The 57671-nt window shown below is 37.5% G+C and carries 49 protein-coding genes and 2 tRNA genes (2 of these 51 only partly in view); 29 read left to right on the top strand and 22 right to left on the bottom strand.

Annotated features, from left to right (window positions below; genetic code table 11):
- Positions 1 to 1207 carry the 3' portion of a T9SS type A sorting domain-containing protein gene (locus SJY44_RS06480; RefSeq protein ID WP_396591757.1) on the top strand. Its footprint begins 527 nt before the window's first position, so 1207 of the gene's 1734 nt are visible here — the last part of the coding sequence; its start codon lies off the left edge, out of view; the stop codon is at positions 1205 to 1207.
- A 71-nt stretch (positions 1208 to 1278) separates the two neighbouring features.
- Here the strand turns inward: SJY44_RS06480 and SJY44_RS06485 are convergent, their stop codons facing one another.
- The 3 genes from SJY44_RS06485 to SJY44_RS06495 all read right to left on the bottom strand — a co-directional run bounded on the left by SJY44_RS06485 (position 1279) and on the right by SJY44_RS06495 (position 8717).
- The gene (locus SJY44_RS06485) at positions 1279 to 2745 is read right to left on the bottom strand and encodes a glutamate synthase subunit beta (RefSeq protein WP_396591758.1); all 1467 of its coding nucleotides are present in this window, start codon (positions 2743 to 2745) and stop codon (positions 1279 to 1281) included.
- A gap of 8 nt (positions 2746 to 2753) precedes the next feature.
- Positions 2754 to 7259 carry a glutamate synthase large subunit gene (gltB, locus tag SJY44_RS06490; RefSeq protein WP_298929176.1) on the bottom strand — a complete coding sequence of 1502 codons (4506 nt, stop codon included), beginning with the start codon at positions 7257 to 7259 and terminating at the stop codon, positions 2754 to 2756.
- A 315-nt stretch (positions 7260 to 7574) separates the two neighbouring features.
- Positions 7575 to 8717: an acyl-CoA dehydrogenase family protein gene (locus SJY44_RS06495; protein ID WP_396591759.1), complete on the bottom strand. Its 1143-nt coding sequence runs from the start codon at positions 8715 to 8717 to the stop codon at positions 7575 to 7577.
- Positions 8718 to 8955: 238 nt separating this feature from the next.
- Here SJY44_RS06495 and nhaD point away from each other — a divergent pair, with 238 nt between their 5' ends.
- The 12 genes from nhaD to SJY44_RS06555 all read left to right on the top strand — a co-directional run bounded on the left by nhaD (position 8956) and on the right by SJY44_RS06555 (position 21460).
- Entirely contained in the window at positions 8956 to 10341 is a 1386-nt protein-coding gene (gene nhaD / locus SJY44_RS06500) for a sodium:proton antiporter NhaD (RefSeq protein WP_396591760.1), read from the top strand.
- A gap of 57 nt (positions 10342 to 10398) precedes the next feature.
- Entirely contained in the window at positions 10399 to 11091 is a 693-nt protein-coding gene (locus tag SJY44_RS06505; protein ID WP_298929167.1) for a MotA/TolQ/ExbB proton channel family protein, read from the top strand.
- Between the two features lie 9 nt (positions 11092 to 11100).
- Entirely contained in the window at positions 11101 to 11487 is a 387-nt protein-coding gene (locus SJY44_RS06510) for an ExbD/TolR family protein (protein ID WP_396591761.1), read from the top strand.
- Positions 11487 to 12365, top strand: a complete 879-nt coding sequence (locus SJY44_RS06515; protein WP_396591762.1) for an energy transducer TonB — start codon at positions 11487 to 11489, stop codon at positions 12363 to 12365. Before SJY44_RS06510 ends, SJY44_RS06515 begins: the two co-directional genes overlap by 1 nt.
- Positions 12366 to 13577, top strand: coding sequence for a bifunctional folylpolyglutamate synthase/dihydrofolate synthase (locus tag SJY44_RS06520; RefSeq protein WP_396591763.1), 1212 nt, complete (start codon positions 12366 to 12368; stop codon positions 13575 to 13577).
- Positions 13578 to 13643: 66 nt separating this feature from the next.
- Positions 13644 to 13718, top strand: a tRNA-Val gene (locus SJY44_RS06525).
- Between the two features lie 270 nt (positions 13719 to 13988).
- A complete protein-coding gene (locus SJY44_RS06530) occupies positions 13989 to 14438 on the top strand; it encodes a helix-turn-helix domain-containing protein (protein WP_298929151.1) in 450 nt (149 codons plus the stop codon).
- 484 nt (positions 14439 to 14922) lie between these two features.
- The gene (locus SJY44_RS06535) at positions 14923 to 18174 is read left to right on the top strand and encodes a SusC/RagA family TonB-linked outer membrane protein (protein ID WP_396591764.1); all 3252 of its coding nucleotides are present in this window, start codon (positions 14923 to 14925) and stop codon (positions 18172 to 18174) included.
- Positions 18175 to 18196: 22 nt separating this feature from the next.
- Complete coding sequence (locus SJY44_RS06540; protein ID WP_396591765.1) at positions 18197 to 19930, top strand: SusD/RagB family nutrient-binding outer membrane lipoprotein; 1734 nt, start codon at positions 18197 to 18199, stop codon at positions 19928 to 19930.
- Between the two features lie 29 nt (positions 19931 to 19959).
- Positions 19960 to 20841, top strand: coding sequence for a hypothetical protein (locus tag SJY44_RS06545; RefSeq protein WP_396591766.1), 882 nt, complete (start codon positions 19960 to 19962; stop codon positions 20839 to 20841).
- A gap of 101 nt (positions 20842 to 20942) precedes the next feature.
- The gene (locus SJY44_RS06550) at positions 20943 to 21353 is read left to right on the top strand and encodes a 6-carboxytetrahydropterin synthase (protein WP_298929140.1); all 411 of its coding nucleotides are present in this window, start codon (positions 20943 to 20945) and stop codon (positions 21351 to 21353) included.
- A 32-nt stretch (positions 21354 to 21385) separates the two neighbouring features.
- Positions 21386 to 21460: transfer RNA gene (locus SJY44_RS06555), tRNA-Val, on the top strand.
- 5 nt (positions 21461 to 21465) lie between these two features.
- On the opposite strand, the gene SJY44_RS06560 is transcribed toward SJY44_RS06555, so the two are convergent.
- The 3 genes from SJY44_RS06560 to gldJ all read right to left on the bottom strand — a co-directional run bounded on the left by SJY44_RS06560 (position 21466) and on the right by gldJ (position 24945).
- On the bottom strand, positions 21466 to 21837 hold the full coding sequence (locus SJY44_RS06560; protein WP_298929138.1) for a DUF393 domain-containing protein: 372 nt from the start codon (positions 21835 to 21837) through the stop codon (positions 21466 to 21468).
- A gap of 109 nt (positions 21838 to 21946) precedes the next feature.
- Entirely contained in the window at positions 21947 to 23221 is a 1275-nt protein-coding gene (murF, locus tag SJY44_RS06565; protein ID WP_396591767.1) for a UDP-N-acetylmuramoyl-tripeptide--D-alanyl-D-alanine ligase, read from the bottom strand.
- 62 nt (positions 23222 to 23283) lie between these two features.
- A complete protein-coding gene (gene gldJ / locus SJY44_RS06570; protein WP_298929132.1) occupies positions 23284 to 24945 on the bottom strand; it encodes a gliding motility lipoprotein GldJ in 1662 nt (553 codons plus the stop codon).
- 393 nt (positions 24946 to 25338) lie between these two features.
- Between gldJ and porV the strand changes: the two genes are divergently transcribed.
- The 6 genes from porV (at position 25339) to SJY44_RS06600 (ending at position 31638) form a co-directional block, all read left to right on the top strand.
- Complete coding sequence (gene porV, locus SJY44_RS06575) at positions 25339 to 26484, top strand: type IX secretion system outer membrane channel protein PorV (protein WP_396591768.1); 1146 nt, start codon at positions 25339 to 25341, stop codon at positions 26482 to 26484.
- 75 nt (positions 26485 to 26559) lie between these two features.
- Positions 26560 to 27051 carry a cytidine deaminase gene (cdd, locus tag SJY44_RS06580; RefSeq protein WP_396591769.1) on the top strand — a complete coding sequence of 164 codons (492 nt, stop codon included), beginning with the start codon at positions 26560 to 26562 and terminating at the stop codon, positions 27049 to 27051.
- Between the two features lie 81 nt (positions 27052 to 27132).
- Positions 27133 to 28131 carry a pyruvate dehydrogenase (acetyl-transferring) E1 component subunit alpha gene (pdhA, locus tag SJY44_RS06585; RefSeq protein ID WP_396591770.1) on the top strand — a complete coding sequence of 333 codons (999 nt, stop codon included), beginning with the start codon at positions 27133 to 27135 and terminating at the stop codon, positions 28129 to 28131.
- A 4-nt stretch (positions 28132 to 28135) separates the two neighbouring features.
- Positions 28136 to 29767, top strand: a complete 1632-nt coding sequence (locus tag SJY44_RS06590) for a 2-oxo acid dehydrogenase subunit E2 (RefSeq protein ID WP_396591771.1) — start codon at positions 28136 to 28138, stop codon at positions 29765 to 29767.
- Positions 29768 to 29861: 94 nt separating this feature from the next.
- Positions 29862 to 30902 (top strand): M28 family metallopeptidase, encoded by a 1041-nt coding sequence (locus SJY44_RS06595; protein WP_396591772.1) that lies wholly within the window; start codon positions 29862 to 29864, stop codon positions 30900 to 30902.
- Positions 30903 to 30960: 58 nt separating this feature from the next.
- Complete coding sequence (locus SJY44_RS06600) at positions 30961 to 31638, top strand: SDR family NAD(P)-dependent oxidoreductase (protein WP_396591773.1); 678 nt, start codon at positions 30961 to 30963, stop codon at positions 31636 to 31638.
- 24 nt (positions 31639 to 31662) lie between these two features.
- On the opposite strand, the gene SJY44_RS06605 is transcribed toward SJY44_RS06600, so the two are convergent.
- Positions 31663 to 32325, bottom strand: a complete 663-nt coding sequence (locus tag SJY44_RS06605; RefSeq protein WP_396591774.1) for a class I SAM-dependent methyltransferase — start codon at positions 32323 to 32325, stop codon at positions 31663 to 31665.
- Positions 32326 to 32461: 136 nt separating this feature from the next.
- On the opposite strand from SJY44_RS06605, the gene SJY44_RS06610 reads away from it, so the two are divergent.
- Genes SJY44_RS06610 through SJY44_RS06620 form a run of 3 tightly spaced genes read left to right on the top strand, consistent with a single transcriptional unit; the run spans position 32462 to position 35643 of the window.
- Positions 32462 to 33085 carry a SprT-like domain-containing protein gene (locus SJY44_RS06610; RefSeq protein WP_396591775.1) on the top strand — a complete coding sequence of 208 codons (624 nt, stop codon included), beginning with the start codon at positions 32462 to 32464 and terminating at the stop codon, positions 33083 to 33085.
- A gap of 21 nt (positions 33086 to 33106) precedes the next feature.
- Positions 33107 to 34186 carry a mannose-1-phosphate guanylyltransferase gene (locus SJY44_RS06615; protein WP_396591776.1) on the top strand — a complete coding sequence of 360 codons (1080 nt, stop codon included), beginning with the start codon at positions 33107 to 33109 and terminating at the stop codon, positions 34184 to 34186.
- A gap of 2 nt (positions 34187 to 34188) precedes the next feature.
- Positions 34189 to 35643, top strand: coding sequence for a DUF389 domain-containing protein (locus tag SJY44_RS06620; protein WP_396591777.1), 1455 nt, complete (start codon positions 34189 to 34191; stop codon positions 35641 to 35643).
- A 20-nt stretch (positions 35644 to 35663) separates the two neighbouring features.
- Here SJY44_RS06620 and SJY44_RS06625 read toward each other — a convergent pair whose 3' ends face one another.
- On the bottom strand, positions 35664 to 36431 hold the full coding sequence (locus tag SJY44_RS06625; protein ID WP_298929099.1) for an ATP-binding cassette domain-containing protein: 768 nt from the start codon (positions 36429 to 36431) through the stop codon (positions 35664 to 35666).
- Complete coding sequence (locus SJY44_RS06630) at positions 36431 to 37168, bottom strand: ABC transporter permease (RefSeq protein WP_298929096.1); 738 nt, start codon at positions 37166 to 37168, stop codon at positions 36431 to 36433. Before SJY44_RS06630 ends, SJY44_RS06625 begins: the two co-directional genes overlap by 1 nt.
- 117 nt (positions 37169 to 37285) lie before the next feature.
- On the opposite strand from SJY44_RS06630, the gene pafA reads away from it, so the two are divergent.
- Positions 37286 to 38956, top strand: coding sequence for an alkaline phosphatase PafA (pafA, locus tag SJY44_RS06635; RefSeq protein WP_396591778.1), 1671 nt, complete (start codon positions 37286 to 37288; stop codon positions 38954 to 38956).
- 28 nt (positions 38957 to 38984) lie between these two features.
- Here pafA and SJY44_RS06640 read toward each other — a convergent pair whose 3' ends face one another.
- The 5 genes from SJY44_RS06640 to gcvP all read right to left on the bottom strand — a co-directional run bounded on the left by SJY44_RS06640 (position 38985) and on the right by gcvP (position 45601).
- Positions 38985 to 40082, bottom strand: coding sequence for a serine hydrolase domain-containing protein (locus SJY44_RS06640; protein WP_396591779.1), 1098 nt, complete (start codon positions 40080 to 40082; stop codon positions 38985 to 38987).
- A gap of 20 nt (positions 40083 to 40102) precedes the next feature.
- Positions 40103 to 40948: a glycosyltransferase family 2 protein gene (locus SJY44_RS06645; protein WP_396591780.1), complete on the bottom strand. Its 846-nt coding sequence runs from the start codon at positions 40946 to 40948 to the stop codon at positions 40103 to 40105.
- Positions 40949 to 41015: 67 nt separating this feature from the next.
- Complete coding sequence (locus SJY44_RS06650) at positions 41016 to 41537, bottom strand: methyltransferase (protein ID WP_396591781.1); 522 nt, start codon at positions 41535 to 41537, stop codon at positions 41016 to 41018.
- Positions 41538 to 42596: a ketoacyl-ACP synthase III gene (locus tag SJY44_RS06655; protein WP_298929081.1), complete on the bottom strand. Its 1059-nt coding sequence runs from the start codon at positions 42594 to 42596 to the stop codon at positions 41538 to 41540.
- Positions 42597 to 42760: 164 nt separating this feature from the next.
- Complete coding sequence (gcvP, locus tag SJY44_RS06660; protein WP_396591782.1) at positions 42761 to 45601, bottom strand: aminomethyl-transferring glycine dehydrogenase; 2841 nt, start codon at positions 45599 to 45601, stop codon at positions 42761 to 42763.
- Positions 45602 to 45726: 125 nt separating this feature from the next.
- Between gcvP and SJY44_RS06665 the strand changes: the two genes are divergently transcribed.
- Positions 45727 to 46551: a hypothetical protein gene (locus SJY44_RS06665; RefSeq protein WP_396591783.1), complete on the top strand. Its 825-nt coding sequence runs from the start codon at positions 45727 to 45729 to the stop codon at positions 46549 to 46551.
- Here SJY44_RS06665 and SJY44_RS06670 read toward each other — a convergent pair.
- From SJY44_RS06670 to SJY44_RS06705, 8 genes are all read right to left on the bottom strand, one after another.
- On the bottom strand, positions 46545 to 46778 hold the full coding sequence (locus SJY44_RS06670; RefSeq protein ID WP_298929076.1) for a hypothetical protein: 234 nt from the start codon (positions 46776 to 46778) through the stop codon (positions 46545 to 46547). The genes SJY44_RS06665 and SJY44_RS06670 overlap by 7 nt on opposite strands.
- A gap of 2 nt (positions 46779 to 46780) precedes the next feature.
- Positions 46781 to 47335, bottom strand: coding sequence for a sigma-70 family RNA polymerase sigma factor (locus SJY44_RS06675; RefSeq protein WP_298929074.1), 555 nt, complete (start codon positions 47333 to 47335; stop codon positions 46781 to 46783).
- Between the two features lie 220 nt (positions 47336 to 47555).
- A complete protein-coding gene (locus tag SJY44_RS06680) occupies positions 47556 to 48443 on the bottom strand; it encodes a methyltransferase domain-containing protein (protein WP_298929071.1) in 888 nt (295 codons plus the stop codon).
- A 10-nt stretch (positions 48444 to 48453) separates the two neighbouring features.
- Positions 48454 to 48894 carry a hypothetical protein gene (locus SJY44_RS06685; protein ID WP_298929068.1) on the bottom strand — a complete coding sequence of 147 codons (441 nt, stop codon included), beginning with the start codon at positions 48892 to 48894 and terminating at the stop codon, positions 48454 to 48456.
- A 50-nt stretch (positions 48895 to 48944) separates the two neighbouring features.
- Positions 48945 to 49448, bottom strand: a complete 504-nt coding sequence (locus SJY44_RS06690) for a MarR family transcriptional regulator (protein WP_298929065.1) — start codon at positions 49446 to 49448, stop codon at positions 48945 to 48947.
- A 56-nt stretch (positions 49449 to 49504) separates the two neighbouring features.
- Positions 49505 to 51541, bottom strand: a complete 2037-nt coding sequence (locus SJY44_RS06695; RefSeq protein WP_396591784.1) for a M3 family metallopeptidase — start codon at positions 51539 to 51541, stop codon at positions 49505 to 49507.
- 83 nt (positions 51542 to 51624) lie between these two features.
- Positions 51625 to 52116 (bottom strand): 5-(carboxyamino)imidazole ribonucleotide mutase, encoded by a 492-nt coding sequence (gene purE / locus SJY44_RS06700; RefSeq protein ID WP_298929060.1) that lies wholly within the window; start codon positions 52114 to 52116, stop codon positions 51625 to 51627.
- A 4-nt stretch (positions 52117 to 52120) separates the two neighbouring features.
- Complete coding sequence (locus SJY44_RS06705; RefSeq protein ID WP_396591785.1) at positions 52121 to 53275, bottom strand: 5-(carboxyamino)imidazole ribonucleotide synthase; 1155 nt, start codon at positions 53273 to 53275, stop codon at positions 52121 to 52123.
- A gap of 118 nt (positions 53276 to 53393) precedes the next feature.
- On the opposite strand from SJY44_RS06705, the gene SJY44_RS06710 reads away from it, so the two are divergent.
- The 5 genes from SJY44_RS06710 to SJY44_RS06730 form a co-directional block, all read left to right on the top strand.
- Positions 53394 to 54503 (top strand): adenylate kinase, encoded by a 1110-nt coding sequence (locus tag SJY44_RS06710; protein ID WP_396591786.1) that lies wholly within the window; start codon positions 53394 to 53396, stop codon positions 54501 to 54503.
- 26 nt (positions 54504 to 54529) lie between these two features.
- Positions 54530 to 55048: a GNAT family N-acetyltransferase gene (locus tag SJY44_RS06715; RefSeq protein ID WP_396591787.1), complete on the top strand. Its 519-nt coding sequence runs from the start codon at positions 54530 to 54532 to the stop codon at positions 55046 to 55048.
- A 23-nt stretch (positions 55049 to 55071) separates the two neighbouring features.
- Positions 55072 to 56073, top strand: a complete 1002-nt coding sequence (gene obgE / locus SJY44_RS06720; RefSeq protein ID WP_396591788.1) for a GTPase ObgE — start codon at positions 55072 to 55074, stop codon at positions 56071 to 56073.
- Between the two features lie 61 nt (positions 56074 to 56134).
- Entirely contained in the window at positions 56135 to 56659 is a 525-nt protein-coding gene (locus tag SJY44_RS06725; RefSeq protein ID WP_396591789.1) for a DUF4136 domain-containing protein, read from the top strand.
- A 165-nt stretch (positions 56660 to 56824) separates the two neighbouring features.
- Positions 56825 to 57671, top strand: the beginning of a protein-coding gene (locus SJY44_RS06730; protein ID WP_396591790.1) for a S9 family peptidase. 1184 nt of this gene lie beyond the right edge of the window; the window shows 847 of its 2031 coding nt (coding positions 1-847); it begins with the start codon at positions 56825 to 56827; its stop codon lies off the right edge, out of view.

The following is a 57671-nucleotide window of genomic DNA, read 5'->3' on the forward strand; positions in this document are numbered from 1 at the left end:
AAATATTCACCACAATTATATTCACAATACCCATGGAGAGGGCATTTATATCGGTTTTACTTTAGGTTATAAATTAGATTCAGGACGTAACTGCAGTGGTACAGAGGTCTATGGTCATTGGTTAGAAAATGTGGACATACACCACAATATAGTTGAAGATACAGGCTGGGATGCTATTCAATTGAATCTGGCTCATATTAACAGCAAAGTGAGAGACAATACTATTTATGATTATGGAACTCGGGGGAATTGGGGGCAAGCTTTTGCCATGAGCCTAGGAGGTGGCGCTTATGAAGTCTACAATAATCATATCGTTAACGGCCCTTTGGAAAAAGGCTGGGGAATGCAAATAATTAATGGCGAGAGCGGCACAAAGGTTTATAATAATGTGTTTGTAAAACCTAAAATGCATGGAATATTTCTTCATAACAGGCACGAATTTGAAGATTTAAATGAGGGCTATTATGTAGCGAACAATACTATAGTAGAGCCGGAAAGAGCTGGCGTGCATTATAATACCACAGTTTTGCATCCGGTCGATCCAGCTGATTTATATAGAAATCAGAGTGAAGTTCCATCGTATTTTGTAAATAATCTGGTGGTTGATCCAGGATATGATTTTGAGGGAGGAAATACTTGGAAGCAAAACCAAGAAAGCTATTTTGACTTTAATGAAAGGGACACAAGGGATAGTTTATTAACTAATATATATTCAAACATTATGACTCGCCAAATAGATACATTGGGACTCACGGATATTTTAAACAATGATTATAGCCCTTCTTCTGCTAGTTCAGATGTGGTTGATGCGGGTTCAAGTGTTACTTCATGGGGAATAACCTTCGATATGGATAATGCATCACGACCTTCTGGAAGCGCTTTTGATGTGGGAGCCTATGAATTTCAATCTAGTGGAACTCCTTTAAAAGCACAATTACCTGAAGATGTAGAATTGTTTGATGTACTTGTTGAGAAACATGCACAAACATTGTTTTATCCAAACCCAACAAGTTCTTCTTTTAGATTGGAAAATAGTAGTTATGAAGAAGCAATTATTCAATTAATAACTACGGAGGGAAGAATTATTCATACAGGTAAGTATAAGATGGGAACTTCCTTTAATGTTGAGGAATACACGGCTGGACTATATTTTTTGAAATTAATTACCTCAGATGAAACCGAGGTACATCGCTTAATAATTAGATGATTAAAAACAAAAACTCCCCAAAATAATTCTTTGGGGAGTTTTCTATAAAGGGTTTGGTTGGGTATTCAATTTTACACTCTTGGTAAATCGCCATCACCTTTTAAAGGTAAATTCGATTTTCCCATTAAAAAGCTATCCACATGATGGGCGGCTTGTCTTCCTTCGGATATTGCCCAAACAATCAAGGATTGTCCTCTCCTTTGATCGCCCGCAACAAAAATACCGGGCACATTGGTTTTGTAGTCTTTTTCAGATGCGCTAATGTTGGTTCTAGTATCCATCTGCAAACCGAGTTGATCTGCTATAGTTGTTTCTGAACCAGTAAATCCAAGTGCAAGTAAGGTCAAATCACATTCCCATTCTTTTTCCGTTCCTGCTACTTCTTTAAGAACCGGTCTTTGCCCTGGAACTTTATCCCAGAAAACTTCTGCTGTGATCAGGCCTTTTAAATTACCATTTTGATCACCAATAAATTTTTTAGTTGAAATGCTAAAGACGCGCTCGGCACCTTCTTTATGAGATGAACTGGTTCTTAGACGCATAGGCCAAAATGGCCATGGCTGCCCCTCGGGTCTTTTTGTGGTTGACTTGGGCATAATCTCAAAATTGGTTACAGAAACTGCACCATGGCGAATTGATGTACCAATGCAATCAGAGCCGGTATCTCCGCCACCTATAACAATAACTCTTTTTCCTTTGGCTGAAAGTTCTTCACCTGTATATGGAATACCATCAACTTTTCTATTGTTTTGCGGAAGAAAATCCATGGCTTGCACAACTCCTTTTAAATCGGAACCTGGAATGGGAAGTTTTCGTCTAACCGAAGCGCCACCGCAAAGCACAATGCTATCAAACTCTTTTTGGAGTTCATCAGCTTTAACATCAACTCCAACATTAATAACGGTTTTGAAGGTGATTCCTTCTTGTGTCATTATCTCAAGACGCCTATCAATTACATTCTTTTCCATTTTAAAATCAGGAATTCCATAACGCAACAACCCACCAATTTTTTCATCACGTTCTAAAACAGTAACGAAATGTCCTGCTCTGTTCAATTGTTGAGCTGCAGCAAGACCGGCAGGACCAGATCCTACGACGGCTACTTTTTTACCTGTTCTTTTGATTGGCGGCTCAGGTTTTATCCAGCCATTCTCAAAGGCTGTTTCAACAATATTCTTCTCAATATTCTCAATAGAAACTGGATCTTCGTTGATGCCTAGTACACAAGCTTCCTCGCATGGTGCAGGACATAACCTCCCCGTAAATTCTGGAAAGTTATTGGTTGAATGCAGAATCTTTGTGGCCTTTTCCCACTTTCCCTGATACACGGCATCATTAAAGTCAGGAATGAGATTGCCTAAAGGACAACCACTGTGACAAAATGGAATGCCGCAGTCCATGCATCGTGCGCCTTGGTCCTTTAATTCATTTTCCTTTAAGGGAACTGTAAATTCCTTATAGTTTTTGATTCTTTCTTCAACTGGAGCATAGGCCTCTATTTTCCTGTCAAACTCCATAAATCCTGTCGTCTTTCCCATGGCTCAAATTATAAGGTTTGTAATTTTTCTTTTTCTAATCGTATCAATGCTTGACGGTATTCTTCCGGAAAAACCTTCACAAATTTTGGAAGACATTCTTCCCAGTTTTCAAGAATATCTTGTGCTAAAGGACTTAAGGTAGCATTGTAATGGTTTTCAATGAGTTCTTTTAACTGTTTGATATCATTATCTTCTTCCACAGGAAGTAAATTCAATGTCTCTCCATTGCATCTTTTCTCAAACAAATTATCCTTATCAAAAACATAAGCGATTCCGCCGCTCATTCCTGCGCCAAAGTTTCTTCCCACAGCCCCAAGAATCACAGCAACTCCTCCAGTCATATATTCGCAACCATGATCGCCTATACCTTCCACTACGGCTTTAGCTCCAGAGTTTCTAACGCAAAAACGTTCCCCTGCTTTACCATTTATATATGCTTCCCCAGAAGTGGCGCCGTATAAAGTCACATTGCCAGTAATGATGTTGTCTTCAGGTTTCAAGGTTGACTTATAAGGTACTTTTATGATTAATTTTGCTCCTGAAAGCCCTTTTCCTAGGTAATCATTGGTATTTCCGTTGACCACCATGGTAAGTCCTTTTGTTGCAAAAGCGCCAAAACTCTGCCCTGCAGAACCTGTAAAATTAAGTTTTAACGTGTTGTCAGGTAGGCCATCTGCACCATAAATCTTCGATATTTCATTACTTATAATTGCTCCAACAGCACGATCAGTATTGTAAATAGGAAAATCCAGAGAAATTTTTTCCTTTCTGAACAGTGCAGGATGTGCTTTAGCGAGAATATCAAACTCTATGGATTTTTCAATATTATGGACTTGTTTTTCAGTATTATGAAACGCAGTGCCGTCGGGCACGTCCACTTGATATAGAATTGGGCTTAAGTCAATTCCTGAAGCCTTATAATGATTTATAGCTTTTTTTCGATCTAGTTTTTGGACTTGACCCACCATTTCATCTATGGTTCTAAATCCTAGTTTGGCCATAATCTCTCTTAGTTCCTGCGCTACAAAATACATGTAGTTAACTACGTGTTCAGGTTTGCCTTTAAACTTTTTGCGAAGTTCTGGATTTTGGGTCGCGATGCCTACAGGGCATGTGTTTAAATGGCATACACGCATCATTATACATCCTGATGCTACTAAAGGGGCTGTAGCAAAACCAAATTCTTCAGCTCCTAAAAGGCAAGCTATGGCTACATCTCTCCCAGTTTTAAGTTGCCCATCACATTCCAAAACTATCCGGTTTCTTAAATCGTTTAAAACCAGTGTTTGTTGTGCTTCGGCAATTCCCAATTCCCATGGAAGTCCAGCATGTTTTAATGAGGTTAGAGGTGAGGCACCAGTGCCACCATCAAAACCGGAAATAAGAATAACATCCGCTTTTGCTTTTGAAACTCCTGCAGCAACGGTTCCAACACCTACTTCTGAAACTAATTTCACATTGATTCTTGCCTCTCTGTTTGCTGATTTTAAATCATAAATCAATTGGGACAAATCCTCAATGGAATAAATATCATGATGCGGTGGTGGGGAAATGAGACCCACGTAAGGGGTTGAATTCCTTGTCTTGGCTATGGCAGGATTCACTTTTGGCCCAGGCAGCTGACCCCCTTCGCCTGGTTTGGCTCCTTGCGCCATTTTAATCTGGATTTCTTTTGCATTGGTCAGGTAGTCCGAGGTTACTCCAAATCTACCTGAGGCTACCTGTTTAATGGCGCTATTTTTCCAGTCGCCTGTTTGATTTTTATAAAAACGAGCCGAATCTTCTCCGCCTTCACCAGAGTTGCTCTTTCCACCAATTCGGTTCATGGCAATCGCTAGATTTTCATGGGCTTCCTTACTTATGCTTCCGTAGGACATGGCGCCGGTCTTGAATCTTTTTACAATTTCGGTCCATGGTTCTACTTCCTCAATTGGAATAGGGTCATAGTTTGAAAATTCAAACAACCCGCGGATGGTCATCAAGTTTTTTGATTGCTCATTAACCAATTTGGAATACTCTTTATAAGTATCCGGCTCGTTATTGCGTACCGATTTTTGAAGTTTGGCAATACTTAATGGATTGAACATATGTTTTTCGCCATCCCTTCTCCAACGATACTCTCCGCCAATCTCAATATCAAGATTAGCTGCTAACTCCTGAGTTTTGAATGCTTTTTTGTGGCGTTTTGTGATCTCCTTTTCAATTTCATACAAACCTATTCCTTGAATACGGGTTGGCGTATTTGGAAAGTATTTGTCCACCACTTTGGTATTTATACCTATGCACTCGAATAATTGTGAACCTCTGTAAGAATTCAAAGTTGAGATTCCAATTTTATTCATCACTTTTAATATTCCTTTTCCAATAGCTTTATTATAGTTTTTTATAGCTTCATCAAAAGTGTATTCGGTAATGTCATTTTCTTCAATTTGTTCCCCAATGATTTCATTGACCAAATAGGGATTTATGGCACTTGCACCAAAACCAAAAAGGAGTGCAAAATGATGTACTTCTCTTGGTTCTGCAGATTCAATAATAATACTAAGTTTGGAACGCTTGCCTAATCTACTAAGCCCGCTATTTACATAAGAACAAGCTAATAAAGCAGGAATCGCTGCCATTTCAGTGCTAATCATCCTGTCTGAAAGAATGATAATGTTGGCACCTTCATCAATTGCTAATGAAGCCTGGTCTAAAATGGAATCCAAAGCTTCTTCCAATCCGTTATGTCCTTTTTCAATTTCATAAAGGATAGAAATGGAGACCACTTTGTAATCCGGACTGGCATCGTAATTTTTTATTTTATCCAAATCCTCTTTTGAAATTACTGGGTTTTGGATTTTTAACTTTCTACAATTGAGTTCTGATGTGTTAAAAATATTTTGATCACTCCCAAGCGTTAAACTAATATCTGTTATCAATTCTTCTCGAATTCCATCCAAGGGAGGATTGGTGACTTGGGCGAACAATTGTTTAAAGTAATTGTAAATCAGTTGTGGGCGCTCAGATAAAACGGCAATAGGGGTATCTGAGCCCATGGAGCCAATAGGTTCCTTGGCATATTTTGCCATTGGCAAAATAATAGTATTGATATCTTCTAAGGTGTAGCCAAAAGCAGCCCTTCTGGTTTCTATTGGAAATTCTCCGTAAAAAACAGGACAATCATTATAAGGAATGTCCTTTAAATGAACGAGATTGTTTTTTAGCCATTTTTTATAAGGATGTTTTTTGGCAATGGACTCTTTAATTTCCTCATCATTTATTATACGGCCCTCTTCCATGTTTACCAAAAACATTTTCCCTGGCTCAAGACGTCCGTGGAATTCAATGTCTTCTGGTTCCAATTCAACCACTCCAGTTTCCGAGGACATGATTACATAGCCTCTTTTGGTAACCGAATATCTTGATGGGCGCAATCCATTTCTATCTAAAACAGCACCTATATAATTTCCGTCGGTAAAGGGAATAGATGCGGGACCGTCCCAAGGTTCCATTAAACATGAATTGTATTCATAAAATGCCCTTTTGGATTCTGACATTTCTGTATTTTTTTCCCAAGCTTCTGGAACTAACATCATCATTACTTCTGGTAGGGAACGACCTGTCATCAAAAGCATTTCTACAACCATATCCATGCTTGCAGAATCTGACTTTCTGGGTAAAACTACCGGAAGTATTTTTTTGATGTCCTCACCAAACCAATCACTTTTTAAAAGCTCTTCTCTGGAACGCATTCTAGATACGTTCCCTCTAAGAGTGTTTATTTCACCGTTGTGGCACATGTAACGGAACGGTTGGGCTAAATCCCAAGTTGGGAATGTATTTGTGGAAAAGCGTTGGTGTACCAATGCCAAACGGGTGACCACTCTAGGGTCTAAAAGATCTTCGTAATATCTGCTTATGTCATGGGGTACCAAAAGTCCTTTAAAAATGATGATTTTGGTTGAAAGACTTGGCAAGTAAAAGAACTGACTTTGAGATAGTTTACTTTTGATGATAGCATGTTCAGTAATCTTTCTTGCAATGAAGAGTTTCAGATTAAACTGAAAATCATCTATGGAATCACCTTTGCCAACAAATACTTGTTTTACAAAAGGCTCCGTTTCAGCAGCAATTCTTCCTGGTACGGAACGATTTACTGGGGCATTTCGCCATCCCAATAATTGTAATCCCTGATTTTTAATGTTTTTTTCAAAGGTTGAAATACAGAAATTACGTTGATTTTCTTTTTGAGGTAGAAAAACGTTACTTACTGCATAGTCCCCAGCTTCAGGTAAATCGAATTTGCATACTTCTGTAAAAAAATCATGTGGAATATCAATTAGAATACCAGCTCCATCACCAGTTTTGCCATCTGAGCTTACGGCGCCTCTATGTTCTAATTTATCTAGTATCTCTAAAGCCTTATGAATAATATCATTGGACTTTTTTCCTTTTAGGCTGCAAATGAACCCTGCACCACAGTTATCATGCTCAAATTCTGGCAGATACAATCCCTGTTTCTCTAACGTCATCATTATGGTATTTCTTCAAAAATATCATTTTAAATGAATAAACAACAAGGTTTTAAGTCAATAGCAATTAAATCATCAACGTTTGGAATGAAGCGTTAAAAAATATTCAAAAATAGAATTTGAGCATTGCTAAATTATGATAATCTCAAAATGGCCTACAGAAAACAACGCCACCTATTAAAAATAGGGGGTAATTCAAGATGAGTTATTGATAAATTATAGAATACCTATTTATAAATGGGGTAAAATATTCAAAAAAGTGCTTTAAAACGAGATTAACCTATTCTTTTTTGGGGTAAACAGATTTTATACTTGTTAATCTTTTAATATGCTCCTAGAAATTACAATCTTTTGAATTTCCGAAGTGCCTTCATAAATCTGAGTAATTTTTGCATCACGCATCATTCTTTCTACATGATAATCCTTAACAAAACCGTTGCCACCATGTATTTGAACTGCTTCAACGGCAGTTTCCATAGCAACTTCAGAAGCATAGAGTTTGGCCATGGCGCCAGAAAGTGTGTAATCCTTTCCGTTATCCTTATCACAAGCAGCTTCATAGACCAAATGGCGGGCAGCTTGAATTTTGGTATGCATATCGGCTAATTTAAATGCTATGGCTTGATGATTTGCTATTTCTGTTCCGAAGGCCTTGCGTTCTTTTGAGTACTTTCTAGCAAGCTCATAGGCACCAGCCGCTATGCCAAGTGCTTGTGCGGCAATTCCTATTCTACCACCAGCAAGAGTTTTCATGGCAAATTTAAACCCGAAACCATCCTCACCAATACGATTTTCTTTAGGTACTTTAACATCATTGAACAATAGAGAGTGTGTATCACTACCTCTAATACCCAGTTTATTTTCCTTAGGTCCAATTTCAAACCCCTCCATCCCTTTTTCAACAATCAGCGCGTTAATTCCTTTATGCCCTTTTTCAACATCAGTCTGAGCAATGACTAAATATACCTCTGCAGTACCGCCGTTTGTAATCCAGTTTTTGGTTCCATTAACAACATAATGGTCACCCATATCTATGGCAGTAGTTTTTTGTGAGGTTGCATCACTGCCCGCTTCAGGTTCAGAAAGACAAAAAGCACCTATAATTTCTCCTGATGCCAAGCGGGTCAAATATTTTTGTTTTTGAGCTTCAGAGCCAAAAGTTTCCAATCCCCAACACACTAGGGAATTGTTCACAGATACCACAACTGAAGCTGAGGCATCAACTTTAGATAGCTCCTCCATGACCAAAACATATGAAAGTGTATCTAGACCACTGCCTCCATACTCTTCTTTTACCATCATTCCTAAAAAGCCCAGCTCCCCCATTTTTCTTACTTGCTCTGCAGGGAATTTTTGTGCATCATCTCTTTCTATTACTCCAGGTAACAATTCATTTTGGGCAAAATCTTTTGCCGCTTGCTGTATCATTAATTGCTCTTCAGAAAGTGTAAAGTCCATGAAATTGTGAAATAAATAAAAATTGGATACAAATATAGCCCTATACTAGGTTTTTTTTGATAAAAGGCAGTAAAAAATGCGAATGATATAATGTTGTTTATCGATTTCTTAAAATCGAATATTATTTACTGGATATTTTTATAGGATTAAGATTATGTGGGAAAACTCATTTTGAATATCTTTAGCAAAGTAGATTGTTTTAAGAAAAATAAATTTCAACTAAATAAACCAACTAAACATGGAAACCATTCTCATTGCCATATTTGTTATTGGATACCTTGCCATTACCCTTGAACATAACTTAAAGATTGACAAGCTGATTCCGGCATTGGCAATGATGGCTATTCTTTGGGCAATGATGGCTTTTGGTATAGATGGGTTTACTACTTGGTTTGATTCTGGAAAACATGCCTTGATGGAAGGATTCTCTTCGTTAGGACATGAAGATAAAATGCATGTTTTGGAGGAAACCCTATTGCATCATCTAGGAAAGACCTCTGAGATATTGGTTTTCCTTTTGGGAGCCATGACCATTGTAGAGATCATTGATTATTTTGATGGCTTTGCAACCATAAAATCTTTTGTGAAAACAAGGAGTAAGAGAAAAATACTTTGGATTTTTGCTTTTTTGGCATTCATTCTTTCAGCCATTATTGATAACCTTACCGCAACGATTGTTTTAATATCTATTCTACAGAAAATAGTTAAAGTAAGAAATGATAGATTATGGTATGCCGGTTTAATTATAATCGCGGCTAATGCAGGGGGTGCTTGGTCTCCAATTGGTGATGTTACCACAACTATGCTATGGATTGGCAACAAAGTAACAACAGGTAAGTTGATAGGCTACTTGTTATTACCTTCTTTAGTATGTATGTTGGTGCCAACCTTTATTGCTTCTTTTTTACCTGCTTTCAAAGGAAGTATCGATGTTGAGGAAGCGGAACCTGCTAAATCTAAATTTGGAGCCACTATGTTGTATCTAGGACTGGCTGCTATTGTGTTTGTTCCAATTTTCAAGACAATAACGCATTTACCGCCTTATGTTGGCATGATGCTATCTTTAGCAGTAGTGGCAACTTTTGCGGAAATCTACAGTAATTCCAAAATTAGCATTTCATCTGTTGACCCTGAAAGTGATGCGGAGTCACATCACAGCCCCGTGCATAGTGCTTTAACTAAGATTGAATTGCCAAGTATATTGTTTTTCCTTGGAATTTTAATGGCTGTTGCAGCCCTGGAATCTTTAGGACTGCTATTTAATTTTGCCGAAGGCCTTAAGCAAAGTACGCCGCTTTTGGGAACTGAGATTGTAGGAACACAAATTTCAGATTTGGTAGTAATATTACTGGGAATCGGTTCGGCTGTGATAGACAATGTGCCGCTTGTAGCTGCAAGTTTAGGGATGTTTTCTGAGCCTACGGATAACCCATTATGGCACTTTATAGCCTATTCTGCAGGAACGGGTGGAAGTATGTTGATAATTGGTTCTGCGGCAGGGGTTGTGGCCATGGGAATGGAAAAAATTGACTTCTTTTGGTATTTTAAGAAAATAGCGTGGCTTGCATTCCTTGGATTTATCGCGGGGGCTATTTGCTTTGTAGTAATGCGATATTTTTTCTAAAAAATACTTTACCTCAAAAATCTCCGTTATTATTGCAACTTAAATTGGGGATTTTATATGATTACTTTTCAAGATTTAGAAGAAGGGGCTGAGATGGGTGCATCTATTTCAGAAGAAAAAACCCTTTCTGTCATTGATTTAATTGTTAGTGGAGGAACGGGTAGTATCGTTATTATCATGGTACTTTTTGTACTTCTCTTTGTAGCTATGTATATTTATTTTGAACGTATTTTTGCAATTAAAGCTGCTTCAAAAATTGACAAAAACTTTATGAATCAGATTCGCGACCATATCACGAGCGGTAAGTTGGAAGCGGCAAAGATTCTATGTGCACAAACAGATTCTCCCGTTGCCAGATTAACTGAAAAAGGCGTATCAAGAATAGGTAAACCATTAGATGATATAAATACTGCAATAGAAAATGCTGGTACTTTAGAGGTGTACAAACTAGAAAAGAATGTAAGTGTATTGGCTACTGTAGCCGGTGCGGCACCAATGATTGGATTCTTAGGAACCGTAATTGGTATGATTTTAGCTTTCCATGAGATGGCGAGTAGCGGTGGTCAGGCAGAAATGGGCTCATTAGCTTCAGGAATTTATACTGCAATGACAACAACGGTTGCTGGACTCGTAGTTGGTATTATAGCTTATATTGGTTATAACCACCTAGTTAATAGGACAGATAAAGTGGTTCACAAAATGGAGGCTAATGCGGTTGAGTTTTTGGATTTATTGAATGAACCTATCTAGAATTTCATTATGAAATTAAAAGGAAGAAATAAAGTAAGTCCAGATTTTAGCATGTCATCAATGACAGATATAGTATTTCTGTTATTGGTATTTTTTATGTTGACTTCCAATGCTCCCAACGCTTTGGATTTACTGTTGCCAAAAGCAAAGGGGAAGTCTACAAACACACAGAATGTTTCAGTGACCATTAATAAGAGCTTGGAATATTTTGTGAATAATGAACAGATAAACGAGGAATACATTGAAATTGAATTAAAAAAGGCACTTGAAGGTCAAGAAAAGCCAACAATCATTCTAAGAGCAGAGGAAAGCGTGGCAATTAAAGAGGCCGTTAACGTAATGGACATTGCTAATAGGAATAGTTACAAGGTTATCTTGGCTGTGCGGCCAAAATAATGTCATTTTTAGATACGAGACACAAGAAAAAATCATTTACGCTTACAACTCTTCTTTTAAGCGTGTTATTGCTATTGCTTTTTTATATAGGCATGACCTATATGAATCCGCCAATTGAAAATGGTATAGCCATAAATTTTGGCACCATGGATTTTGGTAGTGGAAAGGTACAACCTAAGGAAAAAGTACGCTCTGAACCCAAAAAGGAGGTAACAAAACCTGTAGAACAGGTTCAGGAACAAGTTCAGCCAAAAGAAACTGCTCCAGAAGCACCGGTTGAAAAAGTGTTGACCAGTGAGAACGAAGAGACTATCAGAATAAATCAACAAAAAGAAGCCAAACGTAAGGCGGATGCAGTGGCTAAAAAAGCAAAGGCTGACGCGGAACGGGTTGAACAAGAGAAAAAACAAACTGAAGAACGAAAAAGACAGGAGCAAGAATCCAAGAAAAAGAGCCTTGATGCTTTAATAGGAGGGATTGGAAAATCTGACGGAAAAACAACAGGTAGTGAAGGGGATGATAATAAGGCGGGAGATAAAGGGAAACCGGACGGAGACCCATATGCAACCAGTTATTATGGTAGCCCTGGAAGTGGAAGTGGCACGGGAGGTTATGGTTTAAACGGTCGTTCTTTGGTAAACAAAGGCAAAGTGCAACAAGAATGTAATGAAGATGGTCGTGTAGTGGTAAGAATTGTGGTAGACAAAAATGGAAAGGTAATAAAAGCAACTCCAGGAGTTAAGGGAACTACGAATAATGCGCCTTGCCTATTGGATCCAGCAAGAAAAACGGCATTTCTTCATAAATGGAACCTAGACTCCAATGCACCTTCTCAACAGATTGGTTTTGTTGTTGTCAACTTTAAGTTAGGTCAGTAAATGACTTATAAAGAGACTTTGAATTGGATGTTTCATCAACTTCCAATGTATCAACAAAAAGGGCCAGATGCGCTAAAAAATAAGTTAGACAACATTATTTGTTTTTCCGAAGCTCTAGGAAATCCCCATCAGAAATTTAAAAGCATACACGTAGCAGGAACAAATGGAAAAGGTTCAAGCAGCCACATGCTTGCTTCTATTCTTCAGGAAGCGGGATATAAGGTCGGCCTGTATACATCACCGCATCTAAAGGATTTTAGAGAACGAATCAAAATCAATGGAAAAACTATTGACAAAAGCACTGTAAAGCACTTCATAAAAGCCCACAAACCATTTTTAGAAGGCAATGAGCTTTCTTTTTTTGAAATGACTGTTGGGATGGCCTTTCATTTTTTTGCGGAAGAAAAAGTAGACATTGCTGTTGTGGAAGTTGGTTTGGGCGGTAGATTGGATTCTACAAATATTATCGTTCCGGAAGTTTCCTTAATTACCAATATAGGATTAGATCATACCCAAATCTTAGGAGGTACTTTGGAAAAAATAGCCTTAGAAAAAGCGGGTATAATAAAGAGAAATATTCCCGTGGTTATTAGTGAGAGACAAACTGAAACTGAAACAATCTTTAAATTAATTGCAGCACAAAAGAATTCAGAAATTGTTTTCGCTGATGAACTTCCAGTTAAAAATTATAAAACTGATTTACTAGGGGACTATCAGCAAAAGAATATTCAAGGTGTGGTAGCTACAATTAAAAGGTTGAAAAGCTTTAAGGTTGAGAACGCTCATATAAAAGCTGGACTTAAAAAATGTGTTTATAACACGGGCCTTTTGGGAAGATGGCAAATTCTGGGTGAAAAACCAAAAATTGTATGTGATACGGCACACAATAAAGAGGGACTTAGCCTAGTACTAGAGCAAATAAGAAAATGTGAATCTCCACGAGTACATTTTGTTCTAGGTTTTGTAAATGATAAAGCTCTGGATGATGTACTTAGCTTATTTCCTAAAAATGCAGAATATTACTTTGTAAAACCTAATGTGCCTAGAGGATTGCAGGCTAAGGATTTAAAAGGTTATGCAGGAAAATTTGGACTTAAGGGAGAGATTTCTCCATCTGTAAAAAAAGGTTTGGAGAAGGCTTTACGGAATGCAAAGGATGATGATTTAATTTATGTTGGAGGCAGTACGTTTGTAGTTGCTGAAGTGGTTTAGATATTTTACGTTTTTTCTTTTTGGTAACCAAAAAATGATGCTATATTTGCACTCCGTTTTAAGAACGGGCGCGTAGCTCAGTTGGTTCAGAGCACCTGGTTTACACCCAGGGGGTCAGGGGTTCGAATCCCTTCGCGCCCACAATTAGAAACCCACCTTATACAGGTGGGTTTTCGCATTTTATGTACTCTGTTGTCATCAGTAGGTAGACAAATTCTTCAATTTTTTATAAAAGTTACTTCCTATTTTGTATCCTTTCGTTTACAACCTCTTTTCTATTTATTTTCAGGTTTTTAAAGGCTGATAAGTAAGCAATCCCGATAAATATTTACGTAAACCCTTATCGGATGAACCTACAATATGCTGTTTTTGTGGTAATTATATAAACAGTTTAACCAAACCGCCATAAACATGAGAAAACTTATTCAGCATTTTTTCTCTGCCCATAAAGCCCAGCCAGAGGAACATAAGGATGTATTGGAATCTAAATATGTAAAATCTGGACTTACCCTTCAAGAGGCTACTGAAATAAGACAAAAGATACAGGAGGCTTTTGAAAATGATAAAGTCTACAAGAACAATGCAATAGGTCTTAATGATCTTTCACAACATATTTCAAAGGATAGATACAAGGTTTCACAAGTACTAAATGAATATTTGGCAAAAAACTTTTATTCTTTATTAAATCACTATAGAGTAAAAGAGGCAAAAGATCTACTCATATCCCAACCATTTCTTAGTGTAAAGGCGGTAATGTATGAAGTGGGTTTTAATAGTAAGACCAGTTTTTATAGCGCATTCAAAAAAGATACTGGTTTAAGTCCAAATGATTTCCGCAGTATGGCAGTATATGCTTCTTAAAGCAATTTTCATTAAACTTTCCTACCACACAATTTCTTCTTTTAAACAAAGGTTTTCTGTTAGTAATAGAGATTTCCATACCCTCTAGAATCTACTTCGATATTGTCTTACGTAGACCAGTTTAATTCAATTAAATATTTATAAATCAAACAGATAACATCAGGTTTGTTAAAATTTAACAAACCTTTTAAAGTAGTGGCCAAAGATAATTAACTGTTAAAAAAGGTATTTCCCGTTGGGCGTGAATTATTTTATTGTTCGTCCCGTTTTAAAAGTACTTTAAATCTAGGGGTATACAATTGTTTTGTAGTTGCAATTGTAAAGGTAAGGCGGTGAGAGGCCTTACTACCTTAAAATAGAGACTTTCCAATAAGTTTTGTTTTCGTACTAGGGAGTATTATTTGAATTAGCTATCAAACACCTTATCCCGCCTGCCTTTCTCAGTTGCGCTAACTCATTAATTACTAACAAAACTTTTAACTCTATGAAAGTAAAGAAGCTATTTGGGACGCTCATCTTTATGTTATTATGTATAACATTAGCTCGATCTCAAGAAAAAACGATTACCGGTACAATCATTGATCAGACAGGGATACCACTACCCGGGGTCAATATTGTAGTCGACGGTACTACAAATGGAACCCAATCAGATTTTGATGGCAACTACTCCATTGTAGCAAGTATTGGTCAAACATTGGTGTACACTTACCTTGGTCAAAGACCGGCAAGGAGGCTTGTTGGTGCACAAAGTGTTATAGATATTCAAATGGAGGAGGATGCGCAGGCCTTAGAAGAGGTAGTGGTAACGGCATTGGGTATTAAAAGGGAAAAGCAAGCCTTAGGATACGCAGTTGCCTCAGTTTCTTCAGAACAATTGGAAGAAAAAGCTGAAGGAGATTTAGGAAGAGTCTTAATTGGTAAAGCATCTGGTGTTAATATTACACAGCAGAGTGGACTTTCTGGATCGGGAACAAACATTATTATTAGGGGATACAGTTCCTTTAGCCAAAGTAATCAACCTTTGTTCATTGTAGATGGTGTTCCTTTTAATGGAGATACCAATGCTTCAGGTAGACAGGGATCCAGACAAGATTTTATCAACGGTAACAACGGGTCTAGTAGGTTTTTAGATTTAGATCCCAACAGTATAGAAAGCGTCAACGTGCTAAAAGGTTTGGCTGCATCCACACTTTATGGATCTTTGGGTAGGAATGGTGTTATTTTAATAACAACAAAGGCTGGCGCTGGTGGTCAAGGTGCTAAGAAGACAGAAATCACAGTAAATAGTTCTTTGTTTTTTAACGAGATTGCCTCTACTCCAGAGTATCAAAATCAATATGGGAATGGTTTTGACCAGTCCTTTGGATGGTTCTTTAGTAATTGGGGCCCTAGTTTTGATAGGGGCGGAGTCTCTGGTTGGGGAAACAGTACAGCTTTTGATTCCAATGGAACACTTCCACACCCTTATTCAACTTCCGCTGCTGGGCAACAGGCTTTTCCAGAATTTGCTGGTGCAAGATATGAGTGGAGACCATATGATAGTTTTGGGGATTTTTTTAAAACCGGAACGGTTACTAATTTATCTATAAATGCAACTGGTAGTTCCGATGATGGTAAAATATCCTACAATGCCAATTATGGTCACTTAAAGGATATCGGGTTTACTCCGGGTAACAGTTTAAACAGAAACAATTTTGGTATTGGTGGTAGAGCGGTTCTTAGTAACAAGTTCACAGTTACTGGGGCGTTAAATTTTGCAAGAACAAAGTTTATGTCTCCTCCGGTGGCCTTGAGTCAAGGTAACGGAGCAACCGGTTCAGGTTCTTCAGTATTTGGAGATTTATTCTTTACGCCAAGGAGTATTGATGTACTTGGGCTTCCTTTTCAAAGTCCAATTGATGGTAGAAGTATTTATTACCGTGATGGTAATGACATTCAACATCCATTGTGGACTGCGAACAATGCGGGAACAGAACAAGAAACCAACCGGGTTTTTGGTAACATGGGCATACAATACCAATTTAATGATAATTTAAACCTTATTTATAGGGTTGGTATTGACGTTTACAGCGAAAACAACCTAAATTTTCAAAACAAAGGAGGAATCAATGGAAACGTTCCACAGCCCAGATTGGCTAGTGGTATTTATGAAACATGGAACAATACCAATACTATTTGGGATCATAATCTTGCAATCAACGGAGATTACGATATAACTGAAAAGGTTGGAACAACATTTAATGTTGGTGTCAATGGAAGAAGGGAAGTATTTGATCAGCAAGGAGTTGCAAGTGATGCGCAACAGGTATTTGATGTTCTAAGGCATTTCAATTTCCTAAATCAGAATGAGATTCAACAAACTTCACAACGTAACCTGGTCGGATTCTATGGGCAATTAGAATTTGATTATGATAACTATCTGTATGTAACCCTAGCAGGAAGAAACGATTGGGTTTCCAACCTATCAACGGCTAACAGGTCACTTTTTTATCCTAGTGCAAGTATTTCTTTTGTGCCAACAAAGGCTTTTGATGGTCTTAAAAGTGAAAATGTACTCAACTATTTGAAAATAAGAGCTGGGTATGGTACTTCAGCTGGATTCCCAGATGCGAATTCAGATAATTTCCCGGTTTCTAACCGACTAGTTTTGGATACTCAAGATTTCCAAGATCCAACCGGAACCAATGTTGTGACGAATACAAGTCCGTTAACGCTTGGAAATCCAAATTTAAAGCCTGAACAAGTTTCGGAAATAGAATTAGGTGTTGAAACTAGATGGTGGGATGGTAGAATTACGCTTGATGCCTCGGTTTATGAGCGTACTACCACGGATTTGATAGTTCAACAACCTTTAGATCCTTCCTCTGGTTTTTTCCAAACAAACACCAATGTTGGTGAAATTAAGGGAGAAGGGGTTGAAATTGATCTTGGATTGAATTTTTTCAGGAGTCAAGAAGAAGGAGGTTTTAACTGGAATACCAATGTCAACTTTACTGCTAATGAGTCTGAGGTTATAGACCTAGGGCAGGAAACAGATTTGATCGTATATTCTGGTTTTGGTAACCTAGGAAACGCGGCAATAGAAGGACAGCCTTTAGGGGTAATATATGGAACACGTATTCTAAGAGATGCCAATGGCCAATTTGTGGTGAACAGTATTGGAGATTTTGTTCAAGATCCACAAGATGGGGTAATTGGTGATCCAAATCCGGATTTTGTAGCGAACATCAACAACACTTTCTCTTATAAAAACTTCAGTTTTGGATTTCAGTTCAACTGGACCCAAGGCGGAGATGTGTGGTCCAGTACTATTTCTACCTTATTGGGTAGAGGTCTCATTGTTGAAACACTTGATCGTGAAAATACATTTGTATTACCTGGTGTCCAAAGTGATGGCCGCGTAAATGACGTGCAGATAAACAACTCAGATTATTTTTTCAATAACATTTTGGGAAATATTTCTGAATTACAAGTGTTCGATGCTACCGTACTTCGTTTACAGGAAGTTACATTAGGATACTCTTTACCTAAGAAATTTTTGGAAGACACGCCTTTTGGTGCACTTTCTTTCACTGTTTCTGGATTCAATCTTTGGTATGATGCAATTAACACTCCTAATGGTGCCAATTTTGACCCCAATACGTCAGGTACAGGAGTAGGTAACGGATTTGGTTTCGATTTCCTTAATGGACCAAGTTCAAGAAGATATGGATTCAGTGTAAAAGCAACATTCTAAGATGACTAAAAAAGATAGAAAAATGAAAATAAGAAGCAAACATATAGCAATGAGTCTTTTTACTGGACTCTTGATGATGACCTCTTGCGAAGTCACTGAGCTAGATATAACAAATGACCCAAATTTTCTAACACCTGATTTAGCAGCCCCAGATTTCTTTATTACTTCTATACAAGAAGATTTTGCTAGACAATTGGATGGCGATGTTTCAGGTGATCCAAATGATAATTTTGTAACTGGTGGTTTTCAATTCGGAGATGGGCTTTCACCCTTGGGAATGGAGCTTACCAGAGTAATGCAAATGTCCAGTAGGGACTATGAAAGTACTTACCAAGATAGTGATGTTGATGATGAATGGGATAATGCCTATAGAGGAATTCTTTTTGATATCAGATTAATGACGCCATTGGCGGAAGAAGCAGGTCAAACACGGCATTTAGGTATAGCTCAATTTATTGAAGCATATACGATTTCCTCTTTGGTAGACTTTTTTGGCGATATTCCATATACAGAAGCAGTTCAAGCTCCAGAGATTGTTAATGCAACTTTAGATAGTGGTGCATCCGTTTATGAGGCTGCACTTGCACTTTTGGATCAGGCGATTATCAATTTCACCAATACGGCATCTACCAATCCGCCTGTGGAGCTTTTTTATGGAAATGACTATACAAAGTGGGTTAAGGCAGCCAATACCTTAAAAATGAAACTCTACCTTCAAACTAGATTGGTAGATCCCGGAGCAATAGATGCCTTTAATGCAATTGTCAATTCTGGAGATTACATTACGGATACCGCGGATGATTTTGATTTTGTTTGGCCAGGTACAAGTGCTGCACAGCCAGATAATAGGCATCCAAGATATGGATTGAACTATGTTTCCAATGGACCTGGGGATTATGCTTCAAACTGGTTGATGAACAAAATGCAAACAACCAATGATCCTAGAATTAGGTACTACTTTTATAGACAGACCAATGAAGTTCCTGGGCAGGAGATTCCAGCGGATGAGCAAACGTTGAGATGTTCACTACAAACTCCACCATTGCATTATACCACAGGAGGTTTTACTTTTTGTAATCTTCCAAATGGCTATTGGGGCAGGGATCATGGAGATGATGAAGGTGCTCCACCAGATGGCCCAAAACGTACAACTTGGGGAGTGTATCCTGCAGGTGGGCGTTTTGATGATGATAGTTTTAGTCCTGTTTCGCAGCCAACGGATCCTCTATCTAACGGAGGTTTGGGGGCCGGGATTACTCCAATACTAAATGCTTTTATGGTAGATTTTTGGAAAGCAGAAATAGAACTGGCTCAAGGTAATGCAGGATTGGCTCAAGGTTTCCTGGAAGCGGGAATTACAAAACAGATAGCAAAAGCGAGAAGTTTTGTATCAGTAGATCCTAATGCTGATCTCTCTTTTGAACCTCTATCATCGGATGTAACGGATTTCATTAACGGCGTGGTTGCTGATTTTGGCTCCGCAACGGGAGATGATCAGTGGAATATCTTAGCAGAAAGTTATTTTGTTGCGCATTACGGAAACGGAATAGAAACGTATAACTTTTATAGAAGAACTGGATTTCCTAATAGTTTACAACCTAATAGAGAGTTAGATCCAGGAAGTTTCCCAAGATCTATGTTCTATCCTAATCAGGCGGTGACTTCAAATTCCAACATTACGCAAAAAGCAAACCTTGCGGTACAAGTATTTTGGGATAATAATCCAGCGGGACCTTCATTCCCTAATTCGAACTAATTAAAGCAATGACTGATAAAAATAATATTATGAAAAAAATAAGAACATACATATTATTCGCTATAGGGTTGATGACAGCTGTTTCCTGTTCGGAGGAAAAGATAGTGGATGACGTACAAGCAACCGTTGCGCGTGGTTTAGTATTAAGGACAGTAACCACCTTAGGGGATAATTTTAATATTTTAGACACAAGTTCAGTGTGGGGAAGGACTTTGGAAGCACAAGACGCTGAAGGTGGTGCTCTACTTTCGGAAATAAGAGTCTTTGTTACATTTGTTGACAATACCATAGAGGATGGTGACCCTGATTTAAGTACAGATGAAGCTCCTCTGCCAACTGTATCAGCTTCTAGCTTTACTGAAGGACCATTTGGATTTCCGAGGGGAGACGTGAGTGCGACTTATTCGGAAGCAATTGCTGCTACGGGTATAGATTTTGATGATATTGATGGAGGGGATGCATTTAATTTTAGATTAGAAGCAGTACTTACAGACGGTCGCGTATTTACCAACAACGCTGCAGGTACAGTAGCTAATGGTTCGTTTTTTAGCTCTCCATTTGCATATACTTCTCCTGTAGTTTGTCCGCCAACAGTTCCTACAGCAGGTGACTGGACTATAAATTTTCAAGATTCTTTTGGAGATGGTTGGAACAACGCAGCTTTTAGAGTTAGTATTGATGGTACCGAAACTGACTATACCTTAGCCAATGGTTTTGGTGGTTCAGAGACATTTGCGGTTTCTGGCAGTGCACAGGTAATCTCTATCGTTTTTATATCAGGTGATTTTGACGGCGAAGTAACGGGGCAAGTTATTTCGGCTAATGGAAATACTGTGGTAGATATTGATGGCGTTAATGGTACTATAACAGCAGAGGCAGAACTCATTGATTATTGTTTAAATAATCTATAGTTTAATTATATTAATTAATATAAAAAGGGTCGTTCCAGAACGACCCTTTTTTATTATACAAAAAACTGTGTTGAGTCCTATCTTTTTATTTGCTTTGCGGTATGATTGCCACAATTTGTAGAAAAGCACATTTTAATGCAGCACATAGACTGCATAATCCTAATTGGAGCGATGAAAAAAATGTTGAGGTTTTTGGTAAATGCAATAGCCCTAACTATCATGGGCATAATTTTGATTTGGAAGTAAGAATTAGAGGGGAGGTAAATCCAGATACAGGTTTTGTAATGGATTTAGCGGTTTTAGGCACCCTGATCAAAGAAGAAATAGAAGACAGGTTTGATCATAAGAACCTAAATGAAGATTGTCCAGAGTTTTTTGAGATACTGCCTACAACAGAATATTTTGTAAAGATTATTTATGATATTTTGAAACCGGAACTGGAAAAAAATCAATTACTGCATATTACGCTTCATGAAACTCAAAAGAATTCCGCGGAGTATGGGGATTGGTGACAATTTTACGATATTGCACTTCTTTTCTTAATGGGATATTAGCTCAGTTGGTTTAGAGCGCTGCCTTGACAGGGCAGAGGTCACTGGTTCGAATCCAGTATATCCCACTTTTTCAGAAACTTATAGTACAAGCCTGAGATTTTCCAAACCATTTTACTCTGTTTTTTGAAGCAAGATTGTAAATAGTATCTCTTACAATCCTTGGAATAAATGCTAATAAGGCAGAGACCAATCGCCATTTGGGTATTTTAGAAATAATTTTTAAAAAACCATCAGAGTGCGTATGTTTTCCATGTTCATCAAAAAGAATTACGGTTTCCAATTGATTTGTTGAAAATCCATATTGCCGTAACAGGTTTTGCCCTTGCGGAGATTGAAAAGGCACAAATTGAAAAATATCTTCAGGGGCAAATTTTAACAACCACCCTACTACACCATTACATAGGTTGCATTCCCCATCAAAAACAATAACACTTTTTTCCATGATCCATTTGGTTTGTCAACTACTATGTCGGACAAAACAAAAGGACATTTCAAGAAATCTTGCAATAAATGCCTGATTTTATAAGTATTATGATTTATTTATGACTTCATTATAAAAAATCCAGAACCCGCTCAAGAGCCATTCCACGTGATCCTTTAATAAGTAGAGTGCCTTTTTTGATAGGATTTTGAACCAGTACTTCCTTTAGGTCATCAAATGTTTTGAATTTTCTGAAAGAAGTACTTGTTTTATAGAAGTTTTCACCAACAAAGAACACATTCTTAAAGGCTATACTTTTTGCCAAATCTGCAATTGCTTGGTGTTCTTTTTCTGCATCCACGCCAAGTTCAAACATATCCCCAAGAATAAGTGCTTTGTTTTTTGCATCCATTATTTTTAGGTTTTCCAAAGCTACATTCATACTTGAAGGGTTTGCATTATAAGCATCAAGAATGATTTTGAAGCCATTTTTATCAATAATCTGAGAACGGTTGTTCTTAGGTTGATAAGACTCTAGAGCAGTTCTGATTTCCTCCAAGGGAACATTGAAGTATTTGCCCATTAAAATGGCAGCACAGCAATTGGAGAAGTTGTATTTGCCAATGAGCTGTGTTTCTATCTTTTTATCTTCAACTTCAATAACCACGAACGGGTTGGCCTCAATGAACTTTATGTTGTAATAATCTGAGCGTTCTGTACTGAATCCATACTTTTTGATATAATGCCCTAATTTATTTCGTTGTATATCATCATCAGCATTTAAAAAAGCGTATTTGTCATTGGAAATGAGATAATCGTAAAGCTCGCTTTTTCCTTGGATTACGCCTTCCACCCCTCCAAAACCCTCTAAGTGAGCTTTTCCAAAATTGGTGATATAGCCAAAGTCAGGTTGGGCAATATTGCTCAAAAAAGCAATTTCTCCTTTATGGTTGGCCCCCATTTCAACAATAGCTATTTCTGTATCATTTTTAATGGATAAAAGGGTTAGGGGCACCCCTATATGGTTGTTTAGATTTCCTTTGGTGGCAATGGTATTGTATTTTTTTGAAAGGACCTTATTGATGAGTTCTTTAGTAGTGGTTTTACCATTGCTTCCGGTAAGGGAGATGATTTTGGCCGTACTGTAGTTTCTATGGAATATAGAAAGTTTTTGAAGCGTCTCCAATACATCATCAACTAAAAGGCAATTAGCTATACTTTCATCTTGTTGCTCGTCAATAATGACATAAGATGCCCCTTTTTCAAGCGCATCTTTAGCAAATTCATTGCCATTGAAGTTTGGGCCTTTTAATGCAAAAAACAGGCAATTTTCGGTTATTTTTCTTGTGTCCGTACAAATAATTGGGTGCTCTAAAAAAAGTGCGTGGAGTTGTTCCAATTTCATAAATCGAAGATAAAAAAAAGCCCTGATTTTAGTCAGGGCTTTTTTAAAATACTCTTAAAGTATTATTTTGCTTTTTTATGTCTTACGGTTTTATTCTTGGTTTTAGACTTAGAACCTACTCTAGACATAGCACATCTGAATCCAACATCATCTGTTGCCATGTATTGGGGTAGATATCTACGTTGAGCTGGATCTAGCCAAAAAGCTCTGTCTCTCCAAGAACCTCCTTTGTATACTCTTACCTCATCATTAATTAACGATGTTCTGTAATTGGAAGTATCATATTGACGAAGGATTTTACCTGTAGAATCACGCTCCACTTGATGTTTTGGCGAGTCGTACATTTTCCTGCTATCAGACTCATCACTAAATCTTTCAAAAAATCTTGAAGAACCTGGGTCACCATCACGATAACCACGGTTATCACTAGTAGAGAAATTTGTTCTTAAATAAGTTTCTTGCTCATCTACAGGTACTTCTTTAATCTCACCTGGAAGATTCAATGCTATAATTTTACCGTTAGGCAGTGTGTCATACATAATTTCATCACCACGTAAGATTTTTACTTTACCATCATCACCAATAGCTTTCTTTAAAAAGACATTTCCTCTATAATAGTTAAAATCACTTATCTCATCATCAACAATTGGTCGATATACATCGGCAACCCATTCGGATACGTTACCAGCCATTTCATAAAGTCCAAAATCATTTGGTTTGTATGATTTTACTTGTGCTGTAATATCGGCACCATCATCTGACCATCCCGCTATTCCGCCATAATCACCTTTGGCTTGCTTAAAGTTGGCCAACTGATCACCACGGCCTACACGCTGTCCATTTCTAGTGTAATCACCTTCCCATGGATATTTCTTTCTTCCTCTGTAGTTGTTGTATTCTCTAGATCCAATAAGAGCTTGAGCTGCATATTCCCATTCAGTCTCCGTAGGAAGTCTATATTCTGGCATTATGATACCACTACTTCTTTTGGCAAATGAATTAATTGAATCTTTTTTCTGTTTCCCTTGTAAAGAATCTATTTGACCTTCATAAACTGATTCAGGGTTATTCAAATAAGCTTCTGTACTAAAGGTTCCTCCAATTTCACCATTCAATACTTTATATTTTGCGTCTTGGGCCAAGAAACCTTCTTTTTCCAACATAGCCTCGTTAACCCTGTCGGTTCTCCATTCCGCATATTGAGAGGCCTGAATCCAATTTACACCAACCACTGGATATTCTGCATATGCAGGGTGTCGCAAATAATTGTTGGTCATGGTCTCATTAAAGCCTAATCTGTTTCTCCATACCAATGTATCTGGCAAAGCACCCGTATAAATGTTTTTATAGTTAGGATTTTCTGGAGGATACACCGATTTAAGATAATCCAAGTATTCTAAATACATAACATTGGTTACCTCAGTCTCATCCATGTAGAATGACTGAACATGTTGTTGTGTAGGAGTATTGTTCCAATCGTGCATGATATCATCCTGAACTTTACCTTTGGTAAATGTTCCACCTTCAATGAACACGGTTCCAGGAGGAGTTACCTGCTCCTTAAAATCAGAATTGTATTGAAATCCACCTTCTTTAGCATTTATTTTCCATCCTGTGGCTCTAGAAACGTTCTTGGAAGAAGAGGATGAGGAATTTTTACAACTAGAAAAACTTCCCACTATAACAGCGCTAGAAAGTACAACTTTGATAAAGTGTTTTTTCATAATTTGGGCTTGAGTACTTTAAAACCTAGGGTTTCATCCCTAGCTACTTTAACTTGATTTGATTTATTAAAATCTTTGTATTGGCAATAAAACGATGTTTTAACCATAATATTTTGTGCTTGCAAAATAATTATGACAACCATCTAACAAACACTTGCTACGATTTAAACGCTGTAGGATTCAAAATAGTATGAATTGATTAGGGTTTTAACGGTTAAACCTTTCGGATCAGGATTCAAATTCTACAGAAATATAAATACCATTTTAGAGGTTGGATAAAAAAAGAGGGGTGAATTACAAGAATTTTTGGAAAAGTTCGTTTACATGTAATACGTCTAAAGGTATTCTATGCTTTTGGATGCTCTGAACCTTAACATTTACTAAACGCTTAAAATGAAAAAGTTACTGATATTGCTAGTGTTGCTTGTCATAGCCCCGCAGATAAGTGCACAACAAGAAAGAGTAATTACAACAGCTGTCCCATTCTTGACCATTGCTGCGGATGCGAGAGCCTCAGGTATGGGTGACATGGGTGTGGCAACCTCTGTTGACGCTTTCTCTCAACAATGGAATCCAGCAAAATTTGCTTTCGCAAACCAAAAAACAGGAATTGGGGTAAGTTATACACCGTATTTGGAAAGCATTGTCAATGACGTATCGCTTTTAAATGCCAATTTTTACAACAAGGTCAACGATCGTAGTGCGTTTGCAGTAAGTATCCGTTATTTCGGTTTGGGAGAAATAGAACTTCGCCAAACAATTGATGAGGAAGCTACCCTGGTAAAACCTAATGAGTTTGCGATTGATGGATCTTATTCCCTAAAACTTAGCCAAACATTCTCTATGGCTGTTGGAGGACGATTTATCAGTTCAAACCTCAGATTTCAAGATGGAGCACAAGACTCTCAAGCAGCCAATGCTTTTGCTGTGGATATTGCAGGTTTTTTCCGCTCAAGAGAAATTGCCTATAACAGTTTTGATGGTCGTTGGAGAGCAGGATTTAATATCTCCAACCTAGGTGGAAAAATCCAATATGATGCTGGTGGCCAAGAAAACTTTTTGCCCACAAATTTAAAATTTGGTGCTGGTTTTGATTTTATACTAGATCAAGACAACGTATTGGGACTTACTTCAGAATTTAATAAGTTATTGGTGCCAACACCAAGAGATTTTACAGGAGATGGCCTAATTACTGCAGAGGACAACAATGAATATCAACAAATAGGTTTCTTAAGCGGAGCTTTTGAATCGTTGGGAGATGCTCCTGATGGTTTTGGAGAAGAGTTAAAAGAAATTACGTGGGCATTAGGTGCAGAATATAGATACCAAGAGGCATTTATGTTACGTGCGGGATATTTTAATGAAAATGAGGAAAAAGGCGCAAGACAATTCTTTACTTTGGGTGCTGGTTTTAAATTTAAGGCAGCTCAGATAGACCTTTCATACTTATTCTCTACTTCACAGGTTAGGAATCCTTTAGAAAATACTTTGCGATTCTCACTTACCTTTAATTTCGGTGAGGAGTATGTAAATGACTAAGCAAATACAATAAAATCATAAGAAAACCTGTCCATCGACAGGTTTTCTTATTTTTGGTCAATACCTAACATCAGAATGAAAAAACAACATATTGGTTTTGAGCTGTCCGTGTATGATAACAAAGAAGATCTTTCACAAAACGAACAGAAATTGTTAAGTGCGGCGGAACAAGCCAGGGAAAATGCATATGCACCTTATTCCAATTTTAAGGTAGGTGCTGCAGTATTACTGGAAAATGGAGAAACAGTCATTGGGAACAACCAAGAAAATTCATCATACCCTTCTGGGCTTTGCGCGGAGCGTGTGGCGATATTTCAAGCAGGAGCAAAATACCCAGGGATTTCCATCCAATCTATAGCCATTAGCGCAACCTCAAAAGATTACGTGGTCGATTCCCCTGCAGGTCCATGCGGTAATTGCAGACAATCGATAATAGAGTATGAGCAAAAACAAAAATCACCTATTTCCATATTGCTTAGAGGCGAAACAGGTCCTATTTATAAGTGTGATTCCATAGCTGATATTTTACCTTTGGCATTTAGTAGTTCATTTTTGAGCGATTCTTAAACCAAATCTTTTTACAAAACAGATATATATGTATTTTTGCTTTTCTCCGACGCTGGAGAATTTCATATAATACAACCGTTGATGAAAAAAATCACCAAAGAAGTTTACCTAAAATGGTATGAGGACATGTTGTTCTGGAGAAAGTTCGAGGACAAGTTGGCCGCAGTATATATTCAACAAAAAGTTAGAGGTTTTCTTCACTTATATAATGGTCAAGAAGCAGTTTTGGCAGGTTCATTACATGCAATGGATTTGACCAAGGATCGAATGATCACTGCGTATAGAAACCACGTACAGCCAATTGGTATGGGTGTTGATCCAAAACGTGTAATGGCGGAACTTTTTGGGAAAGTAACGGGTACATCCAAAGGTATGGGTGGTTCCATGCATATTTTTTCCAAAGAACATCGTTTTTATGGAGGCCACGGAATAGTTGGCGGACAGATTCCTTTGGGAGCCGGATTGGCTTTTGCTGATAAGTACTTCAAAAGGGATTCAGTAACGCTTTGTTACATGGGTGATGGTGCGGTTCGTCAAGGCTCTTTACACGAAGCTTTCAATTTGGCCATGCTGTGGCAGTTGCCAGTAGTATTTATTTGTGAAAACAACGGATATGCCATGGGAACTTCTGTAGCACGTACATCCTATTCCACAGATATCTGGAAATTGGGACTTGGGTATGAAATGCCTTGTGGCCCAGTTGACGGAATGGACCCTTCCATTGTCGCCAAAGAAGTGGATAAAGCTGTGGAAAGAGCGCGTACTGGTGGCGGACCTACTTTCTTAGAGATGAAGACGTATCGTTATCGTGGACATTCAATGTCTGATGCACAACATTATCGTACCAAAGCAGAGGTAGAGGAGTATAAAAAAATAGACCCTATAAGTCAAGTCAAAGAAATTATTCTTGAAAAAGGATATGCATCTGAGGATGAAATTAAAGAAACGGACAAAAGGGTTAAAGATTTGGTGGTAGAATGTGAAAAGTTTGCCGAAGAATCAGATTTCCCTCCAGTACAACAGATGTATGATACTGTTTACGAACAAAAAGATTATCCATTTTTACAACATAAATTATAAGTAGATGGCAGAAGTAATCAACATGCCTAGATTGAGCGATACCATGGAGGAAGGCACCGTGGCAAAATGGCTCAAGAAAGTAGGGGATAAAATAGAAGAAGGAGATATTTTGGCCGAAATTGAAACGGACAAAGCCACAATGGAGTTTGAATCCTTTCATGAAGGAACACTTCTCCATATTGGTATTGAAGAAGGAGATGGAGCCCCTGTTGATTCACTTTTAGCTATAATAGGTGAAGATGGAGAGGATATTTCTGGATTATTAAACGGAACAGCAACACCGGTGGTAAAGGAAGAAGCTGCAGCTCCAGCAGAAATAGAAAGCTCTGCTGAAAGTCCAGTTGCTGCAAGTACTGAAATTCCAGAAGGCGTTGAAATTATTACGATGCCACGTTTAAGCGATACCATGGAAGAAGGTACCGTAGCTGCTTGGTTAAAAAAGGTAGGAGATACTGTAGAAGAAGGTGATATTTTGGCCGAGATTGAAACGGATAAAGCCACAATGGAGTTTGAATCTTTTTACTCAGGGGTGTTATTGCATATTGGTATTCAAGAAGGAGAATCTGCACCAGTAGATGATGTTTTGGCCGTAATAGGGCCAGAAGGTACAGATGTGAACGCCGTACTTAGTGCTTCATCAGGTTCCAGAGCTGTTGAAAGTGCTCCTAAAACAGAAGAGAAGGCTGCAGAGCCATCAAAAACGCAAGATCCAGTTGCGGAAGCGGCTCCTTCACAAAATGGACAACGTATTTTGGCTTCTCCCTTGGCAAAGAAAATTGCTAGTGATAAAGGAATCAATTTGTCAGATGTTAGTGGTTCAGGTGATCACGGTAGAATTGTGAAACGAGATGTTGAGAATTATCAACCTTCTACCTCAGTTGCACCTGTCGTTGCTGCACCTTCAGAAACTAAAGCTTCTGCTCCAATGGCACCAATTCATTTGCCAGTTGGAGAGGAAAGTGTAGAAGAAGTGAAGAATTCTTCTATGCGAAAAGCTATAACAAAGCATTTAGGTGCATCAAAATTTACCGCGCCACATTTCTACCTTACCATAGAGGTGGATATGGACAATGCAAAAGCATCAAGAGCGCAGATAAACAATCTGCCCGATACCAAAGTGTCTTTTAATGATATGGTATTGAAAGCCTGTGCCATGGCGCTTAAAAAACATCCACAGGTTAATACAACATGGACAGATGATGCTACTATTTTCAAACACCATATTCACATGGGAGTTGCAGTAGCAGTGGATGAAGGTTTGGTTGTTCCAGTAATAAAATTTGCTGATCAGCTTAGTTTAACACAGCTTGGTGCCTCAGTGAAAGATTTGGCAGGAAGGGCAAGGTCTAAAAAGATAAAACCAGACGAGATGGAAGGCAGTACATTTACTGTTTCCAACCTAGGAATGTTCGGGATCTTGGAATTCACATCAATAATCAATAAGCCAAACTCTGCAATTTTGTCCGTTGGGGCAATAGTGGAAAAGCCAGTGGTAAAAAATGGTGAAATTGTTGTTGGTAACACAATGAAAGTAACATTGGCCTGTGACCATAGAACAGTTGATGGTGCCGTCGGCGCTCAATTTTTACAAACGCTTAGAGCTTATCTAGAGAATCCGGTTACGATGTTGGCATAAAAAATGTCACTTCTAGCGCGGTCAAGAACAATAAAATTTGAAAGCATCCTTTTAAGGATGCTTTTTTTATCTTTAAAAACATAAATTAATTAAGATGAGTAAAGTTTTAAGCCTTTTTGTAATGACACTAATGTTAAGCTGCGGTTCTGCCCAGTTGGTTGAGACAACAACAGTCAGTCCGCCAACAGGACCCTCAGGTCCGGATGGCGTAAAAGGCAGCGTGGTTGAAGAGGTTTCAGAAGTAAAAGCTTCAGGTGGTTCAGAAACTGAATTTACAGATGCAAAACAGATTGAAACATTAATGAATTACTTGGCTTCAGATGATTTAAAAGGACGAGATTCAGGTAGTGAAGGCATTGAAATGGCCGCAAAGTATATTGAAAATCATTTCAAATCAAATGGTATTACACCCTATTTTGAATCATATAGGGATACACTTTCCAACTATAAGAAAACATCGTATAACGTTGTTGGAATTGTACAAGGAAACGACCCAACATTGAAGAATGAATATATTTTGATTGGGGCGCATTATGATCATATTGGAATTATTACAATAGATAAAGGAGATGCCATTGCCAATGGTGCCAATGATAATGCGTCAGGAACGGCTACCGTAATGGAGTTAGCTCGTTACTTTGGAACAAAAAAGACCAACAAACGGAGTTTGATTTTTGCTTTGTTCAGCGCAGAAGAAAAAGGATTGTTGGGTTCAGAGCATTTAGCAAAAAAACTGAAAGCGCAGAATTTGAATTTATATACCATGTTAAACTTTGAAATGACCGGAGTACCATTAAAAGGGAAAGACTATTTTATCTACATCACTGGTTATAAAAAATCTAACTTGGCAGAAATCAGTAATGGTTACTCCAAAGAAAACCTCGTTGGGTTTTTACCTACCGCTAGAGAGTATAGTTTGTTCCAACGATCAGACAACTACCCATTTCATAAAGAATTTGGAGTGCCATCCCATACGTATTGCACTTTTGATTTCACCAATTTTGACCACTATCATAAAGTGGGGGATGAATTAAGTCTTATGGATTTTGATCATATGGCAACTTTGGTCAATAAAATGTTGCCTGTTTTGGAGGGAATTTCCAATGCACCTGGACAAGAAATCAAGATAAATTAATTCATAATCCTAATTGTCATCCGGAGCTTGTCGAAGGAGTGGAAAAGAGAATTTTTGTATGGCAAACATTATTATAACCGGAACAAGTAGGGGTATAGGACTTGAGCTGGTACAACTTTTTGCTCATGAAGGGCACCAAGTTTTAGCACTGTCTAGAAATGAAAAACCAGTTGCTGACCTAAAACTTCCCAATGTGCATAACATGGCTTTTGATTTGGGAAACCCTACAGATTTTGAAAAAGTGACCAAATTCCTAAAAGAATGGGATACGATTGATGTGCTTATTAATAATGCAGGTAGTTTACTGAACAAACCTTTTTTAGAAACCGCACAAGAAGAATTTGAAGCGGTTTATAAAGTGAATGTATTTGGGGTAGCTGAAATGACCAAAACAGTATTGCCAAAGATGGGAAAGACTGGACATGTGGTCACCATTAGTTCTATGGGAGGAGTACAGGGCAGTATGAAATTTCCGGGACTATCTGCGTATAGCTCAAGTAAAGGTGCTGTTATAACGCTTACAGAACTCTGGGCGGAAGAATTTAAGGAAACAGGTCCCAGCTTTAATGTATTGGCTTTAGGCGCGGTACAAACTGAAATGTTAGAAGAAGCCTTTCCAGGGTATCAAGCACCGGTAACAGCTTTGGAGATGGCCACCTATATTAAAGATTTTGCACTTACCGGCCACAAAATATATAATGGGAAACTTTTACAAGTGTCCTCTTCAACACCTTAGTTTTTTGTTTCAATTTTCTTTTTATTACTCAACTTTCTTGTAGACATAGAAATCGGCAAACGAAGTTGTCTTTTTGTTTTTTTCGTCGAAAGGAAATTTGTTGGGGATATGTTCAATCAACTTAAAACTAGGCTTATGTTGTTCTGCCCAATCTGTAAATTTTCTGTGTTTTACATGTACCGCTGCTTTTTCATTTTCTGAGGTATTTGAAGAGTAGACAATAACATATTTTGAAGATGCATTGAACAGATTATCCATGTATTGAAAAAATGTCTCATCCTCAACCAGATGATAGATTACATCTAGACTAAGCGAAAGGTCAAATGTTTGTTGTGTGTATTCATTGACATGAAAGAAAGCAACAGAAGAATCATCTTTGAACATTTCCCTGCACTTTTCAATAATAGTATTGCTTACATCATAGGCCGTATAGGACTTGAAATTAAAAAGCTTCAATTGATTTCCATCGCCACAACCAAATTCCACAATAGTTTCTAAATTGTTCTCAGCAACAAATTGATTGATGATTTCCGCTTTAAATTCAGCTAATCTATTATAAGATCCTGCTCCTGAATTGCCGCCAACCTTGTAACGGTCTTCCCAGTATTGTTTGGATGTTTCAAATTCAATGTTGGTTGGGGCTTTTTTTTTCAGAAGAGAAGAAAGCACTCGTAATATTTTGCTCATGTTTTTTAAAGCTTTGTGACTGGGGTTACTTAGGCAAAGTAGCTATACTTCTGTTTTCTTGCAAACAGATGATAAGGTATTTTTATAATACGATTTAGATTCCTAGAAGATTTACAAATAAACTATTTTTGACTAGATGGATGATGTCCTACAAAAATACCTTCCGGACCTAGCAGTTGCACCTTGTTTTACCTTGATACAACAGCACGGGGTGCATTTGAAGATTGTTAGCCATAGAGTGACTCGTCATGGTGATTATAGGAAACTGCCAAACGGATTGCATCAAATTACGGTAAACGCTTCGTTGAACAAATATCGTTTTTTGATTACGCTGGTTCATGAAATTGCCCATTTGGTAGCTTTTGAAAAATATGGACGTTTTATTAAACCTCATGGCCTTGAATGGAAAAATACTTTTCAGCATATGATGATTCCCTTTATAAGGCCAGAGATTTTCCCTTCTAAATTATTACCTATTATAGCCAATCATTTTAAAAACCCAAAAGCTAGCAGTAGTACGGACGCACGTTTATCGATAGCGCTAAAAGCTTTTGATATAGAAGAAAGAAAAAATAACTACGTATTTGAATTACCAATCGGTAGTACTTTTCGGTTGTATAACGGGCGCCTGTTTAAAAAAGGAAAAAAAAGAGTAAAACGATATGAGTGCATCGAATTATCCACGGGTAGATTATATTTGTTCCAACCCAATGCGGAGGTCGAATTGATTCATGATGCGCACATAGAGCCACCATTTTAAAATAAAAAATATATTAAAAGCATGAACAAGAATTATTATGCGATATTAATGGCTGGAGGCGTAGGTTCCCGTTTTTGGCCCGTAAGCACATCATCCTACCCCAAACAGTTTCATGATATGTTGGGTACGGGGAAAACATTGATTCAGAAAACATTTGACCGTCTTAATCGGTTCATTCCTACTGAGAATATCTTAATTCTGACTAATGAACGTTATAACGATTTGGTATTGGAACAACTGCCCATGGTTAACCAGGAACAAGTGGTTTTGGAACCAGCAATGCGAAATACAGCTCCTTGCATTTTGTACGCTTCTTTGAAAATTCAAAAAATGAACCCTAACGCGGTGATGATTGTGGCACCTAGCGACCATTGGATTGAAGATGAACAGGCCTTTGAAGATAACGTAAAAGCCTGTTTTGATAAATGTGAAAAGGAAGAAGTGCTTTGCACATTGGGTATCCAGCCTACATTTCCCAATACCGGTTTTGGATATATTGAGTTTGAAAAGGGGAGTGACGACAAACTAAAAAAGGTATCTCAATTTAGAGAGAAGCCAGACTATGAAACTGCAAAGGAGTTTTTGGAGCAAGGTAATTTTCTTTGGAATGCCGGAATATTTATGTGGAGTGTAGCGACCATTGTAAATGCTTTCAAAAACTATCAGCCTAGTCAATTTAAATTGTTCCAAGATGGAATTTCATGTTACAATACCGTTGATGAGAAACCATTTATTCAGGAAAACTACGGTAAGGCGGAAAACATTTCGATAGATTATGCTATATTGGAGCAATCCAAATGCATTTTTACCCTACCTGCTACTTTTGATTGGAATGATTTGGGAACATGGGGAGCCCTCTACGATAAATTGGATAAGGATGAAGCTGACAATGCTATTGTAAACAGCAAGGCACTCTTGCAAGATGCCAAAGGAAACATGATTCGTTCCCCAAAAGGAAAAATTGTTGTTGTTGATGGATTAGAAGATTATATAATTGTGGATAAAGAAGAAGTTTTACTTATTTATCCAAAATCTAAACAACAGGACATTAAAAAAGTGCTTAACCAAGTAAAAGAAGAATTTGGTGAGCAGTATACATAATTATGAGTGAACATTTGTTTGGAGGGAACGAGGCTCCCAATCAAGATAGCGGGGATGAAGTAAAAAAAGACTTTAAAGGGCTGTTGGGCAGCATACGTAGATTTCTTTCAGAGCTTCTAGAGATACGGACCAATACGGATGCAGCAGCAACCAAAGAATCCATAATTGCTGATATTCCATTTAAAGGACATACTTCTTGGATTCTTATCTGTTCTATTTTTATTGCCTCCATTGGACTTAATGCTAACTCTACCGCCGTTGTTATTGGAGCAATGTTGATTTCGCCTTTAATGGGGCCTATTTTAGGAATGGGACTTTCTTTGGCTATTAACGATATAGATACATTACGTAGATCTATCAAAAATTTTGCCGTGATGGTGGTGCTGAGTGTAATCACGGCTTTTTTGTTTTTCTATTTGTTTCCACTTAGGGATGAATCTTCTGAACTTTTAGCAAGAACAAAACCAGATATTAGGGATGTGCTAATAGCATTTTTTGGCGGTTTGGCCTTGGTAATTGCCAGAGCTAAAAAAGGAACTATAGCCAGTGTTATTTTTGGGGTGGCCATTGCTACAGCACTTATGCCACCGCTTTGCACCGTTGGTTTTGGTTTAGCCATTGGTAAACCTTGGTATGCAGCTGGTGCTATGTATTTATTTACCATAAACACCATCTTTATTGGTTTGGCCACTTTTTTGGTAATCAAATTTTTAAGGTTTCCCATGGTGCGCTATGCAAATTCCCAAAGACGACGATTTATAGCACGGGTAGCTTCCATTACCGGTATTTTAGTTATGATTCCTGCAGGATTTACATTTTACCAAGTATTCCAAGAGTCTTTGTTTAAAAAACAGGCACAGGAGTTTTTGAATGAGACTATTGAAGTATACCAGTTTAACGCATCCGGTCGCTATGTGGACAACCTTACAAAAATTGAATATGTGGACGACGGAACACCGATAATAGAACTAGTCTGCATGGGTGATGAATTAATTCCTGAAAACATCATCAATACTTGGAGGGTTCAAAAGAATGAATATTCAAGGTTAAAGGATGCTGAGTTTCGGATTTTACAGGGGGGTAAAGATGATTCTCAAGAGAAGTTCAACTATGTTAGTGAACTTTATGAGAAAAATAAAGCTGAGTTGTTGAATAAAGATGAGCAGATACGATTGCTAGAAGATGAAGTGGCCAATTTAACCAAGAACGTAGGCAAACAAATCCCATTTAAAAATATAAGCGCAGAGGCAAAAGCGAATTACGAAAATGTTGCAGGATTGGGCTTCTCCTATCAAATACAAACAGATTTTAATAAGTTGGACACAGTTCCCGTTTTTGAAGTGAAATGGAAAGAAGGACTTAAAAAAAGTCAGAAAGAGGTTGAAGTAAAAAAAATGACAACTTGGTTAAAACTTAGGCTTCAAGACACTACACTTGTAGTTAAGGAAGTAGAATAAACAAATTCTATCACTCAATATCAATTCCTTTCTTCAATATACATTTGACGCACCTTCTTGAAGAGCTCTGAAGAATATACAAAGTTGGTCACTGCTTCATTGTCAGTCTTAAAGATTTCTTTATTGGTGCCTTCCCATTCTTTATGACCATCTTTTAGAAAGATAATCTTCTCACCAATTTCCATTACCGAGTTCATGTCATGCGTATTGATGATGGTGGTGATGTTGTATTCTTTGGTTATTTCTTGAATCAGGTTATCAATCAATATAGCGGTCTTGGGATCAAGACCAGAGTTGGGTTCATCACAAAACAGATATTTTGGATTCATCACAATAGCTCTAGCAATAGCAACTCTTTTCTTCATTCCTCCAGAAATTTCAGAAGGAAACTTTTTATGAGCATCAATAAGGTTTACGCGCTCTAATACAAAATCGACCCGTTCTTGCATTTCAGCTTTGGACTGTTTTGTAAACATACCCAAGGGAAACATCACATTTCCTTCAACGGTCATGGAATCAAATAGGGCGCTTCCTTGAAAGACCATCCCCATCTCCTGTCTTAAATCTCGCCTTTCACTATTGGAAAGTTCAGAATAAAACCGCCCATCATAGCAAATTTGACCTTCTTCAGGTTCAAATAGGCCTAACAGACATTTTAAAAAGACGGTTTTCCCAGAGCCACTTTGCCCAATGACCAAATTAGTTTTTCCATCTTCAAAGGCTGTACTGATACCCTTAAGTACATGAGTGTCTCCGAACGATTTATGAATATTTTCAACTTCTATCATCAGCCTAACATTAGTTGTGTAAGAGTATAATTCAAAATAATGATGACCACACTTGTCCAAACAAAAGCGGTTGTACTTGCTTTACCAACTTCTAAGGCACCGCCTTTCATATAAAAACCATGATAGGACGGCACAGTTGCAATAACAAAGGCAAAAATCAAGGTTTTGATAAAGGAATAGGTGACATGAAACGAATCGAAATCTAATTGTAATCCTTTAATAAATTCTCCACTTGGAGCATAGCCGCCAAAAACTGCAGCAACCCATCCGCCAAGAATACCTACGTACATAGCAATGGCAACTGCAAAAGGATACATCAGCATTGCTATAATTTTAGGGAAAACCAGATAATTCAAAGAATTCACTCCCATGACCTCTAGGGCATCAATCTGCTCCGTGACTCGCATGGTACCTATACTGGAAGTGATGTAAGAACCAACTTTTCCTGCCATGATTATAGAAGTAAAGGTTGGGGCAAACTCTAGAATTACTGATTGTCTTGTAGCAAAACCGATTAGACTTTTAGGTAAGAACGGACTATTTAGATTTAAGGCGGTCTGTATAGTAACCACCCCTCCAATAAAGAAAGCAATAAAAATGATAATGCCCAGAGAGCCAAATATCAATTCATCGATTTCTTTTAAAATCAGGGATCTCATGATTGGCCACTTGGTTGGTTTTTTAAATACCTCCCATATCATGATGAAGTATTTTCCAATCGCTTCAAGATAATTCATGCACTAAAAATAGACTTGCGGCCATAAAAATAAGAATATTGATGTGTATTTAACCTTCATTTAAAGTTTTAAAAAGATAAATGAATAGTTTTGCTCCTGTTTATCAATAATTCTATCATGAGAAAAACAAACCTATTAGTAATACTGCTAGTTCTATTTACAGCCAGTTCGTCTTTGGCACAGCGCAAAGGAAAAAATGTAACCCTTGAAAAGTCAAAACAAATAGCACAATCACCCAAATTAGTAGTGGGGATTGTTGTTGATCAAATGCGTTATGATTATCTGACCCGATTTTGGAACCACTACGGTGAGGGTGGATTTAAGCGTTTGATAAACGACGGGTTTAACTGTAAAGATCACCATTTTAATTATGCGCCTACAAGTACGGGTCCGGGACATGCTTCCGTTTATACGGGTACTACTCCGGCCACTCATGGAATAGTAGGAAATAATTGGTACGACAAAATACAGGACAAGAGTGTGTATTGTGCTGGGGATGATACCTACCAATCTGTCGGTACTTCTTCAGATGCAGGAGAAATGTCTCCACATCGTATGTTGACCACGACCATAACGGATCAATTACGATTACATACCCAAAAAAGGGGTAAAGTTATTGCCGTGTCCTTAAAAGATAGGGGAGCTGTATTACCTGGGGGACATGCTGCCAATGCGGCTTATTGGTTTGAGGGTGCTGATGAAGGTAAATGGATCAGTAGTACCTACTATATGAAACAACTTCCTAAATGGGTTACTGATTTTAATGAGTCTGGTAAGATAAAAGCATACAAAAAGGCATGGACTACTTTAAAAGATATTAATTTATACTTGGAAAGTGGTAGTGATAATAATAGCTATGAAGGTTTATTTGAAGATGAAACTACGCCGACTTTCCCCCATAGTACTCCAAATTTACTAAGTAAAGAGAAGGATTTTGAAATTTTAAAATACACTCCTTACGGAAATAGTATTACAGCTGATTTTGCTCTAGAAGCACTTGAAAAGGAAAATTTAGGCACCGATGCTATTACCGATTTTTTGGCCATCAGCTTTTCCAGTACTGATTACATTGGCCATAAATTTGGAGTGAATTCTAAAGAAATTCAAGATACATATTTGCGATTGGATGTTGATTTAGAGCAAATTTTGAACACCTTAGATCAAAAAGTGGGTGAAGGTCAATATACAGTATTCTTGACAGCAGATCACGGGGCCATCAATGTTCCGGCTTATCTAAACGATCAAAAAATTCCAGCAGGATATGTAGAAATGGATGCGAATAAAGAAAAGTTCGATCAATTCTTGAAATACAAATATGGCACCACGGATATTGTCAAGGGAAATAGTAATCATCAATATTTTTTGGATAGGAAAGTGATTGATAACCTTGATATGGATCTAGACCATGTACAAGAGGAAATTGCATTTGAATTATTGGGATATGAAGGCATTGCCAAAACCTATACAGGTTATCAGATGTGGCAAAATGAATACATTAAAGGAATACCAAGCATTATACAAAATGGATGGAACCAAAAACGTTCTGGGGATGTGATTTATGTGTATAAACCTGGTTTTATTTCATATCCAAAAACCGGTTCTACACATGGCTCACCTATGATTTATGATACTCATGTACCATTGTTGTTTTTCGGGAATGGAATAAAAAAAGGCAGTACAACTAACCGTACAGAGATTCCTGATATCGCTCCTACTATAGCAACTTTATTGGGGATAGCATTCCCAAATGGAACCACAGGTAAACCTATAGGTGAAGTTTTGGATTAATGCGTTGAAACGTATGGACTCCCTTTTTTTAGTTATCGTTTTTGAAGGTTGGTAGAAAGATGTTCTGCATTATTGCAAAAGGCAACTTGTCTTCCTGCGAATTGTATGCGCCTCCCTTAAAAATAGTGATTATATCTAGTTCAGGAAAAACCATGATATACTGACCGCCATTACCTGTCGCAACTTTGGAAACAATTATTTTGTCTTTAACCTTAAATGGAATGTTCCACCACAGATAACCATAGTCAATTCCCGTGATTTTTGTTTTTGGTGTGGTTGATTCCACAATCCATTTTTTGGATACAATTTGTTTTTCATTCCACATCCCGTTGTTGAGAATTAATTTCCCAATTTTGGCCATATCACGTGGGGTCATATATAATCTGTTGCCAGAAGAGATAACGTCTTTATTGGAAGTATGCTTCCAATTTATATTGGTAATGCCCAATGGATTGAATAAATATTGTTCAGCGAATGTATCTATGGTCATTCTTGAAGCTTGACTAATTATTTCTGCTATTAAAACTACCCCCATGGAGCAATAATTTGAAACTGTTCCGGGGTCATTGACCATGGGCAGGTCTAAGGTATATTGTAGCCAATCTTTCTTTTTGTAAACTTTATCTTCCTGACCTTTTGATTTTTTGTCCCAGTCGTTGCAATCCAGTCCGCTGGACATGGTTAACAAATTTCTGATGGTGATTTTCTCTTTTCTCTCATCAAGATTTTTTTTAGGTACTGGATTTTTTAGGTATTTAGATATTGGGTCGTCAATGCTCTCAATGAACTCTTTATCAATTGCAATTCCCATTAAAATTGCCCTAATGCTTTTTGTTGTGGAACGAAGGTCGTGTTGTTGGTCTGCCGAATACCCATTAAAGTATTCCTCAATAATGATTTGGTCATTTTTTACCAATAAAACACTATGTAGTTTGTTTTTGCCATGCTGTAGTTGGTCAAACAATTGATATATAGCTGCTGTATCAATCTTCTGTGATTTTAGATGATTGGTTTTCCATCCATCTTCAAGCTCTTTTGGTTGTGAATATGAATATGCATGTTGTCCAAAGCAAAAAGAATTAAGACACAAGGAGATAATTATTAAGGGTACTATGTTTTTTATCATATGACAATTGGAAAAATAGTTTACAATAGTTTAGACCAAACACCTTTCCAACGATATGTTCTAATAAAAGCACCTTCTTTATGGTCTACATACCTTGCAGGTTGGTTGATAAGGGCATTTAGGTAACCAAATATCATTTGAATATATAAGTTTGGGCTTTTAACTTGCCATGCCATTTTTAACGCTGCAATTTTGGTTAGCACAAGTCCATAACGCATTTTATATAGCGCTTCACCTTTTATTTGATAATTTTTTGTGCTGTATCCATGACCTGTAGGACGTAAATGCTGCACATGCAATGTAGAATCTGTCAAGGTTTCAAAATTGTGGTACTTTGCTAAAAGGACATCTACAGTATCCCATCCTACTCCAGGGCGTAAACCTTCTATTTTATCAAAACAAGCTTTATGGTATAGCTTTATGGGTCCACGAATATGATTCTTATCTGCAATCTTTTCATACACCCAATCTTCTCCTTTTTTTACGTAAAGTAAGCCAGAACACATGCCCAATTTCCAGTTGCTTTGAAAATGATTTAATATGGTTTCAAAATAGTTAGGGGGGAGAATAATATCTGCATCAAACTTGCCTATCAAGTCATAGTTTGAGGTATGTTTCAATCCAAAATTAAAAGTATCCACAACCTTTTTTCCCGGAATATGCTCATCTGTAGACTTTCGTTGTAAAACGGTTATCCAATTAAACCTTTTACTGTAATCCAAAGCAATTTTGAAGGTGGCATCACTAGAATTGTCATCTACTACGATTACCTCATCTGGGGCATGGGTTTGTCCAATAAAAGAATCCAGACAAGCAGAAAGATAAGATGCTTCGTTATGGGCAGGGATAATGATGCTTATTCGCATACGCTAAAATTCTAAAAAACAATGGAGATATGCTAATCATTTATCATTTTGGAATGACAGCAATGGTTTAAACGCGTTCTGCGTAAACCATATAATATCTTGGAGTAAAAAACCTTAGAATTGGCCGTATCCCTATTTTTTTGGTAGGGTTGGTCCATTTAGTGGAATCCTTGATTGTCCATCCTGCCTTTTCCAAGAGCCAATCAAACTGCCAGTCTTCAAACTCATGATAATGTCTGTCCCAGGGGTCGGTTTTGCTTCTATATGCAGATGAAAACCATAATCGCATGGGGATGCTGGCAACTAGTTTCTTCGCTTTTATTTCCTTCAATACATTAAAAGGAGCTACCAAATGCTCAAAAATTTCAAAGGCTGTGATGACTTCAGCTTCAGAATTACTGACTTTTTCAAAATCAATATCCAAATCCTCACCTCCTGTATTATTTACCCGATATCCGTTGGATTTCATGATTTCAGAAAATGGATTTTCTACCCCTAAATCTAAAATTGATTCGGAAGTATTAATGTGTTTTTGTAAAAAAGCTATGGTATACCTGTAACGTTTGTTTGGAAAGTTGTTTTCGTACATCTAATATTTATAAACGATGGCATTGATATTCATACCAGCGCCAACGCTTGCAAAGATAATAACATCTCCCTTTTTTACTTTATGATGTTCAAATTCTCCTTTGCTCACTAAATCATAAAGAGTGGGTACTGTGGCAACAGAACTGTTACCCAGTTTATGTATGCTCATGGGCATAATGTCTTCGGGTGCCGCTTTATCATACAATCGATAAAACCTTTTTACGATGGCTTCATCCATCTTTTCATTGGCTTGATGAATAAATATTTTCTTTACTTCATCAATCTGAACACCACTTTCATCTAAGCAAGAGGCCATTGCCTGAGGTACGTGTGTGCATGCAAATTCATAGATTTTACGTCCATGCATTTTTATATATCGGGTATCTGGACATCCTTCGTTATTGTAGGTTTTATCGAAAAACAGATAGTAAGCTTCCTCGTTCGCGTATGTTGCCGAAGTGTGTCCTAAAATTTCCCCTGAAGCTGCATTTGCCTCAATAATAGCTGCTCCGGCACCATCTGAATAGATCATACTGTCACGGTCATGCTCGTCCAATACCCTAGAGAGTGTTTCTCCACCGATTACCAAACATTTTTTGGCCATTCCACTTTTAATAAATGCATAAGCTTGGATAACGCCTTCTATCCAGCCAGGGCAACCAAAAAGCATGTCATAAGCCACACATTTAGGGTTTTTAATTTTAAGTAGATGTTTTACCCGTGTTGCAAGACTTGGCAAGGTGTCCCCTTGATTTTTTCCATGGGTCAGATCCCCAAAATTGTGGGCAAAGATGATGTAATCCAGATCTTCTTTATCAATCCCAGCATCTTCAATGGCTTTTTCTGATGCGAGATATCCTAGGTCAGATGTTTTCAATTCTGGATTTGCATATCGTCTTTCTGAAATTCCAGTAATTGCTTTGAATTTTTCAATGATTACGGCATTATCATTTCCAAAAGTAGTTCCATCCGTTCCAAGAAATTCATGTTCCAAAAAGTCATCATTTTTTGTAACGATTGATGGAATATAACTTCCGGTACCTGTTATGCCAATTTTCATGCTGAGGTTTTAAGAATTTAAATATAATTGTTTATCGCTCGCGGTATTATGCACGCATAATAATTGCTACGATGTCCAAGTTTGGTTTTGCATTTCTGCAAACAAAAAAAAGCCTTGGGTTATGGACTAAACCAAGGCTTTTTACTAATAAATATAATGTTTTGCTACATTTCTGCGTATGCTTCTATCGGTGCGCAAGTACAAATCAAATTACGATCCCCAAAAGCTTCATCTGTTCTTCGGATTGTGGGCCAGAATTTATTTTCTGAAACAAAGGGTAATGGGAATGCAGCTTTTTTCCTACTGTATGGGTAATCCCAGGTATCGCTAGTGATCATTTCCAAAGTATGTGGTGCATTTTTTAACACATTGTGTTGGTCTTCTGGACTTGCTTCGTCAATTTCTTCACGTATGGACAACATTGCATCACAAAACCTATCCAATTCTGCAAGACTTTCACTTTCTGTAGGTTCAATCATAATTGTTCCTGCCACTGGAAAAGATACTGTAGGAGCATGGAACCCGTAATCCATTAGTCTTTTGGCGATATCGGTTACTTCAACTCCATGTGCTTTAAAAGGTCTACAATCAATAATCATTTCATGCGCGGATCTTCCTTTTTCACCGGAGTACAATACATCAAACTTTCCCTTCAATTTGTCTTTGATATAGTTAGCGTTTAGGATGGCTATTCTAGTGGCATCTGTTAACCCTTCAGTTCCTAACATTTTAATATATCCGTAGGAGATTAGACAAGCCAAAGCACTTCCCCATGGAGCTGCTGATATGGCTGTAATTGCTTTTTCTCCGCCGGTTTCCACTACTGGGTTGGTAGGAAGAAAAGGCACTAGTTGTTCGGCTACGCAAATAGGGCCAACTCCAGGACCACCACCACCATGTGGGATGGCAAAGGTTTTATGAAGGTTAAGGTGGCATACATCTGCTCCTATAACCGCTGGATTTGTTAACCCAACCTGGGCATTCATATTGGCGCCATCCATGTAGACTTGTCCGCCATGTTCATGAATCAACTTGGTTATGTGGATAATGGAAGACTCAAACACACCATGAGTAGAGGGATAGGTAACCATTAGAGCAGCTAGATTTTCTGAATGCAGCTGTACTTTTTCCTCCAAATCGGCAACATCAATATTCCCTTTTTCATCAGTTTTGGTGACAACTACTTTCATACCTGCCATAACTGCAGAAGCTGGATTGGTGCCGTGTGCTGAAGCAGGAATAATACAGATGTTCCTGTGTTCTTCTCCTCTAGATGCGTGGTAGGCCCTTATGGTCATTAACCCAGCATATTCTCCCTGCGCTCCAGAATTTGGTTGTAATGAAGTGGCAGCAAAACCAGTAATCACATTTAATTGTTCCTCAAGTTCTTTTAGAACTGCCTGATACCCTTCCGCCTGATTTAATGGCACAAAAGGATGAATATTGCCCCAATTTGCCCAACTTAAAGGGAGCATTTCTGAAGCTGCATTCAACTTCATGGTGCAACTTCCCAAAGAAATCATAGAGTGGTTCAATGCCAAATCTTTGCGCTCCAATTTTTTAATATAACGCATCAACTCCGTCTCAGAATGATACGAATTGAAAACTTCATGCTCTAAAAATGGGGTTTGGCGTTGTAATGTGCTAGGGATAACCTCTTTTATGTCCGTTATCTGGGAAATACCTTGAGATTCTGAAAAACATGATGCCAAAGATTTAAGGTCATTATTTGAGAAAGCTTCATTCAAGGAAATAGATACTGTTTCAGTATCAATGAAATTTAAATTGATGCCTTTACTTTCAGCAACTTCTCTCAGCTGTTTTGTATTGGAAACCTTAATTTTTAAAGTATCAAAGAAGACAGTATTAATTTGCTTAAGGCCAAATGCTTCAAGAGTTTTAGAAAGCACCTTAGTTTGAGTATGAACCTTGTTTGCAATGTATTTTAATCCATTTGGGCCATGATAAACGGCATACATTCCTGCCATTACTGCTAGTAAAACTTGTGCCGTACAAATGTTGGAAGTTGCCTTGTCTCTTTTGATGTGTTGTTCTCTGGTCTGCAATGCCATACGCAATGCTGGATTACCATCAGTATCTTTTGTAACCCCAATAATTCTACCGGGAATACTTCTTTTATAGTCTTCTTTTGTGGCAAAGAAAGCTGCGTGAGGTCCGCCATACCCTAATGGAATTCCAAAGCGTTGTGTGGTACCCACTACTACATCAACTCCCCATTCTCCTGGAGGAGTAAGTAATACTAGGCTTAAAATATCTGCTGCAACGGCAACTTTGATGTCATTTGCTTTGGCTTTTTGCACAAACTCAGCATAATCATGCACTTGTCCATGTTTCCCCGGATATTGCAACAATGCTCCGTAAAAATCATTGGAGAAATCAAATTCTTCATGATTTCCAACTACCAATTCTATTCCTAAAGGAGTAGATCTTGTTTGGAGCAAACTCAATGTTTGGGGAAGCACTTCTTCAGAAACAAAAAACTTGAGTGCACCATCTTTCTTTTGTTGTCTTGAACGAACGTCAAAAAGCATGGTCATGGCTTCAGCTGCTGCAGTACTCTCATCCAATAGAGATGCATTTGCCAGCTCCATTCCCGTTAAATCACATACCATGGTCTGAAAATTCAACAAAGCCTCCAAGCGGCCTTGCGCAATTTCTGCTTGGTATGGGGTATAGGCAGTATACCACCCTGGATTTTCAAGAATATTTCTTTTGATTACAGAGGGTGTTAAGCACTCATGATATCCCAAACCAATATAGGTTTTGAAAACCTTGTTTTTTTCAGATAAGTCCTGAAGATGTGTCAAGAATTCATGCTCGCTTATGCCTTGAGGAAGCTTCAACGGTTCCTTGAGCCTTATATCATCCGGAATGGTTTCATAAATTAACTGTTCCAGGTTTTCTACCCCAACCGTTTTAAACATGGGCTGGAAGTCTTTTTCTGTAATGCCAATATGCCTTGAGGCAAACACTTCTGTATTCATATTCAATTCAATAAAGTGCACAAAATTAGGGATAAATTCAATGAAAATAAGCAATTTTGATAATTGCCAAATCAAAGTTGTTAACCATGAATTAACCTTTTTCTTTAGTAGCTGAATTCTGTTTAATGCGATTGTTGAAAACCATATTTGATTTTTACCTGGATGCTAGTGTTCATGTGGCTTTAGCTGTGATTTCCTTGGTTGTTGTTACCACACTCTTGTTAAACGTTCCTATTGATTTTTCTTTAATTGGATTTGTTTTTTGTAGTACGATGGTGTGTTACAATTTTGTAAAATATGGAGTAGAGGCAGAGAAGTATTTAATTGTATCCAATGTTTATCATAAAAACATACAGGTTTTTAGTTTTTTTGGCTTTGCCCTAGCTATTTATTTTTTGATGAATCTTAGTAGAGAGATTTGGTTTGCAGTGATTGGATTGGGTTTGATATCAACCTTATACGCTATCCCATTTTTGCCCAATGCAAAAAACTTGAGAAGCCTAGGAGGATTTAAGATTTATATAGTAGCAATTGTTTGGGTGGGGTTTACGGCGCTATTGCCTGTTTTGGAATCAGAAACTCCCATTACTTGGGATTTATGGGTTTTGTTCAGCCAAAGATTTGTTCTTATACTAATACTTATCCTTCCTTTTGAAATAAGAGATCTGCAGTGGGATGATAAACGTTTAAAAACGTTGCCGCAACTGGTTGGAATTCAAAAAACCCGCATGACGGGCTTTGTTTTAATCGCTGTTTTTTTCCTTCTTACTTTTCTCAAAGACGATTTGCTTCTAAGTGAGCTTACAGCACGCTTCTTTGTTTCTATTGCCTTGACAGTAGTTTTTCTTTTAAAGAGTAAAATGCAGGATAAATACTTCGCTTCATTTTGGGTTGAAGGAATACCTATATTTTGGGCAAGTTTATTTTTACTCGCAAATGAGTTCTATTGAAGATGTTTTTCTAAATCTTTGCGCATCTCATCTTTGTCACCTTCAGAAAGTACGTTAAGACCTGCGCGGTCACAAAGAGAAGTTAACATCGTGTTTTCCTTTGTAAATTTTGCACAAGCTTTACACATAATTATATGTAAACGAAGCTTAAGAATTTCCCAACCCCCCGCTTCTTTATATTGTGATTTGTTGCATATATTCGATGCCTCCTCGCATGAAATCTTCATATCTAATACCAATTTTGATTTAGGCAACCCATAAGGGCAGTTCGCGCTCTATGGATCATTACCCACAAGTTGGACGGATTAATTCCTAATTCATTACAAATATCTTCTGTACTCATTCCTTGAATGGTCTTCATGTTAAAAACCAAGGACTGTTTTTTAGGCAATTTTGAAATACATTCTTGAATGGCTAATCCCAATTCTTCGTTTTCCAACGTGTTGTCACCATCTTTACTAAAAGGATCAGCGACTTGTTCTTCTAACCAATCCCCTTCAGAATCTGCATTGGCATTGTAGTTAATACGAACCTCTGCTTTTCCTTTTTTAGAGTTTATCTTTCTGTAATGATCAATAACCTTTCTTTTTAGGATAGCAATCAACCAAGTGCGTTCTGCCGCATCGCCTTTGTAGTTTTTAGCAGAGTTAAGGCCTGCAAAAAAAGTTTCTTGTACCAAATCCTTTGCAATTTCTGCATCACTTACGCGTGCTACTGCATAATTGAACAAGTAATCTGCATATTGGTCAACCCAAGTTTCGGGTTTAAGTTCGTAAGCTGCCATATTTTTTTCAAGAAGTACCAAATGTAATAGATTTTAGTTAATGATTCCATGCTTTGTCTATTACAAACGACCTTAAAAAGTATCACGAAAAGTTCATGAAAGTAAAATTTAGCTTATTGTTGTGATTTTTAGAAGTCAATGAATACAGATAAAACTATCAAATTTTGCATAAACTATTGGTTATTGTGTTTTTGAATGGTATTTCAGATTTAAAGCAAACTCATTTTGTACAGGTGATCATAAAATATCCAAAACTTTGCATATGCAGACCTGACAGTAATGCATAAAAGGAACCTTTTAAGTTGTGCAAGCTTTCCTTTTTTAGCGCACTGTTCTCCCAAAGCTTTTTGAGCATAAAGCCAACTATTGCAAATGGAACATGTAGTACAGAGGGAGCAACGCGGAAAGAGATATCTTCAACCTTTATTTTTTTAAATCCTATTTCCTTCAAATCAGATGTTACCTTTTTTATTTCACCTAACCTTTCCAAACTCCAATGATTACAGAGTTTTTTGTATGCAAGTGAGCTTCCATAGCAGAGTTTTTGAGTATCTTTTTTTAGAAATGCATCCGCAATAATCAATTTTCCGCCTGGCTTTAAAATACGATATGCTTCTAAAAATGAGGAACTATCATGACCAGAATGACAAAAGCTTTCTATTGCTATTGCTCCATCACATGAATTTGTAGTAAGGGAAGTATGGTTGTAATTTTCTTTTAAAATAACAGCGTTTAAGTCTTTCAAAAGTTTATTTCCTTCGTCAACTTGAAATTCTGAAAGTGTAACTCCTATAGCAGAAAGATTTTGATTTTTCCTTAAGGCATACCTTATACTGCCGCCCATACCGCAACCTAAATCTGCCAATAGGCCTTTGCCTTTATTTAAGTTCAATCTATTTAAAACTTGCTTGTTCATCTCATTCAGCATATCATCTCTTTTAAAAAGATTTGTCCTAAAAGGATCATAATAACCAAAATGCATATTAAAGTCTTTGCTCCAAAACCCATAGTCTTCTGTGGCTTGGTCATAAAAATCAATAATATCTACCTCTATTTTTTCTTTTTCTTCAATGGGGGAATACTGTTTCTCAAATACAAAATCTTTCATAATAGTCACTTTAAGAATTAGAATACAGGATGCAGTTGTTAATGAACAACCAGGCAAATACCACAGCAAATAGAACAAATAGTGCATTCATGAGGTAGCTGCCAATTTTAAACAATGATTGTTGGGGAATGGTGTACATGGGATAATAAGCTATTTGAGTAGCTACTTTACCTATCCAATAGGCGCCTATCAATCCGGTAATGGCAATTGCCAATTTTGTTCCATTTTGTAAATCATTGGTCAATAGAATTGCAATGCAACCAAAAGAAAAGTTGAGGCCTTGAATATACCTGCCATATGTTTTTGCTATTTCCTGGTTTAATGGTTTTAGCTGTTTTACATCATTATACCAATCAAAGACTTTATGCCTGATGTATGGATAAATAAGAGCAGTAAATATTTGGCCAACACCTCCTAAAATAATCAACCAGTTTGGAACGTTGTATCTCATTATTATATTTTTAAAATTTCAGAAAGTATTGAAAGTTATAGATAAAAAAATTATTTTATTATTTTGAGAAATGCACTGCTTACCCAATTCTGTTTATGATTTATTGCCTTGTCCAAAAGTGAATTTGCTGTTTTGGCCAAATCATGTAGTGCTTTTGTTTGTTTAATGAGTTCTTTTGTGTTTTCTGTACCATCATCTTTAATGGAACTGATTTCTTGAAGCGTTTTGATGACAGGTTGTATTTCTCTTCTGCTACGTTCTTCCGCTATAATACGGGCCAATTCCTGCACATCTTTCTCAGTAGAAAAGTATTCTTTGCGTTCACCTACCTTCAATTCTTTTTTTACAATTCCCCAATCAATCAGCTGGCGAACATTCATACTGGTATTACCCCTTGAAATTTTAAGTTCTTCCATGATTTCTTCGGTGGTCAAGGGTTTTGTAGAAACAAAAAGTAAGGCTTGTATTTGTGCCATAGCTTTATTAATTCCCCATAAAGTGCCCAAACTTCCCCATGTACTAATAAACTTATCTTTAGCTTCTTGGTATTCCATGAAACAAAGATAACATTATTTCTGTACTTTCAAAAATTATTGAAAGTACAGAAATATTAACCAGTTTTCTTTATCAACCCTGCTCGTTCCAAAAGAGGTTCAATCTTAGGCGCTGCACCTCTAAAACGCTTGTAAAGTGTCATGGGGTTTTCTGTACCGCCTTTGGATAGCACATGTTCCTTAAACTTAGATGCAATTTCTTTATTGAAGATTCCATTTTCCTTGAAATAAGCAAAAGCATCTGCATCCAAGACCTCGGCCCATTTATAACTGTAATATCCAGATGAATACCCTCCTTGAAAAATATGGGAGAATGCTACACTCATGCATGTTTCAGGAGTTTCTGGAAAAAGATTGGTGCCTTCAAAGGCTTTGGATTCATAATTTTTCACATCTTCAATTTTTGATGCGTCTGTTCCATGCCAAGCCATATCCAAAAAACCAAAACTTAGTTGCCTAAGTGTTGCCATGCCTTCTTGGAAAGTTGCAGATTCTTTAATTTTCTGCACCAATTCCATAGGAATCAATTCTCCAGTTTCATAATGGAAGGCAAAAAGCTCCAAAGCTTCTTTTTCATAACACCAATTTTCCAGCACTTGACTAGGTAGCTCTACAAAATCCCAATAGACGGATGTACCAGAAATACTAGGATATGTAGTGTTTGCCAACATACCGTGCAATGCATGACCAAACTCATGGAACAGCGTAGTTACCTCATTAAATGTCAAGAGTGAAGGTTTTGTGCTCGTTGGTTTTGTAAAGTTGCAAACATTGGAAATATGAGGTCTGCTATTTTCGCCTTGTATGGTGTATTGCGGTTTATAGGAAGTCATCCAAGCACCACCCCGTTTTCCTGGCCTAGGATGAAAATCAGCATAGAAAAGTGATACCAACTTTTGTGAGTTGTCATACACCTCAAAGGTTTTTACATCTTCATGGTATTTTTCTATATCAAAAACTTCTTTAAAGTTGAGCCCAAATAGTTTTTCCGATACTTTAAAAACACCATTAATTACATTTTCTAGTTTAAAGTAGGGTTTTAGTTTTTCATCATCCAAATTGAACAATTTTTGCTTCAACTTTTCTGAATAGTAGGAACTGTCCCATTTCTCTAGTTGAGCAATGTTATCCAACTCTTTTGCAAACGCCTGCAATTCTGCAAATTCCCTTTCGGCTGCGGGTTTTGCCTTTTCTAGAAGCTCGGTTAAAAAGTTCAGGACTTTTTCTGGTGTTTCCGCCATTCGCTCTTCTAAAACAAAGTGTGCATGTGTTTCGTATCCTAACAAATTGGCCCTCTCATGTCGAAGCGACACAATTTTCAGAACATTTTCTTGGTTATCCAGTTCATCTTTATGAAATCCTTTAGTACCAAATGCAAGGGACAGTTCTTTTCGCAGTTCCCTGTTTTCCGCATATTTCATGAATGGAATGTAGCTAGGGTAATCCAATGTAATTAACCAGCCTGCTTTATCCTTGGATTTTGCTAATTGTGCGGCAGCTTCTTTTGCTCCTTCGGGTAAGCCGTTTAAATCTTCTTCATTAGTGAGCAACAGCTCATATCTATTGGTTTCCGCCAATACGTTTTCCCCAAATTTTAATTTTAGCTTGGATAATTCAGTATCAATCTCTCTAAGGCGTTTTTTAGCGGTATCCGTCAAGTTGGCACCATTGCGACTAAAGCTTTTGTACCTTTTTTCTAATAGGGTTTGTTGTTCCGCTGTTAGGTTCAGTGTTTCTCTTTGTTCGTAGACTGATTTTATTCTTTTAAAAAGCGCCTCGTTCAATGTAATATCATTGCTGAATTCTGATAACAATGGAGAAACTTCTTGAGCTATTTTTTGAATCTCATCATTGGTTTCCGCGGAATTAAGATTGAAAAAAATGCTAGAAACTCGGTCTAATTGCTTTCCAGAAAAATCTAGAGCTTCCAAAGTGTTTTTAAAAGCGGGAAGTTCTGGATTTTCAACTATTGCGTCTATTTCCTCTCGGGCATTATCAATTGCTTTTAAAATGGCAGGTTTAAAATGCTCGTTTTTTAATTGTTCAAAAGGAGCTTTATCAAAAGAAATAAGTAAGGGATTGTTTGTAGGCATGCGTGGATTTGTTATTTATAATTTGGAATTTTCAATCGATGCTTCTCGACCGACTCAGGATGACAGCTCAAAATAGAAAACTTCTAGTTCTTATTTCGGACTTGCTCTGCTCCTTTGATGACTTTCTCTTTAAGACCCTGTTTGTAAAGTTCAATTTTGTCTAAAACGCATTTATCAGAAGAGCCGATGATCTGAGCTGCCAGAATACCGGCATTTTTGGCACCGTTTAACGCCACTGTTGCTACGGGAACTCCACCGGGCATCTGAAGAATGGATAGAATAGAGTCCCAACCATCTATAGAATTACTGCTTTTTACAGGAACTCCTATCACTGGTAAGGGAGATAATGAGGCTACCATTCCAGGAAGATGTGCAGCACCGCCAGCGCCTGCAATTATGACGTTATATCCATTTTTATGGGCATTTTTACTAAAATCGAACAGTTTTTCAGGAGTTCGGTGGGCAGATACTATGTCTACATCAACCTCTATATCAAACCCTTTTAAAATATCAACGGCTTCTTGCATAACGGGAAGGTCACTGGTGCTTCCCATAACTACGGCTACTTTGCTCATAATGCTATTTGCTTATAACTTTAATCGTTTCTTTTACTTGTTGTGCCACTTTTCTTGCTTTGGCCATATCTTCATCTACAATGGTCACGTGACCCATTTTACGAAACGGGCGTGTTTGCTTTTTTCCGTAAACATGAGGTGTTACACCATCCATTTTTAAAATGGAATCTATGTTTTTATAAATCACGTCTCCAGTATATCCTTCGGCACCTACCAAGTTGACCATTACTCCGGCCACTTTACTATCCGTTTTTCCTAAAGGTAAACCAAGTATTGCTCTTATGTGCTGCTCAAATTGATTGGTATAACTGGCCTCAATACTATAGTGCCCACTGTTATGGGGTCTTGGCGCGACTTCATTGACCAAAATTTCATCGTCTTGTGTTTGGAATAACTCTACTGCAAGCAATCCAATATGTTCTATGCTTGTTGAAACTTTTAAAGCTACCTCTACTGCCTTTTTTGCGATTGATTCTTCAATACGTGCTGGACAAATAACATATTCTACTTGATTGGCTTCAGGATGAAATTCCATTTCAACAACAGGATACGTTTTTACCTCCCCTTTGGTATTTCTTGCAACAACAACGGCCAGTTCATTTTTAAAATCGACCATTTTTTCAGCAATGCATTCCACATTGGGCAATCCACTTAGGTCTTTTAATGCGCGTACCACTTTAACTCCTTGTCCATCATATCCAAACTGAGCACTTTTCCAAACAAAAGGAAATTCCAGCCCACCATTGGCAATACTATCCTCAATTTCGGAAGTATAGGCAAATCGTGTAAACGGAGAAGTGGGAATATCGTTATCGGTATAAAATAGCTTCTGTGTTGCCTTATTCTGGATAATACGCAGCGCATTAGTAGGGGGGTATACTTTTACACCTTCGCTTTCCAGTTTTTCCAAAGCATCTACATTTACGTTTTCAATTTCAATGGTCAAGACATCAACATCTTTTCCAAAAGCATATACATCATCAAAATCTAGAAGACTGCCTTGTACAAAATGATTACAGGCAATTTTGCACGGAGCCTCTGCGGAAGCGTCCATTACCTTGGTATAGATATCCCATTTTCGGGTCTCATAAAGTAACATTTTGCCCAATTGGCCACCACCTAAAATACCGAGTTTAAAATTGGAAGAGAAAAAATGCATTAATCTGTTAATTGGAATGAAAGCAAAAATACATGAATTCCTCGAAGGGATAAAAGCTCAGAGGGTAAAGCGCACCTAAAAATGTTATCTTTGCCAACCTATTAAAATTGATGACGACTTGATCAAGCTCCATGACAAAGTTTTTAAGCCCTTTTTAGGGGAGGAACAAATTTTAGCTGCTATAGAAAAAATGGCAACTGAAATAGCTAAAGACTATAAGAATGAGACTCCTATTTTTGTGGGGGTACTCAACGGGGCGTTCATGTTTGTGTCCGATTTTTTAAAGGCATACCAACATCCATGTCAAGTTTCATTTGTACGGTTGAGTTCCTATCACGGGTTAACATCTACAGGTATTGTGGAAACTCTATTGGATGTTCCGGAAGATATAGATGGAAGAAGTGTAATTATTTTAGAAGATGTTATTGATACGGGCAGAACATTAAAGCAATTAGTGCATTTGTTCTCTCAAACCAATGTGAAAGAGTTTAAAATAGCTTCGTTGTTTTATAAATCTGATGTGTATTCAGGTGAATATTCAATTGACTATGTGGGAATGGAGATTCCTGATAATTTTATTGTAGGATACGGCCTGGATTATAAGGAATTGGGGCGAAACTTAAGAGAAGTATATCAACTAAACCAGAATAATATGATCAACCTTGTGCTTTTTGGAAAGCCGGGAGCGGGAAAAGGGACCCAGGCTGGGTTTTTAAAGGAAAATTACAATTTAAAGCACATTTCTACAGGAGATGTTTTTAGATATAATATTAAAAACGGAACGGAACTTGGCAAATTGGCCAAATCTTATATAGATAGAGGTGATTTGGTTCCTGATGAGGTAACTATAAGTATGTTGAAGGATGAAGTGGAGAAAAATCCAGATGCTGCAGGGTTCATTTTTGATGGATTTCCAAGAACAACTGCACAAGCAGAGGCATTGGATAATTTTTTAGAATCTAAAGACATGCAGATAGACGCTACCATTGCATTGGAAGCTGATGATAATGTTTTAGTAGCTCGTTTATTGGAACGTGGTAAAGCAAGTGGCCGTTCAGATGATCAGGATGAAGACAAAATCCGAAACCGATTTGATGAATACAATCAGAAAACTGCTCCTTTAAGAGCTTATTATGAGAAACAAGGAAAGTTTCATTCTGTGAACGGAATAGGGGAAATAAGTGAAATTACGGAGCGTCTAAGTACCGTTGTAAACGACCTTTCATAACGTAGTTTAAATCTATAAAAATCTAGATGAGTTTTGACTTACAGCCAATTCTAGAAAACGATTTGGTAAAACTTAGGCCTTTGTCATCAAAAGATTTTGATTCACTTTACAAAGTTGCTTCAGATTCTTTAATTTGGGAACAACACCCAGACAATAAGAGATATACATTATCTGGATTCACCAAATTTTTCAATGAATCAATAGCTTCTAAAGGAGCGCTTGTAATTATCGAAAAGGAATCAGGTAATGTGATTGGCAGTTCACGATTTAATTTAGTTCCCAAGTATAATAAGGCAGTTGAAATAGGATGGACATTTTTGTCAAGAGCATATTGGGGTGGGAGATACAATTCGGTATGCAAACAACTAATGATGAATTATGCATTTCAGTTTGTAAATGAAATTGTATTTTTTGTTGGCAAAAACAACATTCGTTCTCAAAAAGCAGTGGAGAAATTAACCTCACTGGATAAGAACAAATTGACCATTGAGCAAAGTTCTGAAAACTCAGAAAACGATTTAGTTTATAGGATTGCAAAGGCATAATATTAATTGTGAAAACGCACATCATGACAGAAGGTAATTTTGTTGATTATGTAAAGGTTTATGTAGCTTCTGGAAAAGGGGGTAAGGGTTCTGTGCACCTGCATCGGGAGAAATATATTACCAAAGGTGGGCCGGATGGCGGAGATGGTGGTCGTGGTGGTCATGTAATTATTAGAGGTAATAGTAACCTTTGGACACTCATTACCTTTAAGTTCAAAAAACATTTTAAAGCAAGCCATGGAGAACATGGCAGCAAAAACCGCAGCACGGGTGCCGATGGTCAAGATGTATATATGGATGTACCATTAGGTACTTTGGTTAGAGATACCGAAAGCAATGAAATTCTTTTTGAGATTACTGAGAATGGAGAGGAAAAAATAGTGGCAGAAGGAGGAATGGGAGGTCGTGGCAACTGGCATTTTAAGAGCCCTACCAATCAAACTCCAAGATATGCCCAGCCAGGAATTCCTGGTCAAGAATCCCAAATAACGCTAGAATTGAAAGTTTTGGCAGATGTAGGTCTTGTAGGTTTTCCCAATGCTGGTAAATCTACCCTTCTTTCTGTAATGACTTCTGCAAAGCCAAAAATTGCAGATTATGAATTCACAACGCTAAAACCTAATTTGGGCATAGTTGAATATCGAGATTTTAGGAGTTTTGTAATGGCTGATATTCCTGGTATTATTGAAGGAGCAGCGGAAGGAAAAGGCCTGGGGCATTACTTTTTAAGACATATTGAGCGCAACTCAACCTTACTCTTTTTAATACCGGCGGACAGCAATGATATTTCAAAAGAATATGAAATTCTGTTGGATGAACTAAGACGTTACAATCCTGAATTGTTGGATAAGGAAAGACTAATCGCAATTTCTAAATGTGACATGTTGGATGAAGAGCTTATGGGAGAAATGAAGGTTGAATTAGACAAAGACTTCAAGAATATACCTTATCGATTTATTTCGTCGGTTGCGCAACAAGGTATCCAAGAACTTAAGGATGACCTCTGGAAGTTATTGAACGAATAACATCATTTATTCTCCTTCCGAAACCAAATATTGATTAATTTTAAAGGTATTCCAATATCAAATGCGATATCTTTTTTCCATACTGTTTATATGTTCACTGTTTTCCTGCAGTGGAGTTCGGGTAAATTACGACTACGATAAGGCCACAAGTTTTTCTAACTATACAAGCTATAATTACTTCTCAGATATTGAATCTGGTTTAAGTGAATTGGATGAAAAAAGATTGATGCGGGCTCTTGACTCTACATTACAAGCAAAGGGCTATCTTTTGGCGGAGGAACCAGATTTTTTCATCAATATTCTTAGCAATGAATACAGAAGTGCTCCAAATAATGCTGTAGGAGTTGGCGTTGGCGGAACAGGCAGAAATGTTGGTGGAGGAATTTCCGTAGGTCTACCTTTAGGTAACTCGGGTATTCAGCGTCAGATCCAGTTTGACTTTGTAGATGCCCAAAAAGATGAACTGTTCTGGCAGGCTTCAAGCGAAAGTGGTTTTAGAGAAAATGCTTCACCGAGCGTTAGAGAAGAAAGGTTAAGAGCACTGGTAAAAAAGGTATTCTCAAAATTTCCACCAGAAAAGAAATAACATCCGTTAACCAAAGCTAATTTACCGCTTGTCATATTCCATTTTCGTGGGTATTGGTTCCAGTCCTATTTTTGATTGAATAAAATGTAACAAATGCTTACTAAAAGAGTCTTATTTAGAAGATTAGCTTCAATTTTCAATCAAAAACTATTAATTCAAACACTTATGAAAACAACATTAAATTTTAAAACTGTTTGCGGTATTGCCTTGTTTTTACTGATAGGAACGACCTCATACGCTCAGGACAAAACTGTTCCTGGAAACCCAAGTTTGGTTAGTTCAAACGACGAGTTGATTTCCCTTGCATCATTAGATCAAGGAGATTACAGGTATACCGTAGAAGATTACTTTGCTAACCCAAAGGCTTTTACTTTTAGATTTTCACCAGATGGAAAATACTTGTCCTACAGAGAAAGTAACGAAGATGGGAAAAGGCATATTTATGTGAAGAACCTTGAGACCAATGAAATAAAAAGAGCAATTGAGGAAAAAGAAGAACTTGTTAGAACCTATGGTTGGGTTAATAATGGGAGATTGTTCTATTCTATGGATAAGGGCGGGGATGAAAACTATCATATCTATGCGGTAGATTTAGATGGCAGCAATCAAAAAGACCTTACTCCTTTTGATGGTGTAAGAGCTCAGTTCACTGAACTGCTGAAAGAGGATAAAGACCATATTATTGTTGCTTTAAACAAAAACAATCCGCAGGTTTTTGAGCCTTACAAAGTAAACCTTAATACAGGAGAGTTAACACAGTTATACTCCAATGAAGACGCGGCAAACCCTATTGCGGGGTACAATTTTGATAAAAATGGTAATCTCAAGGCCTTTGCCAAAATACGTGATGGTGTAGAGCAAGACATTTATTATGAAGATGGCAATGGAGGCTACAATGTCATAAAAAAATTAAACTGGAAAGATTCCTTCAATATTCTTGATTTCAACTACGCAACCGAAAATCCGCATGACGCATATGTCATTTCCAATTTAAGTAGTGACAAAGCAGAGA

Source organism: Allomuricauda sp. R78024, assembly GCF_044596045.1.
GTDB lineage: Bacteria > Bacteroidota > Bacteroidia > Flavobacteriales > Flavobacteriaceae > Flagellimonas.

Coding starts and splice junctions, on each gene's coding strand:
- gldJ (WP_298929132.1), bottom strand. CDS start 24,945: ATGAAAAAACACTTTATCAAAGTTGTACTTTCTAGCGCTGTTATAGTG.
- SJY44_RS06680 (WP_298929071.1), bottom strand. CDS start 48,443: ATGAAAGATTTTGTATTTGAGAAACAGTATTCCCCCATTGAAGAAAAA.
- SJY44_RS06665 (WP_396591783.1), top strand. CDS start 45,727: ATGCGATTGTTGAAAACCATATTTGATTTTTACCTGGATGCTAGTGTT.
- SJY44_RS06630 (WP_298929096.1), bottom strand. CDS start 37,168: ATGAATTATCTTGAAGCGATTGGAAAATACTTCATCATGATATGGGAG.
- SJY44_RS06690 (WP_298929065.1), bottom strand. CDS start 49,448: ATGGAATACCAAGAAGCTAAAGATAAGTTTATTAGTACATGGGGAAGT.
- SJY44_RS06605 (WP_396591774.1), bottom strand. CDS start 32,325: ATGAGCAAAATATTACGAGTGCTTTCTTCTCTTCTGAAAAAAAAAGCC.
- SJY44_RS06610 (WP_396591775.1), top strand. CDS start 32,462: ATGGATGATGTCCTACAAAAATACCTTCCGGACCTAGCAGTTGCACCT.
- SJY44_RS06695 (WP_396591784.1), bottom strand. CDS start 51,541: ATGCCTACAAACAATCCCTTACTTATTTCTTTTGATAAAGCTCCTTTT.
- SJY44_RS06515 (WP_396591762.1), top strand. CDS start 11,487: ATGTCATTTTTAGATACGAGACACAAGAAAAAATCATTTACGCTTACA.
- SJY44_RS06625 (WP_298929099.1), bottom strand. CDS start 36,431: ATGATAGAAGTTGAAAATATTCATAAATCGTTCGGAGACACTCATGTA.
- SJY44_RS06615 (WP_396591776.1), top strand. CDS start 33,107: ATGAACAAGAATTATTATGCGATATTAATGGCTGGAGGCGTAGGTTCC.
- SJY44_RS06725 (WP_396591789.1), top strand. CDS start 56,135: ATGCGATATCTTTTTTCCATACTGTTTATATGTTCACTGTTTTCCTGC.
- nhaD (WP_396591760.1), top strand. CDS start 8,956: ATGGAAACCATTCTCATTGCCATATTTGTTATTGGATACCTTGCCATT.
- SJY44_RS06510 (WP_396591761.1), top strand. CDS start 11,101: ATGAAATTAAAAGGAAGAAATAAAGTAAGTCCAGATTTTAGCATGTCA.
- SJY44_RS06715 (WP_396591787.1), top strand. CDS start 54,530: ATGAGTTTTGACTTACAGCCAATTCTAGAAAACGATTTGGTAAAACTT.
- SJY44_RS06705 (WP_396591785.1), bottom strand. CDS start 53,275: ATGCATTTTTTCTCTTCCAATTTTAAACTCGGTATTTTAGGTGGTGGC.
- SJY44_RS06595 (WP_396591772.1), top strand. CDS start 29,862: ATGAGTAAAGTTTTAAGCCTTTTTGTAATGACACTAATGTTAAGCTGC.
- gltB (WP_298929176.1), bottom strand. CDS start 7,259: ATGACGTTAGAGAAACAGGGATTGTATCTGCCAGAATTTGAGCATGAT.
- SJY44_RS06650 (WP_396591781.1), bottom strand. CDS start 41,537: ATGTACGAAAACAACTTTCCAAACAAACGTTACAGGTATACCATAGCT.
- SJY44_RS06685 (WP_298929068.1), bottom strand. CDS start 48,894: ATGAGATACAACGTTCCAAACTGGTTGATTATTTTAGGAGGTGTTGGC.
- pafA (WP_396591778.1), top strand. CDS start 37,286: ATGAGAAAAACAAACCTATTAGTAATACTGCTAGTTCTATTTACAGCC.
- SJY44_RS06600 (WP_396591773.1), top strand. CDS start 30,961: ATGGCAAACATTATTATAACCGGAACAAGTAGGGGTATAGGACTTGAG.
- SJY44_RS06540 (WP_396591765.1), top strand. CDS start 18,197: ATGAAAATAAGAAGCAAACATATAGCAATGAGTCTTTTTACTGGACTC.
- SJY44_RS06550 (WP_298929140.1), top strand. CDS start 20,943: ATGATTGCCACAATTTGTAGAAAAGCACATTTTAATGCAGCACATAGA.
- SJY44_RS06520 (WP_396591763.1), top strand. CDS start 12,366: ATGACTTATAAAGAGACTTTGAATTGGATGTTTCATCAACTTCCAATG.
- SJY44_RS06505 (WP_298929167.1), top strand. CDS start 10,399: ATGATTACTTTTCAAGATTTAGAAGAAGGGGCTGAGATGGGTGCATCT.
- purE (WP_298929060.1), bottom strand. CDS start 52,116: ATGAGCAAAGTAGCCGTAGTTATGGGAAGCACCAGTGACCTTCCCGTT.
- SJY44_RS06495 (WP_396591759.1), bottom strand. CDS start 8,717: ATGGACTTTACACTTTCTGAAGAGCAATTAATGATACAGCAAGCGGCA.
- pdhA (WP_396591770.1), top strand. CDS start 27,133: ATGAAAAAAATCACCAAAGAAGTTTACCTAAAATGGTATGAGGACATG.
- SJY44_RS06590 (WP_396591771.1), top strand. CDS start 28,136: ATGGCAGAAGTAATCAACATGCCTAGATTGAGCGATACCATGGAGGAA.
- SJY44_RS06675 (WP_298929074.1), bottom strand. CDS start 47,335: ATGGCAGCTTACGAACTTAAACCCGAAACTTGGGTTGACCAATATGCA.
- SJY44_RS06530 (WP_298929151.1), top strand. CDS start 13,989: ATGAGAAAACTTATTCAGCATTTTTTCTCTGCCCATAAAGCCCAGCCA.
- murF (WP_396591767.1), bottom strand. CDS start 23,221: ATGAAATTGGAACAACTCCACGCACTTTTTTTAGAGCACCCAATTATT.
- SJY44_RS06560 (WP_298929138.1), bottom strand. CDS start 21,837: ATGGAAAAAAGTGTTATTGTTTTTGATGGGGAATGCAACCTATGTAAT.
- SJY44_RS06640 (WP_396591779.1), bottom strand. CDS start 40,082: ATGATAAAAAACATAGTACCCTTAATAATTATCTCCTTGTGTCTTAAT.
- cdd (WP_396591769.1), top strand. CDS start 26,560: ATGAAAAAACAACATATTGGTTTTGAGCTGTCCGTGTATGATAACAAA.
- SJY44_RS06485 (WP_396591758.1), bottom strand. CDS start 2,745: ATGGGAAAGACGACAGGATTTATGGAGTTTGACAGGAAAATAGAGGCC.
- SJY44_RS06545 (WP_396591766.1), top strand. CDS start 19,960: ATGAAAAAAATAAGAACATACATATTATTCGCTATAGGGTTGATGACA.
- obgE (WP_396591788.1), top strand. CDS start 55,072: ATGACAGAAGGTAATTTTGTTGATTATGTAAAGGTTTATGTAGCTTCT.
- porV (WP_396591768.1), top strand. CDS start 25,339: ATGAAAAAGTTACTGATATTGCTAGTGTTGCTTGTCATAGCCCCGCAG.
- gcvP (WP_396591782.1), bottom strand. CDS start 45,601: ATGAATACAGAAGTGTTTGCCTCAAGGCATATTGGCATTACAGAAAAA.
- SJY44_RS06620 (WP_396591777.1), top strand. CDS start 34,189: ATGAGTGAACATTTGTTTGGAGGGAACGAGGCTCCCAATCAAGATAGC.
- SJY44_RS06670 (WP_298929076.1), bottom strand. CDS start 46,778: ATGAAGATTTCATGCGAGGAGGCATCGAATATATGCAACAAATCACAA.
- SJY44_RS06645 (WP_396591780.1), bottom strand. CDS start 40,948: ATGCGAATAAGCATCATTATCCCTGCCCATAACGAAGCATCTTATCTT.
- SJY44_RS06655 (WP_298929081.1), bottom strand. CDS start 42,596: ATGAAAATTGGCATAACAGGTACCGGAAGTTATATTCCATCAATCGTT.
- SJY44_RS06535 (WP_396591764.1), top strand. CDS start 14,923: ATGAAAGTAAAGAAGCTATTTGGGACGCTCATCTTTATGTTATTATGT.